Genomic DNA, 56,366 nt, shown 5'->3' with positions numbered 1-56,366 from the left:
CGCGTTTGCCGCACGGGGTGGGGGCATGAGACCATTCGCGGGTACAACCAGCACCACCTGCCGCGTGGGAGAGACCGGTTCGACGCCGGCGCCGAAGGAGCAACCGCCCCGGAAACTCTCAGGCAAAAGGACCTCGCGGCAGACACAATCTGAAAAGTGACCGGCGGTCTCGCACCGCGCGTCCCGGAGTTCCTCCCCCTTCCGGCCGCGCGACCCCTGCATGCGACCCGTCCCGGCCCGCCGAAGGAGTAACGCTCTCAGGCGAATAGACAGATGGGGCGCCCTATTTCACCAAGGCGCGCCCATGACCACCCCGCTGGATACCCGCAACGAATTCATCGCGCGCCATATCGGTCCGCGCGAGGCCGACACCCGGGCGATGCTCGACCTGCTCGGCCACGCCTCCCTCGACGCGCTCACGCAAAGCGTCGTTCCCGCCAGCATCCGCGGCACCGCGGTCCTCCCGGCCAGCGACGGCTTGGGCGAAGCCGAGGCGCTCGCGCAACTGCGCACCTACGCCGACAAGAACCAGGTCCTGCGTTCGTTCATCGGCCAGGGCTACTACAACACGCACACGCCCGCGCCGATCCTGCGCAACCTGCTCGAGAACCCCGCGTGGTACACGGCCTACACGCCGTACCAGCCGGAAATCTCGCAGGGCCGCCTGGAAGCGCTGCTCAACTTCCAGACGCTGGTGTCCGACCTGACGGGCATGGAAATCGCGAACGCCTCGCTGCTCGACGAAGGCACCGCCGTCGCCGAAGCGATGACCTTCTGCAAGCGCCTGTCGAAGAACAAGGGCGCCAACGCGTTCTTCGTGTCGCAGCATTGCCATCCGCAGACGATCGACGTCGTGCGCACGCGCGCCGAACCGCTCGGTTACGAAGTTGTCGTCGGCGACGAGTTCGCGCTGGAAGACGTCTCGAAGTTCTTCGGCGCCGCGCTGCAATATCCGGCGACCAACGGCGACGTGCACGACCTGCGCGCGATTGTCGCCAAGTTCCATTCGGCCAATGCGCTGGTCGCGGTCGCCGCCGACCTGCTCGCGCTGACGCTGCTCACGCCGCCGGGCGAATTCGGCGCGGACCTGGCGATCGGCAGCGCGCAGCGCTTCGGCGTGCCGCTGGGCTTCGGTGGCCCGCACGCGGCGTATTTCGCGACGAAGGATGCGTTCAAGCGCGACATGCCGGGCCGCGTGGTCGGCATTTCGATCGACCGCCACGGCAAGCCGGCCTATCGCCTGGCGATGCAGACGCGCGAGCAGCACATCCGCCGCGAGAAGGCGACCTCCAACATCTGCACCGCGCAGGTGTTGCTGGCCAACATCGCGAGCATGTTCGCCGTCTACCACGGGCCCGAAGGCCTGCAGGCGATCGCCGAGCGAACGCATGCGCTCACCGTCATCCTCGCCGCCGGCCTGAAGCAGCTCGGCGTGCAGGTCGAACAGGCCACGTGGTTCGACACGATCACCCTCGCCACCGGCGGCCGCACCGGCGCGCTGCACGACAAGGCGCGCGCGGCGGGCTACAACCTGCGCGAGATCGATCCTTCGCGCCTGGGCGTTTCGCTCGACGAAACCACCACGCGCGGCGACATCGAAGCGCTGTGGCACGTCTTCGCCGGCGAAGGCGCGGCGATCCCCGACTTCGATACCCTGCGCGGCATGGATGCGACGCTGCCCAAGGGCCTGCGCCGCACGTCGAAGTTCCTGCAGCACGCGGTGTTCAACACGCATCGCTCCGAAACCGAGTTGATGCGCTACCTGCGCCGCCTGGCCGATTACGACCTCGCGCTCGACCGCACGATGATCCCGCTGGGCTCGTGCACGATGAAGCTCAACGCCGCGAGCGAGATGATCCCGGTGACTTGGCCGGAGTTCGGCGCGCTGCATCCCTTCGCGCCGGAAGACCAGGCGCTGGGCTACGCGAAGATGACCCAGGACCTCGAGCGCATGCTGTGCGAGGCCACCGGTTACGACGCGGTTTCGCTGCAGCCCAACGCCGGTTCGCAGGGCGAATACGCGGGCCTGCTCGCCATTCGCGCCTACCACGCCAGCCGTGGGGAAGGGCATCGCGACATCTGCCTGATTCCGTCTTCGGCGCACGGCACCAACCCCGCGACGGCGAACATGGCCGGCATGCGCGTGGTCGTCACCGCGTGCGATGCGCGCGGCAACGTCGACCTCGACGACCTGCGCGCGAAGGCCGCGCAGCATTCGGACAAGATCGCCGCGATCATGATCACGTATCCCTCCACGCATGGCGTGTTCGAGGAAGGCGTGCGCGAGATCTGCGAGATCGTGCATGGCCACGGCGGCCAGGTGTACATCGACGGCGCGAACATGAACGCCATGGTCGGGCTGTGTGCGCCGGGCAAGTTCGGCGGCGACGTCTCGCACCTCAACCTGCACAAGACCTTCTGCATTCCGCACGGCGGTGGTGGTCCCGGCGTCGGCCCGATCGGCGTGAAGTCGCATCTGGCGCCCTTCCTGCCGGGGCATCGCACCGGCCACCTCGCGCGCAAGGACGGCGCCGTGGCTGCGGCGCCCTACGGCAGCGCGAGCATCCTGCCGATCACGTGGATGTACATCCGCATGATGGGCGGCACGGGCCTGCGCCTGGCATCGCAGATGGCGATCCTCAACGCGAACTACATCGCGCGCCGCCTCGAAGAGCATTACCCCGTGCTGTACGCCGGCCACGAAGGCCTCGTCGCGCACGAATGCATCCTCGACCTGCGCCCGCTGAAGGACAGCAGCGGCATCAGCGTCGAAGACGTGGCCAAGCGCCTGATCGACTTCGGCTTCCACGCGCCGACGATGTCCTTCCCCGTCGCGGGCACGCTGATGATCGAGCCGACGGAAAGCGAGTCGAAGGAAGAACTCGACCGTTTCTGCGAGGCGATGATCGCGATCCGCGAAGAGATCCGCGCGGTCGAGAGCGGCATGCTGGACAAGGACGACAATCCGCTGCGCAACGCGCCGCACACCGCCCAGGAAGTGGTGGGGGAGTGGACGCATCCGTATTCGCGCGAAGCCGCGGTGTATCCGCTGGCATCGCTCGTGGCCGGCAAGTACTGGCCGCCGGTGGCGCGCGTGGACAACGTTTACGGCGACCGCAACCTCGTCTGTTCCTGCCCGCCGCTCGAGGCTTACGCCGACTAAGGGCAACGGCCGGCGTTGTGCACTGCGCAATGCCGGCCTTCCCGGCGACCGTCCTTCCCCTGCAGCGCGCCGCCGGTCCGGGGGGCGCGCCTGCCGACGCCTCGTCGTGCGCGCTCGTCACCCGGCGCGCCGGACGGGGCTAGCATCGGCGCATGGAAACCTCCGTTGCCGTCGCTGCAGACAAGCGCAAGCACGCCCGGTTCAACGTCTTGTGCGCGGTGCTCGTCGCGCCGAACGGGCATTCGCACGAGGGTTACATCCTCGACCTGTCCGAAGGCGGCGCGCGCGTGGACCTCGTGCCGGGCTGGACGCCGTCCGACGGCACGCAACTGCGCATGTTCTTCGACGTGCCCGACAGCGACTCGATCACCTTGCAGACGCACGTCGCCTGGGTGGCGATCGACCACATGGGCCTGCGCTTCGACGCCGAACAGGACGCCGAGATCGGACGCCTGATGGAAGCCGCCGGCGCGGTGTGACCGCGGCTACGCCGAATCGGTTTCGCGCGCGAGTTCGATGAGGTCGCGGATGTTGCGCGCGCCGAGCTTGCGCATGATCTTCATCTTGTAGGCGCTGACCGTCTTGTTGCTCAGGCGCATGTGTTCCCCGATGTCGCGGTTGGACTGGCCGGCGACCAGGCAGCGGAACACTTCGAACTCGCGTTCGGTCAGGCGCGTGACCGGACGTCCGTCGGTCTGTCCGTCGCCGGCCAACATCAGCAGTTCCTGGTTGAAGTAGGACTTGCCGCGCGCCACCACGAGCGCGGCCATCGCGATTTCGCTCATCGCATCGGTCTTGTGCACGAACCCGTTGGCGCCGGCACGCAATGCGCGCAGGCCGCTTTCGTGCGCCTCGCCGCCGGAGACGACGAGGATGCCCACGCCCGATCCGCCTGCACGCAGGCGCGAGATCACCTCCACGCCGCCGAGCACGGGAACGCCCAGGTCGATGATCAGCAGGTCCGGTTGCAGCGTGCGCACCGCCGAGAGGGCCGCGCCGCCGTTGTCGTGCACGGCGACGACTTCGAAGGTCTCGTTGATTTCCAGCAGGTCTTTCAGTGCGGCCGACACCATGGGGTGGTCGTCGACGATGATGACTCGATACATGGATCTGGCCCTGGTTGGACGAAGGTGGCGAGCGAGCGCGCCCCCGCGATCGCATGCGACCCGATTCTAGGCACGCGATCGCCGTGGACGACGGCAGGTGGTGCAGATCTGCACCAAGGGGCACGCGTGTCGCACAGGGACGACATCGCGAAGGCGCGGATTAGAAGGCAAGCGCCAATCCCGCGAAACGCACGGAGTACAAACATTCGCAGAGTTAAGACGTTTCCAGTCCGCATCCGCGCTGATTCATCGATGCGCAAGTGACGGGCTGCCCCGGGATGGCCGCGGGTCCGCGATGTCCGCCCCCGGGCGCCGGACGGGCCGCGGGTGTGATTCCGCCGACAGGTCGGCAGGCGGCGTCCCCGGCCGCTGGTACCATGTGCGCACTGGCCCGCCGGCCCCCCGCGACCGGCCGTACCCATCCCGCATTCGAGGACACGCACTCCATGGCACGTGGCATCAACAAGGTGATCCTGGTCGGCAATCTCGGCAACGACCCGGAAACCAAGTACACGCAGGGCGGCATGGCCGTCACCTCGATCAGCCTCGCCACCACCAGCGTGCGCAAGGACAAGGAAGGCAACACCCAGGAACGCACCGAGTGGCACCGGGTGAAGTTCTTCGGGAAGCTCGGCGAAATCGCCGGCGAATACCTGCGCAAGGGCTCGTCGGTCTACGTCGAAGGCTCGATCCGCTACGACAAGTTCACCGGCCAGGACGGCGTCGAGAAGTATTTCACCGACATCGTTGCCGACGAGATGCAGATGCTCGGCGGCCGTGGTGAAGGCGGCGGTGGTGGCGGTGGCGGTGGCGGTGGTGGTGCCCGCGCCGAGCGCGGCGGCGACCGTCCGCAGCGTTCCGCGCCCCCGCAGCGCCAGGGCCAGGGCCAGGAAGGCGCGCCGCGCCGCGATTCCGCGCCGCCCGCGCGCGACTTCGGCGACGACTTCGCGGACGACGACATCCCGTTCTGATGGCGCGTCGCCCGCGGCCTTGCGTCGCGGGCGGCAACGATGCAGGACACGCGGCCCGGGAGAGGGGCCGTTTTACCGGGGAATGTCCCCATCGCCGGTCTGGGGCGGCGACTCGCAAGGCACTGGAGGCTGATGTGACGACCTGGTTGGTGACCGGCGGCGCCGGATTCATCGGCGGCAATTTCGTACTCGACGCGGTGCGCCGCGGCGTGCGCGTGGTGAACCTCGATGCGTTGACCTACGCGGGCAACGTCGACACGCTCGCGCCCCTGGCCGGCGACGCGAACCATGTGTTCGTGGAAGGCGACATCGGCGATCGCGCACTCGTGGATCGCCTGCTGCGCGAGTACACCCCCGATGCCGTGATCAACTTCGCGGCCGAAAGCCATGTCGATCGCTCGATCGATGGCCCCGCGGCCTTCGTGCAGACCAATGTCGTCGGCACGCTCGCATTGCTCGAATCCACGCGCGATTACTGGAAATCCCTGCAGGGCGCGGCGAAGGACGCCTTCCGTTTCCTGCATGTCTCCACCGACGAGGTCTACGGCTCGCTGGGCGAGACCGGCAAGTTCACCGAAACCACGCCGTACGCGCCCAACTCGCCGTACTCCGCGTCGAAGGCCGCCTCCGACCACCTGGTGCGCGCCTTCCACCACACCTACGGCCTGCCGGTCCTGACGACCAACTGCTCGAACAACTACGGCCCGTACCAGTTCCCGGAAAAGCTCATCCCGCTGATCATCGCGCGCGCGCTGGCCGGCGAGCCCCTGCCGGTCTACGGCGACGGCAAGAACGTGCGCGACTGGTTGTACGTCGGCGACCACTGCGCCGCGATCCGCACCGTGCTCGCGGGTGGCCGCGTCGGCGAAACATACAACGTCGGCGGCGACGCCGAGCGCCAGAACATCGATGTCGTGCGGACCATCTGCGCACTGCTCGACGAGCGCCGCCCGCGCGACGACGGCAAGAAGCGCGAATCGCAGATCACCTTCGTCACCGATCGTCCCGGCCACGATCGCCGTTACGCGATCGACGCCGACAAGCTCAAGGGCGAACTGGGCTGGAAGCCCGAACACACCTTCGAACAGGGCATCGCCGATACCGTTGACTGGTATCTGGCCAACCAGGATTGGGTGGGTCGCGTGACCGACGGCAGCTATCGCCTCGAACGCATCGGGACGGCCGCATGACGCCGGCGCGCACGACGGCACGCAAGGGCATCATCCTCGCCGGTGGTTCGGGCACGCGCCTGTATCCGATCACCAAGGCGATCAGCAAGCAGCTGCTGCCCGTCTACGACAAGCCGATGATCTATTACCCGCTGAGCGTGCTGATGCTCGCCGGGATCCGCGACGTGCTGATCATCAACACGCCGCACGAGCAGGCGCTGTTCCAGAACCTCATCGGCGATGGCGCGCAGTGGGGCATGAACATCGAATACGCCGTGCAGCCCAGCCCCGACGGCCTGGCGCAGGCGTACCTGATCGGCGAGAAATTCGTCGACGGCAAGCCCAGCTGCCTGGTCCTGGGCGACAACATCTTCTACGGCCACGGCCTGACCGAGTTGTTGCAGCGCGCCGACGACCGCACCGAGCATGCCGCGACCGTCTTCGGCTACTGGGTGCGCGATCCGGAGCGTTACGGCGTGGCCGAATTCGACACCGACGGCCGCGTGGTCGGCCTGGAAGAGAAGCCCGCCAAGCCGCGTTCCAACTACGCCGTCACCGGCCTGTACTTCTACGACGGCAACGCGAGCGAATACGCCGCCAAGCTCAAGCCCTCGGCGCGCGGCGAACTCGAAATCACCGACCTCAACCGCGTGTACCTCGAGCAAGGCCGCCTGCACCTGGAAAAACTCGGGCGCGGTTACGCCTGGCTCGACACGGGCACGCACGAATCGCTGGTCGAGGCCTCGACGTACATCGAGACGATCGAAAAACGCCAGGGCCTGCGCGTGTGCTGCCCCGAAGAAATCGCCTACTTCAACAAGTGGATCGACCGGGCGCAGCTCGAAGCGCTGGCCAGGCCGCTCGCGAAGAACGGTTACGGCCAATACCTGCTCAGCCTGCTGGAACACGGACGCGTCGAATGAAAGTCGTCGAAACGCAATTGCCTGGTTGCGTCGTGATCGAACCCGCCGTCTGGGGCGATGCACGCGGTTTCTTCTACGAAGCCTGGAATGCCGAGCGTTTCGGCGCACTCGGTTTGCCGACCAACTTCATGCAGAGCAACGTGTCTTCCTCCAGCCGCGGCGTCCTGCGCGGCCTGCACTACCAGTGGCCCAACCCGCAGGGCAAGCTGGTGAGCGTTTTGGAAGGCGAGGTGTACGACGTCGCCGTCGACATCCGTCGCGGTTCGCCGACCTTCGGCCAGCACGCCGGCGTGATCCTCAGTGCCGACAACAAGCGCCACTTCTGGGTGCCCGAAGGCTTCGCGCACGGGTTCGCCGTGTTGTCCGAGCGCGCGCTCTTCAGCTATCTGTGCACGGCGCCGTACGACAAGGCGGCCGATGCCAGCATTCGCTGGAACGACGCACAGCTGGCAATCGACTGGCCGATCGGGCATCCGTCGCTGTCGGACAAGGACGCGAACGCGCCTTTCCTCGCCGACGTCGCGCAAGAGCGCCTTCCGGTCTACAGCACGCCATGAACGTCCTGCTCCTCGGCGGCGACGGCCAGCTCGGCCGGCGCCTGCGCGGCACGCTCGCGCCGCTGGGCGATGTCGTCGTGACCTGCCGCAGCGGCACGCTGTCCGACGGCACGGTGTGCGAAGCCTTGGATCTGACCGACCTGGACGCGATCGACGCACTGGTCGCGCGCGTCGTGCCCGACATCGTCGTCAATGCCACCGCGCATACGGCGGTGGATCGCGCCGAGTCCGAACCCGAGCTCGCGCACCGCATCAACGCCGAAGCACCGGCGCGCATCGCCGCCGCCTGCGCCGCGCGCGATGCGTATTTCGTGCATTACTCGACCGACTACGTGTTCGACGGGCAGGGCACGCGCCCGTACCGCGAAGACGATCCGACCGCGCCGCTCGGCGTGTACGGGAATTCGAAGCGCGCCGGCGAAGTCGCGATCATCGGCAGCGGCGCGCGCCACGCGATTTTCCGCACCGCGTGGGTGTACGACGTGCACGGCCACAATTTCCTGCGCACGATGTTGCGCGTGGGCGCCGAGCGCGAAGAACTGCGCGTCGTCGACGACCAGGTCGGTACGCCGACTCCCGCATGGCTGCTCGCCGACGTCACCGCGCATGTGCTGCGCGAACCGAATCGCCGCAACGGCCTGTGGCACCTGGCCACGACCGGCAAGACGAGTTGGCACGGCTTCGCAACGGCGATCTTCGAAGGCGCGGTCGCACGCGGCCTGCTCGCTAAGGCGCCGCGCGTGGTGCCGATTCCGACCTCCGATTACCCGACGCCTGCCGCGCGCCCCGCGTATTCGGTGCTCGACACCGCCGCGGTGCAACGCGATTTCGGCATCGCGCTGCCGGATTGGCGGTCGGCGCTGGACGCCACGCTCGACCGGATGCCGCCCGTCACTTGACCCCGTGCATCCACCGCTTCAACAGCGGCGTGATCACCAGGAACACCACCGCCGAGCCGATGCCGATCCACAGCATCAGGTGGAACAGGTGCGCGTATTTCCCCGCGGCATCGACCACGTCGATCGCACCGCCCTCCGGGATTTCGATCGAAGCGAGTTTGCCGAACGAGGCCGCCAGCACTTCCGAATACGCCGTCGCGAGCCAGAAGCCGCCCATCATCAACCCGACGACCTGCGCGACCGACAACTGCGTCACCGCCGACAGGCCGATCGGCGACAGGCACATCTCGCCGAATTCGAGCAGGAAGTAGGCGAGCACCAGCCACCACACGCTCGCCATCGCGCCGGGGCCGACGGTGTGCGCCGCCGCGAGTAGCGGCAGGAACGACAGCGCGGCGAACAACAACCCGATCGCGCTTTTGAGCGGTTTGCTCGGATTCGCGCGGCGCTTCTCCAGCCACGGCCAAAGCCACGCGAAGAAGGGCGAGAGCAGCACGACGAAGAACGATCCCAGGAAGGTCAACGAGCCAGCCGTCTGCGGCACTAGCACCACATCGCGGAAGCACGCGACCGCCATCGCGAGCACCCAGATGGCGACGAGCGTGCGCGCGAATCCGCGCTTCCCCGCATCGCTCGCACGCAGCGCCATCACGATCAGGACCGGCGAGCCCGCCATCAACCAGATCGACCACGGCAACGTGCCGCTCGCATCGCTCACCAAGGACGGGAACATGTCCTTGGTCATCAGGCGGTCGGTGAAGGTCAGCCACGAGCCGTAGGTCTGCTCGTACAGGGTGAAGAACACCAGCACGCCGAGGATGATGATCAGCAGCGCGATCATCTGCTCGCGTTGTTCGCGCGTGCAGCGCGCGATGACGTACCAGACGAACCACGCGAAGAACAACGCGGCCACCACGTGCATCGACCAATGCACCGCGCCGGTGGTCTGGATCAACTGCCACACCACCGCCACGCCGGCGAACGAACCCAGGTAGATCCACCATTCGCGCGACAGGCCCGCCACGCGCGTGCGCAGCGCCGCCGGATCGCGCGGCTCGGCATGGCCATGCAGGTACTTCTGTCCCCACAGGAACATCGCCAGCCCCGCGAGCATGCCCACGCCCGCCGCGCCGAACCCGTATTTCCACCCGTAGGTTTCGCCGAGGAACGCGCAGATCAAACCGGCGAACAAACCGCCGACGTTGATACCCGCATAGAAGAGCGTGAAGCCCGAATCGCGCCGCGGATCGTCTTCGGCGTACAGCTTGCCGACGATCGTGGAGATGTTCGGCTTGAGGAAGCCCACGCCCATGATGATCAGCGCGAGCGAGGCATAGAACACCTGCAGGGCGCCGGCATCGCGGACCATCACGCCGTTGACGCGATGCGCCGCCTCGCCTTCGACCGCCATGCCCAGGTGCCCGAGGCACAACAGGATGCCGCCGAGCACGACCGCCTTGCGCATCCCGAGCCAACGGTCGGCGAGCAGGCCGCCGATCACCGGCACGGCATAGACCAGGCCGCCATAGGCGCCGATGAGGTCGTAGCCCGCGTCGTCGTTGAAGCCGTGGTGCTTCAGGAGATAAAGCAGCAGCAACGCCTTCATCCCGTAGAACGAAAAGCGCTCCCACATCTCGGTGAAGAAGCAGACGAAAACACCTTTCGGATGCCCGAGGAAGTCTTCGCTGCGCGGAATGTCGGTATAGGCGGTGACGGACGTCGACATCGCGCGGATTCCCCTGTCCGGCACGGACGGGGCGAGTATAGGCTGGACTTGGCCGGGGGCGCCGCGTAGGGTTGGCCCGATTTTTTCCGATCAAGACGGGGAGTCGCACGCCGTGTCCAGCAACGCTCAGGGCGGCCTTGCGCCGCGCAACGAGTTCACCCTGCGCGCCCTGATCCTGGGCGTGGTCATCACCCTGGCCTTCACGGCCGCCAACGTGTTTTTCGGCCTGAAGGCCGGCCTGACCTTCGCCACGTCCATTCCGGCGGCGGTGCTCGCGATGGCGCTGCTGCGCAACTTCAAGGATTCGACGATCCAGGAAAACAACATCGTGCAGACGGTCGCGTCCGCGGCCGGAACGCTGTCTTCGATCATCTTCGTGCTGCCAGGCCTGGTGATCGTTGGGTGGTGGACCGGCTTCCCGTACTGGACCTCGTTCCTGATCTGCGCGCTCGGCGGCATCCTCGGCGTGATGTATTCGATCCCGCTGCGCCGCGCGCTGGTCACCAACTCCGACCTGCCGTATCCCGAAGGCGTGGCCTGCGCCGAAGTGCTGAAGGTCGGCAGCCCCGGCGCCGAAGGCACGGCCGAAGGCGCGGAAGCCAGCCGCGCTGGCCTGCTTGCGGTGGTGTGGGGCGCTGTCGTGGCGGCCGCGTTTGCGATCGTTGTCGCCACGCGCATCTTCGCCAGCGACGTGAAGAGCTACTTCAAGGTCGGCGAGAACGGCGTGTCCGGCTTCGATTTCGCGCTGTCGATGGCGTTGTTTGCCGTCGGCCATCTGGTCGGGCTGTGGGTAGGCCTTGCGATGTTGCTCGGCGCGGCGATCGCCTGGATCTGGGGTGTGCCGCACTTCTCCTCGGAAATGTTGGGCGCCCTGGGCAGCCCGGAGGACATTGCCGGCGCAACGCATGGCGCCCAGGTGCGTTTCGTCGGCGCCGGTACGATTGCCGTCGCGGCGATCTACACGCTCGCCAAGCTGGTCAAGCCTGTCTTCATCGGTCTGACGTCGGCGATGCAGGCCAACCGCGTGCGGAAGGCCGGCAAACTCGATTCGCTGCCGCGGACGGAGCACGACATTCCGATTCCCGTGGTCGGCATGATCATGGCCGCGTGCTTCGTACCGATCGGCTTCCTTCTCTCGTATCTCGCCGGCCAGACCGGCCTGAGCGCGCATGCGCCCGCGCTGGTCATCGGCGGCCTGATCTACATCGTGGTCATGAGCTTCCTCGTGTCGACGGTGTGCGGCTACATGGCCGGCCTGATCGGCTCGTCCAACAGTCCGTTGTCCGGCATCGGCATCATCGTGGTCATCGGCGCAGCACTGCTCCTGGTGTTCGGCATCAAGCCGTTCCTCGAGCCGGGACATGAGAAGGGCCTGGTTGCATTCGCGCTGTTCGTCACCGCGGTGGTATTCACCGTCGCGGCGATCGCCAACAACAACTTGCAGGACCTCAAGACCGGCCAGCTCGTCGATGCCACGCCGTCCGCCCAGCAGTGGGCGCTGATCGTCGGCGTGCTTGCCGGCGCGGCGGTCATTCCGCCGGTGCTGTCGATCGTCAATAAAGCGTACGGATTCGCCGGCGCGCCGGGCGTGGATCCCGCGCACGCGCTTGCCGCGCCGCAAGCGGGCTTGATTTCTGCACTCGCGAAGGGCGTCATCCAGAATGACGTTCCGTGGAACTTGATCGGCATCGGCGCCGGCATCGGCGTTGCATTGATCGTGCTGGACGCCGTTCTCCGCCGCACGACGAAGTCCGCACACCTTGCACCGCTCGCGGTCGGACTCGGCATCTACCTGCCGACGTCTGCGACGTTGATGGTGGTCGTCGGCGCGATCGTCGGCGCGTACTACGACAAGCGCGCTGACCGCGGCCCGCGTCCGGAAGCGACCAAGCAACTCGGCGTCCTGCTGGCCTCCGGATTGATCGTCGGCGAAGGCCTGGTTGGCGTGCTTATTGCGGCGATCGTTGCATTCTCCGGCCAGAATTATCCGCTGGGGCTGGTTGGCGACGATTTCGCTGCGAAGTACAGCGTATGGGTCGGCGGCATCGTCTTCGTTGCGGTGCTTTTCCTGCTCTATCGCTGGATCGAACGCCTCAGCCGCCAGACCACCTGACGCACTTTCTGTCTCTTCATCGGAATACCGCCATGACGCTCCGACCTTCCCTCCTCGCGCTGGCGCTCGCCGCCGTTCTTCCCTCTGTTGCGCACGCCGACCGCGGCTTCGAAGTACGCGATCTCGCCAAACTCGATCGCGTCTCCGCGCCTGTGTTGTCGCCCGATGGCCGCAAGGTCGTGTTCGCCAAGCGCGTCGTGGATTTCGATGCGAACAAGAGCGCGACCTCGCTGTGGATCGAAGACCTCATGGCGCGCGATGCCGCGCCGCCGACGCGCCTCACGCCCGAAGGCTGGAACGTCAATTCGGCGACGTTCGCAGACGACGGCACGCGCGTGTACTTCCTCAGCGCGAAGGGCGGCTCGATGCAGCTCTACGCGATCCCGGTCGCCGGCGGCACGCCGGTGCAGCTGACCGATGTCGCAGGCGATGTCGGCGGCTACGTGGTTTCGCCCGACGGCAAGCGCGTCGCACTCGCGCTGGAAGCCTTCGCCGACTGCAAGTCCGACCTGCAGTGCAACGTCAAGCGCAACAAGGCGCGCGAGGATCGAAAGGCCTCGGGCGTGTTGTTCGACCGCCTCTTCATCCGCCACTGGGATGCCTGGAACGAAGGCAAGCTCAATCGCGTGTTCGTCGCGCCCTTCGCCGCCAGTGGCGCGAAGATCACGCAGGCCACGCTGGTCGGCGGCGACGTGATCGGCGACGTGCCCTCGCGTCCCTTCGGCGATACCAGCGAGATGACGTGGTCGCCCGATGGCAAGTCGCTCGTGTTGTCCGCGCGCAAGGCCGACGGCCAGGAGCCGTGGTCGACCAACTTCGACCTGTACCTGGTCAACGCCGACGGCACCGGCACCGCGAAGAACCTCACCGCCGCCAACAAGGCGTGGGACACCACGCCGGTGTTCGCGCAGGACGGCAAGACGCTGTACTACCGCGCGATGAAGCGCCCGGGGTTCGAAGCCGACCGCTTCGCGCTGATGGCGATGGACCTGGGTTCGGGCAATACGCGCGAAATCGCATCGAAGTGGGATGCCTCGGCCAACGGCATCGCGTTGTCCAAGGACGGCAAGTCGATCTACACCACCGCCGAGGAACTCGGGCAGGCCCCGTTGTTCTCCGTCGACATCGCGAGCGGTGAAGTCACTTCGATCGTCAAGGACGGCACGGTCACCGCGCTCGACCTGAAGGGACCCACGCTCGTTTACACGCGCAACACGCTGCAGACCGGCGACCAGTTGTTCGCCGCGCAGCCCGACGGCGCGACGCCGCGCGCGATCACGCAAAGCGCGGGCGAAATGGTGCCCGACGTGAAGTTCGGCGAAGCCACGCAGTTCAAGTTCGCCGGCTGGAACAACGAGACCGTGCACGGTTATGTCGTGAAGCCCTGGAACTACCAGCCGGGCAAGAAGTACCCGGTGGCGTTCCTGATCCACGGCGGCCCGCAGGGCAGCTTCGGCAACGGCTGGAGCTATCGCTGGAATCCGCAGACCTACGCCGGCCAGGGCTACGCGGTGGTCATGATCGACTTCCACGGTTCGACCGGTTACGGCCAGGCCTTCACCGACGCGATCAGCCAGCATTGGGGCGACCGCCCGCTCGAAGACCTGCAGAAGGGTTGGGACGCGGCGCAGAAGCAATTCGACTTCCTCGACGGCTCGAAGGCCTGCGCCCTGGGTGCTTCGTACGGCGGCTTCATGGTCAACTGGATCGCCGGCAACTGGAACGCGCCGTGGAAGTGCCTGGTCACGCACGATGGCGTGTTCGACCAGCGCATGATGGGTTACGCGACCGAGGAACTGTGGTTCAGCGAATGGGAAAACGGCGGCACGCCGTTCGAGCATCCGGAAAACTACGAACGCTTCAATCCGGTCAACCACGTCAAGGATTGGAAGACGCCCATCCTCGTCGTGCACGGGCAGCAGGACTTCCGCATCCCGGTGGAGCAGGGCATCGGCGCGTTCACCGCGGCGCAGCGCCGGGGGATCGAGTCGAAGTTCCTGTACTTCCCCGACGAGAACCATTGGGTCCTCAAGCCGCAGAACAGCGTGCTGTGGCACGACACGGTCAATGCCTGGCTGAAGCAGCACATCGGCCAGTAATCCGGCCGTTGCGACCGACCGAAGGCCCCGCAGTTGCGGGGCCTTTTGTTTTCACGCAGGCTCGACAGTGGCCGCACGAGGGTGGCCGCTCGGACGAGGGGGAGACCGCATGTACGAGATCGACCACGGGGGCGAGTTCAAGGCCTATCGCGGCCCGGACCGGCGGAAGAGCGGCGAGCGCCGCCAGTCGAACGACCGCCGCGAAATGATCCGGTTCGAGCCCGACAAGGCCGACCGGCGCTCGGGCAAGGATCGAAGGAAAGCGGCGGCATGGGGGACGATCGCGTCGCGCACCTGACTTTGGTCAACCTGCGAAGAGCAAAGACGTCCACTTCGGGCAGACGCATGGCCTTGCTCTGGTGAACCACACCACGCCACGCGTCGAGGCTCACCTCAACGGAGGTGGCTGCTTCTTCGACAAGGATCGGGGCAGTGCGAAGCTTGCTTCGCACCGGCAAGTGAGTGCTCGGGCGAAGCGCCCGAGCGAGAGCCAGCGTTCGAAAGGTGATGCCCCAGCGGCGCGTTAATGACGAAAGTGGCGCTCAGCTAACAACAGCGCGACCGACCCTTCCCATACCGCGCCTGCATCCGTTCAATCGCAAACGCCTCGCGCGTCATAGGCATCACGTCAGGATGTCGCGCCCGCACATGCGCCGCATACGCATCGTAATCAGGCAGCCCAACAGCCAGCCGCGCCGTGGCCTTCGCCGCCGCCCACGCCTCCCGCAACTTCTCAACCAATCGCATCGAGCGCCACATGCGGCGTCTCCATCGCGGTCGGCGTACTGCTGCGCCGCGCACGCAAGGCCGCGCGCGTGGCGAACACCAACGTGAGCACCACCACGCCTATGAACAAAGCGCACAACGCCGCGTCGACCTGATAGTTGAAGATCACGCGACGCATCTCGTCGAGCGACTTCGCCGGCGCAAGCACCTCACCGCGCGCGAGCGCCTCGCTGAAACGACGCGTACTAGCGAGGAACCCGATCTTCGGATCGGCGTGGAAAAGCTTCTGCCAACCCGCGGTCAACGTGCACACCAACAACCAAACGGTCGGAACCGCGGCCACCCACAGGAAACGCTCGCGCTTCATCTTCACCAACACCGCGCAGACGAAGATCATCGCCAGCCCCGCGAGCATCTGGTTCGCGATGCCGAACAAGGGCCACAGCGTATTGATGCCACCGAGCGGATCGACGACACCCTGGTAGAGGAACCATCCCCAACCGGCGACCGCCAGCGCAGTGCACACCAGGTTGGCCGTCCAGCTTTCCGTGCGACGGAACGCAGGCACCGCCAGCCCCACGACTTCCTGGATCATGAAACGCGCCACGCGCGTGCCCGCGTCGATCGTCGTCAGGATGAACAAGGCTTCGAACAGGATCGCGTAGTGGTACCAGAACGCCATCATCCCGCTGCCGCCGACGATGCCGTGGAGGATCTGCGCCATGCCGACGGCGAGCGTCGGCGCGCCGCCGGTGCGCGAAAGGATCGTGGTTTCGCCGATGTCGCGCGCGGTCTGCGTCAACACGTCGGGCGTGATGACGAAACCCCATTGCGCGATCGCGTGCGCCGCCGATTCGGCCGTCGTGCCGATCGCGGCGGCCGGTGCGTTCATCGCGAAGTAGATCGCCGGATCGAGCACGCACGCGGCGACCAGCGCCATCACCGCGACGAAGGCTTCCATCAACATGCCGCCATAGCCGATCGCACGGATCTGGCCTTCGCTGGCGATCATCTTCGGCGTCGTGCCCGAAGCGATCAACGCGTGGAAGCCGGAGATCGCGCCGCACGCGATGGTGATGAACAGGAACGGGAACAACGCACCTGCGAACACCGGCCCCGTGCCGTCGACGAAGCGCGTCACCGCCGGCATCTTCAGCTCCGGCATCGCGACCAGGATCGCCACGGCGAGCAACACGACGGTGCCGATCTTGAGGAAAGTCGAAAGGTAATCGCGCGGCGCGAGCAGCATCCACACCGGCAACACCGCGGCGATGAAGCCGTAGGCGATCAGCATCCACGCCAGGGTCTTGCCGTCGAAGGTGAACAGCGGCGCCCAGTCCGGCGATTCGGCCACGTGCCCGCCGAACCAGATCGACGCGAGCAACAACACCAGGCCGATGATCGAGGCTTCGAGGATGCGCCCCGGACGCCACCAGCGCAGCCACGCGCCCATCAGCAAGGCGATCGGAATCGTCATCGCCACCGTGAACGTGCCCCATGGGCTCTGGCCGAGTGCCTTCACCACGACCAGCGCGAGCACCGCGAGCAGGATCACCATGATGGCGAGGATGCCGATCATCGCGGTGACGCCCGCGGCGGCGCCGAGTTCGGTGCGGATCATTTCGCCGAGCGAGCGCCCGTCGCGCCGCACCGAAAGGAACAGGACCATCATGTCCTGCACCGCGCCGGCGAGCACGACGCCGAACAGGATCCACAGCAGTCCCGGCAGATACCCCATCTGCGCCGCGAGCACGGGCCCGACCAGCGGGCCTGCGCCGGCGATCGCGGCGAAGTGATGCCCGAACAACACCGACTTCTGCGTCGGCACGTAGTCCAGGCCATCGTTGCGTCGCCATGCGGGCGTCGCGCGCGTGGGATCGATGCGCAGCGCCTTCTCCGCGATGTAGCGCGCATGGAAGCGATAGCCGATGCAGAACACCGACACCGCCGCCGACACGATCCACAACGCGCCGACCGTTTCGCCGCGCGAGAGCGCGAGCGTCGCCAGGCACATCGCCGCGAACAGGGCGAGCGCGCCCCAGCCGAGCCAAGCCACCTTCCGCATCGGATGCTTCTCCCCGTGGCGGCTCAGAGCCAGCGCACTTTCTTCAGGTAACGGTACAGGCCGATCACGACCACGCCGACGACGCACACCAGGATCGCGTAACCGTGGCGCGCATGCAGTTCGGGCATGCCGACGAAGTTCATGCCGTACCAGCTGGCGATCAGCGTCGGCGCGGCGAGCAACGCGGCCCAGCCGGCGAGCTTCTTCACCACCTCGCCCTGGTTCACGGTGACCAGCGAGAGGTTCACGCTCATCGCGGCGGTGAGCATCTCGCGCATGGTGTCGGTGGATTCGTTCACGCGCATCGCGTGGTCGAGCACGTCGCGGAAGTACAGGCGCACTTCCTCGGGCACCAGCCCGCCGTGCATGCGCGTGAGTTGCGCCAGGATGTCCTGCATCGGCGAGACCGCCAGGCGCAGCTGCGTGAGTTCGCGCTTGAGCTCGTAGAGTTTGACGATCGTTTCGCGGCGGAAGGTCTCGGCGAAGATGTCCTTTTCCAGCGCGTTGAGCGAATCGCGGAAGCCCTCGACGATCGGCTGGTAGTTGTCGACGACGAAATCGAGGACCGCGTAGAGGCCATAGGCAGGGCCGAGCGCCAGCAGTTCGGGCTCGCGCTCCACGCGCGAACGCACGGGTGCGTAGGAGAGCGATGCGCCGTGGCGCACCGTCACCAGGTAACGCGGGCCGAGGAACGCATGCGTTTCGCCGAACTGGATCTTGTCGTCGACCAGCTGCGCGGTGTGGACGGCGACGAACACCGAATTGCCGTAGGCCTCGATCTTCGGCCGCTGGTGCGCGTGCAGCGCATCCTCGATGGCGAGTTCATGCAGGCCGAATTCCTCCTGCAGCTTTTCCAGCAAGGTGTCTTCCGGTTCGTACAGGCCGACCCAGACGAAGCTGTCGTCGTCGACCGACAGCACGTCGCTGATCTCGTCGAGCGTGATGTCGCGACGCTGGCCGTGGCGGTCGTAAACCGCGCAATTGATGACGCAGGGAGGCAAGGCGGGCAGTGTCATGCCCGCATGCTGCCTCAAGCGCGGCGGGCGGGAAAGGCCAATGCCGCGTGGATGGGCAGCAGCAAGGCGAGCCACGGTGCCTGGAACTGCGCACCGGCGGGCAATTGCAGGAAGCAGGCGATCACCCCGCCGACCACGACCGCGATGCGGACCCACTGGTGGAAGCGCGAGGTCGCGCGCCCGCGGAGCAAGGCCCACGCACCCGGCAGCAGCAGCAGGCACAGTGGCGAGAACAGCAGCAGGTTGCGGTTGGCCCAGCCGGCGTGGTGTTCGGTGCAGCACCAGATGAACGCGATGACCCCGCCCAGCGCGCCGCACGCGAACCAGAAGGGCAGCGCGACGGCGCCGAAGACCCGCGGCCGGTGGGTCATCAGCGCGCGCAGGCCCACCGCAAGCAGCAGGCCCGCGATCAGCCAGGGCCACCAGCGGCGCGGTGCATCCGGCGGTTCGGGCGGAAGGCGATGGGGCACCAGCACCGACTCTGCACGGACGAGCGGGCGCCCTTCGGTGTTGCGCATCTCGCGCAGGCTCGCGGCCAGGCGCATCGGCACGAAGGCGTCTTCCCAGCGCGACAACGGGCGATCGGCATACGGACCCAGGCCGATGTCGAACCCGAGCCACATCCACGTCGCCGGCGAGGCCAGCCGCACCGATTCGCTGCGGAAGGTATCGCCTGCCGAGCGCACCGCGAGTTGCTTGCGCAGCGCGCCGCCCATCGCGCGGTCGAGCGCATCGCGCACGCGCGTGGAGCAGTTGTCGGTGAAGTAGTCGTAGCGATAGCGCGCGTTCTCGGGGCGCGCGTTGAAGGCGAGCGCTTGCGCGAGCGCATTGGCCTGCGCAGGCGTGAGGTCGAGCCACTGGATGGAAACACCGCGGCCGACGTCGCGGTAGTACGTCAGATCCTCCGACATCGGCAACACGGCCAGCAGGTAGCGCATGTCGCCGCGCACGAAGCGGCCGATGAAGCCGGCTTCGCCCGGATCGAAGAACCCGAAGTTGTAGGACAGCGGCGCCGGCGCGTCGGGATCGTCGACGACGATCGCGTTGTGGCCGAAGCGTTCGAAGAAAATCTCGCCCGGCTGCATCGTCATCACGCCGATGCGCGGCGTCGCGGCGCTGGCCGCCGTGGCGAAGAGCCACAGCAGCAGCGCGATCAGCGGGAAACCGACCTTACGCGTCTGCATGCACGCTGACGTGCAGGGCGTGCAGGCGGCGCGCGTCGGCGCGCGCGACGCGGAAGCCGAAGCGGCCCAGCGTCAATTCTTCGCCGGCTTCGGGCAGGTGCCCGATGGCCGCGGTCAGCAGGCCGCCGATGGTGTCGTACTCGTCGTCGTCGAAATCCGAGCCGAAGCGCTCGTTGAAATCGGCGATCGGCGTCAGCGCGTCGACGACGAAGTGGCCGTCGGCCTGCGCGGAAATCAGCGCGGTCTCGTCGACGGCCTCGTCGTGCTCGTCGTCGATGTCGCCGACGATCTGCTCCAGCACGTCCTCGATCGTGACCAGGCCGGCGACGCCGCCGTATTCGTCGATCACGATCGCCATGTGGTTGCGCGACTGGCGGAATTCGCGCAGCAGCACGTTGAGTTTCTTCGACTCGGGGATCAGCACGGCCGGGCGGAGAAATTCGCGCACGCTGTTGCGGGAGTGGTCGTGGTCGGCGACGACCACGCGCAGCAGGTCCTTGGCGAGCAGGATGCCGAGGATCTCGTCCTTGCCTTCGCCATGGACCGGGAAACGCGAGTGGCCCGATTCGACGACCAGGCGCATCAGCGTTTCGAGCGGGGCGTCGGCCGAAAGCGCGACCATCTGCGCGCGCGGGATCATCACGTCGCCCACCGTCAGGTCGGACACCGCGATGGCGCCTTCCATCATGCGCAGGGTGTCGGCCGCGATCAGCCCGTCGGCCTGCACGTCGCGCAACAGCTCGACCAGGTCCTCGCGGGTGGTGGGTTCGCCGGACAGTGCGGCGGTGATGCGGTCGAGCCAGGTGCGGCGGCTCTTGTCTTCGGTTTGCGGGGGACTGTCGTCGTCGGCCATGGGGGTCGGGGATGGGCTCCGGATGCTGGAGCAACCGGCGCCGAGTCTAGCGCACGACAAGGACGGGTCGGTGAATCGTGCTTGGACGGGCCGTCAGTCTTCGGCGTAGGGGTCGTCGATGCCCATTTCGGCGAGGATTTCGCGCTCGAGCTGCTCCATGCAGTCCGCTTCCCGCGCGTCCTCGTGGTCCCAGCCGAGCAGATGGAGCGTGCCGTGGACGGTGAGGTGGGCGTAGTGGGCGATCAGCGCCTTTTTCTGCTCGCGCGCCTCTCGGGCGATGACCGGCGCGCACAGGACGATGTCGCCGAGCAGAGGAAGCACCACGCCTTCGGGCAATTCGGCCGGGAAACTCAGGACGTTGGTCGCGTAGTCGCGCCCGCGGTAATGGCGGTTGAGCGCGCGGCCTTCCTTCGTGCCGACGATGCGGATGGCGAGGTCCGCCTCGCGGATACGGCCTTTGAGCGCGGCGCCGACCCATTTGCGGAAACTCACCGCCGCGGGCAGGCCGAGGCGGGGCAGGGCGTATTCGACCGACACATCGAGACGAACGGGTCCCTTGGTCATGGATTGCCGGCTCCGGTGGCCTTGTCGTCGGTATCGCGCGCGTCGTAGGCATCGACGATGCGCGCCACCAGCGGATGGCGGACCACGTCGCGCGCCTGGAAGAAAGTGAAGCTGATGCCATCCACCGCACGCAGCACGTCGATGGCATCGCGCAGCCCGGACTTCTGGTGCTTGGGCAAATCGATCTGCGTCACGTCGCCGGTGACCACGGCGGTGGAGCCGTAACCGATGCGCGTCAGGAACATCTTCATCTGTTCGATGGTGGTGTTCTGCGCTTCGTCGAGGATCACGAACGCATCGTTGAGCGTGCGCCCGCGCATGTAGGCCAGCGGCGCGATCTCGATGACGTTCTTTTCCAGCAGCTTGACGACTTTTTCCACCCCGAGCATTTCGTACAGCGCGTCGTACAACGGGCGCAGGTAGGGATCGACCTTCTGGGTGAGATCGCCGGGCAAAAAGCCCAGTTTTTCGCCCGCTTCCACCGCCGGGCGCACGAGGATCAGGCGTTGCACGCGCGATTCGTTGAGCGCTTCGACCGCCATGGCCACCGCGAGGAAGGTCTTGCCCGTGCCCGCGGGGCCGACGCCGAAATTGATGTCGTGCGTTGCGATGGCATGCAGGTACTTGGCCTGGTTGGCGCCGCGGCCGCGGATCGTGCCGCGCTTGACGCGGATCGACACGTCCTGCGGTTCGATGTCGCGCGTCGTCGCCGCCGCGTCGTCGTCGGCCACCGCGTTCAGGCGCACGTTGATCGCGTGGCCGTCGAAGGTTTCCTCGCCGGCTTCGTCGTAGAGCGCGCGCAGGAATTTTTCCGCGCGCGCAGTCGCGGGGGCCGGGCCGGTGATGCGGAAGATGTTGCCGCGGTTGGCGATCTCCACGCCCAGGCGCAGTTCGATCTGGCGCAGATGCGCGTCGAAGGCCCCGGCCAGGTTGGCCAGCCGTTCGGTGTCGTCGGGTTCGAGGGTGAAGTCGCGCTGCGAAGGTTCGTTCATGCGGGGAAAGGGTAGCGCGGACGCTCCTCGATGGGGCCTGCGCGACCGCCCGTCGGGTCTCGCTTGCCTTAATTAATTTACGAATTAAATTCTGCGGCATGCGTTCGCTCCCCACCAAAGCCCGTCGTAAACCCGCCCCGAAAGCGCCGGAAGTCCTTGAAACGGCAGAGCTTCCGCCTGGGGCGCGCCCCAAGGCCGGCCGCCGCGCCGTCGGCCGCCCGACGGGCGAGGGCGGCGATCTCCGCGCCCGCCTCCTGGATGTCGCCGTCTCGTGTTTCGGGCGCCACGGCATCGCCGCCAGCACCTTGCGCGAGATCGCGCACGAGGCCGGCGTGAACCCCGCGCTCGTCCACTACTACTTCGGCGACAAACAACAACTGCTGCAGGCGGTGATCTCCGAACGCCTGATGCCCGCCTTCACCGACGTGCGCGACGCGACGCTCCAGGGCGGCGACGACATCTCCGGCGTGATCGCCGGTTTCGTGCGCGGCATGTGCGAAACCGTCGAAAAGCATCCCTGGCTGCCGCCGCTGTGGGTGCGCGAAGTGCTGTGCGAAGGCGGCGCCCTGCGCGAGTTGCTGTTCACCACGATGGCGCCGCAGATGCCGCAGTTGCTCGCGGCGAAGTTCGCGCAGGCCCAGGCCGCGGGCCAGCTCAATCGCGAACTCGACCCGCGCCTGCTCGTCACTTCGCTGATCGGCCTGACTTTGTTTCCCGCCGCGGGCGCGCCGATCTGGCGCCGCCTGTTCGACGCCGACGACATCGACGCGGCCGCTATGAAGCACCACGCCATCGCCTTGCTGGATGCCGGCATCGGCGTTCCCTGACCACGAGCCTCCCATGACCCTCCGCCCCCGATTGCTCGTCCTGTGCGCCTTCGCCGTCCTGTCCGCGTGTCGCAACGATGCGCCGCAGGCGCTCGGCACGCTCGAATACGACCGCATCACCTTGCCCGCGCCCGCCGCGGAAAAGATCGTCGCCATCGGCGTGCGCGAAGGGCAGCAGGTGAAAGCCGGCCAGTCGCTGCTGCAACTCGAGCCAGACCGCACGCGCGCCAGCACCGAAGCGATGCGCGCGCAGGCGGCGCGCCAACGCGCGACGCTCGCCGAATTGGAAGCGGGCCCGCGCAGCGAAGAGATCGCACGCGCACGCGCCGAGCTGGCCGCCGCCCGCGCGCAGGCCGATGACACGCGCATCTATTACAACCGCGTGCGGCAGTTGGGGCCGCGCCAATTGATGGCCGCCTCCGACATCGATCGCGCACGCGCCGCCGCCGAGAACGCGGCCGGAACCGCCCGCGCGCTGGAACAAGCCTTGCGTGAACTCGAAGCCGGCACGCGCGTCGAACAGATCGCGCAGGGCGAGGCGGCCGTCGCCGCATCGGAAGCCGATGTCGCCGCGCAACAGGTCACGCTCCAGAAACTGTCGGTCGTCGCCCCGCGCGACGGACTCATCGACAGCCTGCCGTACAAACTCGGCGACCAGGCCGCGGTGGGGCAACCGCTCGCGATCCTGCTCGTCGGCCAACCGTATGCACGCGTATACGTGCCCGAGCCGATCCGCGCGAAGGTCGCCGTCGGCACGAAGGCCCGTCTTTACATCGACGGCAAGGACGACGCGATCGCCGGCACCGTGCGCATGATCCGCACCGAGCCGACGTTCACGCCGTACTTCGCGCTGATCGGCAAGGACGCCGCGCGGCTGTCCTACATCGCGGAAATCGACGTCGACCAGAAGAACGCGAAGCTCCCCGCCGGCTTGCCGGTGCGCGCGGAGTTCGACGAGTGAATGCGCCGACCGCCGATCTCGCGATCCGCGCGCGCGGACTGACCAAGCGCTTCAAGGACTTGGTCGCCGTCGATCATGTCGACTTGAGCGTGCCCAAGGCGAACGTGTACGGCTTCCTCGGCCCCAACGGATCGGGCAAGACCACGACCATCCGCATGTTGTGCGGCCTGATGACGCCGACCGAAGGGGAAATCGAAGTGCTCGGCCTGCAACTGCCGAAACAGGCCGAAGCACTGCGCCTGCGCATCGGTTACATGACGCAGAAGTTCTCCTTGTTCGACGATTTGAGCGTGCGCGAGAACCTGGAATTCCTCGCCGCCGTGCAAGGCCTTCCCCGTGCGAAGGCGCGCACGCGCATCGACGAACTCGTGCAGCGCTATCACTTCGAAGATCGGCAGAAGCAACTCGCCGGCACAATGAGCGGTGGCCAGAAACAGCGCCTCGCGCTCGCCGGCGCGGTCATTCATTCGCCGGAGTTGCTTTTCCTCGACGAACCGACCAGCGCGGTGGATCCCGAATCGCGCCGCGACTTCTGGGAAAAGCTCTTCGAACTCGCCGATGCCGGCACGACGATCCTCGTCTCCACGCATTACATGGACGAAGCCGAACGCTGCCATCGCCTGGCGATCCTCGACCGCGGCGCGCTCGTCGCCGACGGCAGCCCCGCCGAACTCACCGGCGCGATCGCCGGCCGCACGCTGGCCGTGCATTCGAACACGCCGCGCCGGGCACGCCGCGCGTTGATGGAAACGCCCGGCGTGATCAGCGCGGCGCAGGTCGGCAACACCTTGCGCGTGCTGGCGAGCGAAAGCGGCCTTGCCGATCGCCTGCAGCGCGTGCTGTCCGACGCCGGGCTGCATGGCGAAATCGCCGAATCCGAACCCAACCTCGAAGACGTCTTCGTGTCCGCCACGCGCGGCCGCGATAACGCGAAGGCGCAGGAGGCCGCATGAACTGGCGCCGCCTGTTCGCCGTGATGGTCAAGGAGTTGCGGCAGATGCGTCGCGACCGCATCACGCTGGCGATGATCGTCGGCATCCCGGTGATGCAACTGGTGCTCTTCGGTTACGCGATCAACTTCACCCTGCGCAATCTCGACACGGCGATCGCCGACCAGGCCAACACCGCCGGTTCGCGCGCGCTGGTGATGGACCTGCAGAACACCGGCGTGCTCAACCCGGTGCGGGATGCGAGTTCACCGCAGGAATTGATGACGATGCTGCGGCGCGGGCAGATCAGCGTCGGCGTCGTCGTGCCGCCGGATTTCGAGCGCCGCCGCATCGATGGGCGCGAAGCGGTGCAGATCCTCGTCGACGGCAGCGACACCGCCGTGCAGGGCGCGGCCGGGCAGCTGACGCAAGTCCCGCTCGACAGTGCGGCGACGGTGCAGAAGGCGCCGTCGCAGATCAGCGTCGTCGGCTTCTACAACCCCGAACGCCGCTCGGCGATCAACATCGTGCCGGGCCTGATCGGCATCATCCTGACGATGACCATGGTGATGTTCACCGCGGTGTCGATCGTGCGCGAGCGCGAACGCGGCAACATGGAGTTGCTGATCGCAACGCCGGTGAGCAGCAGCGAATTGATGATCGGCAAGGTACTGCCGTTCGCGGGCATCGGGCTGATCCAGACCACGCTGGTGTTGCTGTTGGGCGCGTGGCTGTTCGAGGTGCCCATCCGCGGCGCACTGCTCGACGTTTACATCGCGGCGGTGCTGCTGATCCTGGCGAACCTGTCGCTCGGCCTGATGATTTCGACCAAGGCGCAGTCGCAGTTCCAGGCGATGCAGATGACCTTCTTCGTCTTCCTGCCGTCGATCCTGCTGTCGGGCTTCATGTTTCCCTTCGCCGGCATGCCGAAGATCATCCAGTGGCTCGCCGAGCTGCTGCCGCTCACGCACTTCCTGCGGTTGGTGCGCGGGATCATGCTGCGCGGCGCGAGCCTGTTGGAACTGTGGCCGGAGACGCTGGCGTTGATCGCGTTCATCGCCGTCATGATGACGGTGGCGATCGCCAGGTTCCGCAAACGCCTCGACTAGACGACGACGCGCGCCCGCAACGAGTTCGTCATCGCTTCGGTGATGACGACATCGACGAACTGTCCGATCAAACGCGGGTGGCCGGCGAAATTCACCGAGCGCATGTTCTCGGTCTTGCCGGTCAACTCGTTCGGGTCCTTCTTCGACGGGCCTTCCACCAGCACGGTCTGCACGCTGCCGACCATCGCCTGCGAAATCTGCGCGGCATGCACGTTGATCGCCGCCTGCAGGCGTTCCAGGCGCGCGTGCTTCTCCGCGTCGGTGGTGTCGTCGGACAGGTCGGCCGCCGGCGTGCCGGGGCGGCGCGAATAGATGAAGGAGAAGGATTGGTCGAAACCGACGTCTTCGATCAGCTTCATCGTCTTCTCGAAATCGGCGTCGGTCTCGCCGGGGAAGCCGACGATGAAGTCCGAGGAGATCGAGATGTCCGGGCGCACCGCGCGCAGCTTGCGGATCTTCTGCTTGAACTCCAGCGCCGTGTAGCCGCGCTTCATCGCCGCGAGCACGCGGTCGCTGCCGGCCTGCACGGGCAGGTGGAGGTAGTTGGCCAATTGCGGGATGTCGCGATAGGCCTCGACCAGCGAGTCGGAAAACTCGAGCGGATGCGAGGTGGTGAAACGGATGCGGCCGACACCGTCGATGCCGGCGATCGCGCGGATCAGCAAGCCGAGGTCGGCCACTTCACCGTCGCCGAGCGGGCCGCGATACGCATTGACGTTCTGGCCGAGCAGGTTGATTTCGCGCACGCCCTGCGCGGCGAGTTGCGCGACTTCGACGAGCACGTCTTCGAACGGCCGCGAGACTTCTTCGCCGCGCGTATAGGGCACGACGCAGAACGAGCAGTACTTCGAGCAGCCTTCCATGATCGACACGAAGGCGCTCGGGCCGTCGGCGCGGGGCTCGGGCAGGCGATCGAACTTCTCGATCTCCGGGAAGCTGATGTCGACCTGCGGCTGCCCGCTCGCGCGGCGCTCGCGGATGAGCTCGGGCAGGCGGTGCAGGGTTTGCGGGCCGAAGACCAGGTCCACATAGGGCGCGCGCTTGACGATCGCCGCGCCTTCCTGCGAAGCCACGCACCCGCCGACGCCGATGATCACCGGCTTGCCGTCCTTCTTGAGCGCCTTCCAGCGGCCGAGCTGGCTGAAGACCTTTTCCTGCGCCTTCTCGCGGATCGAGCAGGTGTTGACCAGCACGACGTCGGCTTCCTCGACGTTGTCGGTCAGCTCCAGGCCTTCGCTGGCGGCGAGCACGTCGGCCATGCGGGCCGAGTCGTACTCGTTCATCTGGCACCCGTGGGTCTTGATGAAGAGCTTGCCGCGCGGGGCGGGGCGGGAGGCGTCGGCCGCAGGCGCGGCGACGTCCGGCAGGACGTTCGATTCGGTCATGGCAGGTCCGGGAGGGCGGCGGTTAGTCCGCGCCGGGAAGGTGGGGCGTGTGAAGGGGGCGAAGTCTAGCGCGGTCGTCTTGCGTCCGGTTCGCGACGGGGGTCTCGTTCACATGGATCAAGCGTCTGTTCATATGAATCAAGAACTTGTCAAGCCTCACGATTGAGGGCAGCATGCCGCCATGACTAGGGGATGGGGATTCTCGCGCGGCCTGGCCGCCCTCGTGCTTGTCGTCGCCGCCTCCGCGGCGATGCCGGCATTGGCGGGCACGCTCTATCGTTGCGACGGCGCCGACGGCGCGCGCAGCTACGTCGGCAAGCGCATCCCCGGCGCGACGTGCACCGTCATCAGTTATTCGAAGGCAGCGCCCGCGCCGGTCGCCCCGCGCGCCGCCGCGGTGGGCAGCACCACGACGGCGAGCAATGTCGCCGGTTCGCCGATCGCCGAGACCGTTTCGAGCGATGCCGTCGCGCCGACGCCCGCACCTTCCGCCCCCGCGCTGAAGCCTTACCAGGCGCCGCGCCTGGTGCAGGGGCAGGTGTATTCGTACATCCAGGACGGCGTGCGGCATTACACGAGCAAGCCGCCCAAGGGCGTCGCCGGCGCCACCGCGCTGCGCACGATCCGCTACAGCTTCATGGAGACGTGCTACGCCTGCGCCGCGCGTCCGGGCGTCAACTTCAACACGCTGCGCCTCAATACCGACGCCTATGCCGCCGAGATCCGCGCGGCGGCCAGGCTGCACGGCGTGGACGAAGCGATCGTGCGCGCGATCATCCACGCCGAGTCCGCCTACAACCCCAATGCGCTCTCGCGCGTGGGCGCGCAGGGCCTGATGCAGCTGATGCCGGCCACCGCCCGCCGTTTCGGCGTGGGCAATGCCTTCGACGCCACCCAGAACATCTCCGGCGGCGTGCAGTACCTGGCCTTCCTGCTCAAGCGCTTCAAGGGCGATCTCAGCCTTGTCGCCGCCGGCTACAACGCCGGCGAGGGCGCGGTCGACAAATACCGCGGCGTTCCGCCGTACAGCGAGACCCGCCGCTACGTCGAGCGCGTCTCGGTGCTGGCCGACCGCTACCGCGGCGCCATCGCCAGCAACGCGCTGGCCACCAAGTAATCCGCCGGCGGTACGGCCGGCGCTTCCCCGGTCGCGCCATACGATTGTCGGCCGATTAAGCGTTCCGTTACACTTCCCCGTCTTTGTTGGCCGCCTCCACGCACAAGTGCGCGGGGCGGACCAGCGCTTCGGTTCAGCGCCTTACTGCGGAGTGTCGGATGGCCAATGTTGGGGTAGGGGTCAACGATCCCGCTCATGTCCACGACGGGGAACCCGTCAACCAGGGCCGTCGCCGGTTCCTGACCGCCACCACGGCCGTGGTCGGTGCGGTCGGTGTCGGCTTCGCTGCCGTGCCCTTCATCAAGTCCTGGAACCCGAGCGCGCGCGCCAAGCTCGCCGGCGCCCCGGTGACCGCCGACATCAGCGCGCTGGCCGAAGGCACGCGCATGGTGCTCGAGTGGCGCGGCCAGCCGATCTGGATCGTGAAGCGTTCCAAGCAGATGCTCGACGTGCTGCCGACGCTCGATCCGCGCCTGCGCGATCCCAAGTCCGACAACCTCGACCAGCAGCCGACGTACGCGCGCAACGAACTGCGTTCGATCAAGCCGGCGATCTCCGTGCTGGTCGGCCTGTGCACGCACCTGGGCTGCTCGCCGGAAATGAAGGCCGAGATCAAGCCCGAGCCTTTCGATCCGGAATGGAAGGGCGGTTACTTCTGCCCGTGCCACAAGTCGCGCTTCGACATGGCCGGCCGCGTGTTCGACGGCGTGCCCGCGCCGATCAACCTGCTCGTGCCGCCGCACCACTATGAAAGCGACACGTCGATCGTCATCGGCGTCGACCCGAAGGGAGCGGCATAAACCATGGCCAATTTCCTGACGCGGACCACGACCAACGTGATGGACTGGGTCAACGCGCGCGCGCCCGGCATGATGCCGGTGTACCGCAAGCACATGACCGAGTACTACGCGCCGAAGAACTTCAACGTCTGGTACTACTTCGGTTCGCTCGCGATCGTCGTGCTGGTCAACCAGATCCTGACCGGCATCTTCCTGACGATGCACTTCAAGCCCTCCGCGGCCGAAGCGTTCTCGTCGGTCGAATACATCATGCGCGACGTGGAGTGGGGCTGGCTGATCCGGTACATGCATTCCACCGGCGCCTCGCTGTTCTTCATCGTCGTCTACCTGCACATGTTCCGCGGCCTGATGTACGGCTCCTACCAGAAGCCGCGCGAGCTGGTGTGGGTCATCGGCATGGTGCTGTACCTGGTGCTGATGGCCGAAGCCTTCATGGGCTACGTGCTGCCGTGGGGCCAGATGTCGTTCTGGGGCGCGAAGGTGATCATCTCGCTCTTCGGCGCGATCCCGGTCATCGGCAACGGCCTGACCGAATGGATCATGGGCGACTACCTGCCCGGCGATGCCACGCTCAACCGCTTCTTCGCGCTGCACGTCATCGCGCTGCCGCTGGTGCTGCTGCTGCTCGTCGTGCTGCACCTGGGCGCGCTGCATGAAGTGGGTTCGAACAACCCCGACGGCGTCGACATCAAGAAGGGCCCGAAGGGCAACCGCTGGTCGACCACCGCGCCGGCCGACGGCATCCCGTTCCACCCGTACTACACGACGGGCAAGGATCTGTTCGGCGTCGCGTTCTTCCTGATCCTGGCGGCCTTCATCATCTTCTTCGCGCCCACCTTCGGCGGCCTGTTCCTGGAGCACGACAACTTCACCGAGGCCAACCGCCTGGTGACGCCGGAGCACATCAAGCCGACGTGGTACTTCACGCCGTACTACGCGATGTTGCGCGTGATCCCGTCGTTCTTCGCCATCAAGCTGTGGGGCGTGCTGGTGATGTTCGCCGCCATCGCCGTGCTGTTCCTGGTGCCGTGGCTCGACAAGTCGCCGGTCAAGTCCTATCGCTACCGCGGCAAGCTGTCGTGGGCGATGCTGCTGATGTTCGCCGTGTGCTTCGTGTGGCTCGGCAAGATCGGCGGTGGCCCGGGTACCGACCCGGCCGAGACGATCATCGGCCGCGTGCTGACGTTCCTCTACTTCGTATTCTTCATCACGATGCCGATCTGGACGAAACTGGATCGGACCAAGCCGGTGCCGGAACGGGTGACGATGCATGACTAACTTCTTCGTCCGCGCCGGCAAGGCCGCGGTCCTCGCCGCAGGCCTGCTCACCGCATCGCTCGCCTTCGCCAGCGAAGGCGGCAACCTGCAGCAGTCGGGCGCACGCCTCGACGATCGCGCTTCGCTGCAGCGCGGCGCGCAGCTGTACATCAACTACTGCAGCGGCTGCCATTCGCTGAAGTACCTGCGTTACTCGCGCATGGCCGAAGACCTCGGCCTGAGCGAAGACGAGGTGCAGGCCAACCTCAACCTCACCGGCGTCAAGGTGGGCGAGACCATCGGCACGGCGATGACGCCGGAACACGCGCAGCAGGCCTTCGGCAAGATGCCGCCGGACCTGAGCCTGATTGCGCGCGTCCGCGGCACCGACTGGATCTACACCTACCTGAAGTCCTTCTATCTCGACGAGACCCGCCCGGTCGGCTGGAACAACACGCTCTTCCCGAACGTGTCCATGCCCAACCCGTTGTGGGAAATGCAGGGCCTGCAGCACGCCGTGCTCACCAAGCCCGACGCCGCCGGCGAAACGCACGTCGAGCGCCTGGAACTGCGCTCGCCCGGCACGCAGACCGCCGAGCAGTACGACCAGAGCGTGCGCGACATCTCCGCTTTCCTCGAGTACGCCGGCGAGCCGGCCGCCCTCAAGCGCCAGAGCCTCGGCGTGTGGGTGATCCTGTTCCTTGCGGCTTTCACGTTCCTCGCGTATTTGGTCAAGAAGGAATACTGGAAGGACGTGCACTAAGCGCACGCCGGCCGGGTCGGGACGCATGCCCGGAAGGGCAGGCACCGATTCGGCCACCGGAAGTGGGCGCCAGGGGTGGCGACTTTTTCCGGAAGCGGCGCTAGGCTCGGGAAGTCGTGGCGACCGCCCGCAAGGGGTGGGCGGCGCCAAGCCGATGGTCGGGAAGCCTTGCAGGGTTCCGTCCGCGATCGGCGCTGCGATCGATGGAGAGATCGATGATGGCCGCGAGCCCGCGTATGCGTAATGCCCTGACGTTGTTCTCGTCGACCGACGACGTGCTGTGCCACCGCGTGCGCCTGGTCCTGGCGGCCAAAGGCGTCACCTACGACCTGATCCCGGTCGATCCGCAGAATCCACCCGAAGACCTGATCGACCTCAACCCGTACCACTCGGTGCCGACCCTGGTCGAGCGCGAGCTGGTGCTGTACGCAGCGTCGGTCGTCACCGAATACCTCGACGAGCGCTATCCGCATCCGCCGCTGATGCCGGTCGACCCGCTCTCGCGCGCCCGCCTGCGCCTCGCCATGCTGCGCCTGGAACACGACTGGGTGCCGCAGGTGCAGGCCATCCAGCTGGGCAACCGCCAGCAGGCCGAAGCCGGCCGCAAGCGCCTGAAGGAACTGCTCACCGCCTCGGTGCCGCTGTTCAAGGCCAGCAAGTTCTTCCTGAATCCGGAAATGAGCCTCGCCGACTGCGCGATGGCCCCGATCATCTGGCGCCTGGAAGCGCTCGACATCCCGCTGCCGAAGGACGGCAAGGTGATCGAGGACTACGGCAACCGCATCTTCCGGAATCCCGGCTTCCTGCGCAGCCTCACCGACCAGGAAAGGAAGTTGCGCGTCGTCCCGGCATGAGGCCGTTCGGAGCGGCTAGACTCGATCCATGGAAGACGACCATTCCGGCAACAGCGGCACCGGCGACACCGGCCCTTCGATGACCAGCCATCGTCCGTACCTGCTGCGCGCGCTCAACGAATGGATCGCCGACAACGGCATGACGCCGCACCTGCTCGTGGATGCCACGCGCGCCGGCGTGCAGGTGCCGCCGCAATCGGTGAGCGATGGGAAGGTCGTGCTCAACATCGCCGAGCGCGCGGTCGCGCGCCTGATGATCGACAACGATGCGGTGACCTTCACCGCGCGCTTCGGTGGCGTGAGCCATCCGGTGATCGTGCCGATCCCCGCGGTGCTCGCGATCTACGCGCGCGAGACCGGGCAGGGCATGGCGCTGCCGGACGATCCCTCGGGCCCGCACGACGAACCCACGCCGCCGGCCGACACCTCGCCCGAAACGAGCGGGACACCGCCGCGCCGCGGGCATCTGCGCGTGATCAAGTAACGCTCAGTGCAACTGGATGACGTTCGCCGCCCGCACGGGCCCGGCGAACGACACCAGCCGGCCCTTGCGCAGCACCAGGCGGCCGATGTGCCGGTCGCTGCCGTCGTAGGAATACTCGAAACGGAACGTGCGCTCGAACCCGAGCCAGCCGTCTTCGCCGCGCTGCAGGCGCAAGCCCGCCGCGTGCACCGACTGGTCCAGCCATTGCACGCCCGCGGCACTGCACGCATCGCGCCCGAGGGCTTCGGCACGTTCGGCGGCCGCGCGCCCGGCGCTCCAGTACGCGAAGGCGAGGCCTGCGACGATCATCACAACCAGTAGACTTCCCATCCACCTAATGTGACGGCGCGCTGGCGGCCCTGCAAGGGCGCCGGCGGGGGAATTCCTTGACGTTATACGCAGGACGCGACGGAGCCACGCGCATGAAACTCGTCTTTCCAGGCGGCGAACACCCACAGGTGTTGCTCGGTCCCGGCGTCAATCGCGTGGGCTCCGATCCGCAGGGCACCATCGTGCTCGATCGTCCCGGCGTGCGCCCGCAGCATTGCCAACTCCACGTCACGCCCAGCGGCGTGATGCTCGACGTGCCGCCCGGCACCACCGTTTCGGTCAACGGCCGCCAGGTCGACGGACTGATCTCGCTGCGCCCCGGCGACAGCGTCGCCTTCGACGGCGTCGAAGCCAAACTCTCCTCGATGGAAGCGCCGGCCGCGGTGCGCCATCGCGCCGGCATCCCCGGTCGCCTGCCCGAATCGGCGAACGACGATCCGGGGGCGACGGCCGTGCGCCCGGTGTTGCCGCGTTACGTGCTGCGCGGCGTTTCTGGCGAAGCCTTCGGTCGCTCGTATCCGCTGCACGGCAGCACGACGGTCGGCCGCGCCGACGAATGCAACCTGTGCCTGGACGAACCCGGCCTGTCGCGCACGCATGCGCGCCTGCTGCCCACCGACGACGGCGTGCTGCTCGAAGACCTCGGTTCGACCAACGGCAGCTTCCTCAACGGCAAGCGCGTGCTGCGCGCCGAAGCGCGCGTCGGCGACGAGATCGGTTTCGACACGCTGCGCTTCCGCCTGATGGCTCCGGGCATGGCCGAGGCGCACCACGACGAACACGCGCACGACGCATCGACGCCGAACCGGATGTGGGTGCTGATCGCGGGGATCGCGGTGGTGGCCGCGGCGGTGCTGGTGTTCGCGTTCCGCTGACGGTCTAGCCGCGCCGCCCCAGCTTCATCGACAGGTCGATCGCGCGGACATGCTTGGTCAGTCCGCCGATGGAGATGCAATCCACGCCGTCCTGCGCGATCTCGCGCACGGTGTGCAGGTCCACGCCGCCGGAGACTTCCAGCGGAATGCGCCCCGCCGCGCGACGCACGGCTTCGCGGCGCATGTCGGCGTCGAACTCGTCGATCAGGATCCGTTCGCAGCCTTCGCGCAGGGCTTCGTCCAACTGATCGAGCGTTTCCACTTCCACGATCAGCGGCAAGGCCGGTTGCGCGGTGCGCGCGTTGCGGATCGCGGCAGTCAGCGAGCCCGCGGCGCGCACGTGGTTTTCCTTGAGCATCACCGCATCGAACAAACCCATGCGATGGTTCACGCCGCCACCGACGCGCACCGCGTACTTCTGCGCGACGCGCAGGCCGGGGATCGTCTTGCGCGTGTCGAGGATCTTCGCGCCCGTGCCTGCGACGGCGGCGACGTAATCGGCCGTGACCGTTGCCGTGCCGCTGAGCGTCTGCAGGAAATTGAGCGCGGCGCGTTCGGCCGTCACCAGTGCGCGTGCGCGGCCTTCCAGCGTGGCGACCACCGTGCCGGCGCGGACACGGTCGCCCTCGGCGACGTGCCAGGCGATGGCGACTTCCGGAGACAGCGCGCGATGGCACGCATCGAACCACGGCCGCCCGCAGATCACCGCCGATTCCTTGCAGAGCAGGTAGGCGGTGTCGCGCATGTCGGGGAGCAGGGCGGCGGTGACGTCGCCGCTGCCGAGGTCTTCTTCGAGCGCGCGCGCGACGTCGGCGGCGACGATCGAATCCGGTGGCGGCATCAGGTCGCTCATGACGTCAGGCTCATGCCGGCGGGAAGTCGGGCACCTGGCCGGCGGCGATCGCCTCGTCGGCCAGCAGCACCGGAATGCCGTCGTCGATGCGGTAGACCAGCTTGCGGTCGCGGGTGATGAGCGCTTCGCGCAGGGCCTGGGCCTGCGGCTGGCCGTCGGCGCGCTGGATGCCGCCCTGCGCGATCGCGGCGTTCAGCGCCGCCAGGCCGCGCGCTTCGAGCATCGACAGCGGCTGGCGCGTGGCGGGGCAGGCGAGGATGTCGAGCAACTTGCGATCCATGGGCGCGCGCGGGGCAGGGCAACGGAAGGCCCGCTAGAATACCCCCCTTCGCAGAAGGCGCCAGCCGCACGGGAACGCCATGGCCTCAAAGGAAGACGCGGGCAACGCCGCGCCGCTGGTTGGCATCGTCATGGGCTCGCGCTCGGATTGGGAGACGATGCAACACGCGGCCCAGAAGCTCGAAGCATTGGGCGTGCCGCACGAAGTGCGCGTGGTCTCCGCGCATCGCACGCCGGACGTGTTGTTCGACTACGCCGCCACGGCGCAGCAACGCGGGCTGCGCGCGATCATCGCCGGCGCCGGCGGTGCCGCGCACCTGCCCGGCATGCTCGCCTCCAAGACCGCGGTGCCCGTGCTCGGCGTGCCCGTGCAGAGCAAGGCGCTCAACGGCATGGATTCGTTGCTGTCGATCGTGCAGATGCCGGCCGGCATTCCCGTGGCGACGTTCGCCATCGGCAACGCGGGCGCGTCGAACGCGGCCCTGTTCGCCGCCGCGATGTTGTCCGCCACGCACCCGGCCATCGGGCAAGCCCTCGCGCAGTTCCGCGCGCGCCAGACCGACGACGTCGCCAACAACGACGATCCGCGAAAATAAATTCGATGACGACCGTAGGCATCCTCGGCGGCGGCCAGTTGGCCCGCATGCTCGCTCTTTCCGGCGCGCCGCTCGGCCTGCGCTTCCTGGTGATGGATACCGTCGCCGACGCGTGCGCCGGGCAGTTCGCGCCGATGATCGTCGGCGACTGGCGCGACGAACGCGCGCTCACCGAGTTCGCGTCGAAGATCGACGTGGCCACCTTCGATTTCGAGAACGTCCCCGCCGAATCGGCGCAGTGGCTCGCCGAGCGCGTGCCCGTGTTCCCGAGCCCGGGTGCGTTGGCGGTCGCGCAGGATCGCCTCGCGGAGAAAACCCTGTTCCGCGAACTCGGCATTCCGGTGCCGCCGTTCGCACCCATCGATTCGCGCGAAAGCCTCGACGCCGCGCTCGCATCGATCGGCACGCCGTGCATCCTCAAGACGCGCCGCCTGGGCTACGACGGCAAGGGCCAATTCCGCCTGAAGTCGCCGGCCGACGCCGACGCGGCGTGGGACGCACTCGGCGGACAGTCGCACACCGTGGGCCTGATCCTCGAAGGCTTCGTCGCGTTCGACAAGGAAGTGAGCGTGGTCGCCGTGCGCGGCCGCGACGGCGAATTCCGCGCGTGGCCGCTGACGCAGAACTGGCACGTCGACGGCGTGCTGTCCGCAAGCCTGGCGCCCGCGCCGGTGCCGCAGGCGCTGGAAGACAAAGCGCTCGCTCATGCGCGCGCGCTCGCCGATGCACTCGACTATGTCGGTGTCTTCGCGCTGGAGCTGTTCTGCCGCGACGGCGAGCTGCTGGCCAACGAACTCGCGCCGCGCGTGCACAACTCCGGTCACTGGACCATCGAAGGCAGCGAGACCTCGCAGTTCCAGAACCATCTGCGCGCGGTGCTCGGCCTGCCGCTCGGCGCCACGCGCATGGTGGGCGAGGCGTGCATGCTCAACTGGATCGGCACGATGCCCGATGCGAATGCCGTGCTCGCCGAACCCGGCGGCCATTGGCACGACTACGGCAAACAGGCGCGTGCCGGCCGCAAGGTGGGGCACGCGACCCTGCGGGCGAACACACCGCAGGAATTGGCGCAGACGCTTGCGCGCGTCGGAAAAACGCTGGGCCGCGAATCCCAGGTCGAACCCGTGATCGCGGCCCTGCGGTAGCGCGTGTCGCTACGCCGCGGTCAGCGCATCTGGCTGGAAACGAAGTCCCAGTTCACCAGGTTCCAGAACGCTTCGACGTACTTCGGACGCGCGTTGCGATAGTCCACGTAGTACGCGTGTTCCCACACGTCGCACGTCAGCAGCGGCACGTCTTCGCCGGTGATCGGCGTGGCGGCGTTCGGCGTGCTCGCCAGCGCGAGCGAACCATCGGGGCGCTGCACCAGCCAGGCCCAGCCCGAACCGAAGGTCTTGATCGCCGTGTCGGTGAACTGTTCCTTGAACTTGCCGAAGTCGCCGAAGGCCTTGGCGATCGCATCGCCCAGCTTGCCCTGCGGCTCGCCGCCGCCGGCGGGCTTCATGCAGTTCCAGTAGAAGGTGTGGTTCCAGACCTGGGCGGCGTTGTTGAACATCCCGCCCTGCGACTTGCGCACGATCTCCACCAGGTCCATGGACTCGAACTCGGTGCCGGCGATCAGCTTGTTGAGGTTGTCCACGTAGGCCTTGTGGTGCTTGCCATGGTGGTAATCCAGCGTTTCGGCCGAGATATGGGGTTCCAGCGCGGTGCGGTCGTAGGGCAGGGGCGGCAGCTCGATCGCCATGACGGACTCCTTGTGGGGCGGTGAAGACTTACAATTCTAGCCCCACGTCGCGTCAACGCTTTTACGGAGCCACCATGTCCCTGCAGTCCGTGCCCATCCAGGAGCGCATCCGGGCCGAAGTCACCGGCCATCCCATCGTGCTCTTCATGAAAGGCACCCCGCAGTTCCCGATGTGCGGCTTCTCCAGCCGCGCGGTGCAGGCGCTGCGCACGGCCGGCGCTTCGGATTCGGAGCTCCACACGGTCAACGTGCTCGAGGAGCCGGAGATCCGCGCCAACCTGCCGCGTTATTCGGATTGGCCGACGTTCCCGCAGTTGTTCATCAACGGCGAGCTCATCGGCGGGTGCGACATCACGTGCGAGCTCGCCGAAGCCGGCGAACTGGCGCGGATGATCGCCGAAGCGCAGAAGGCGTGAGTTTCCCCACCGACCACGCCCCGCTCGCCGGGCGCATCGTCCTGGTGACGGGCGCGCTCGGCGGGCTCGGCAGCGCGGCCTCCAAGGCCTGCGCGCAAGCCGGCGCCACCGTGGTGCTGCTCGGCCGCAACGTGCGCCAGCTGGAAAAGCTGCACGATGCGATCGCCGCGATCGCCAAGCCGCCGGTGCTATATCCGCTCGATCTGGAAGGCGCCTCGCCGGATGATTTCGCCGAGCTCGCCCACCGCGTCGACGATGCCTACGGGCACCTGGACGGAATCCTGCATTGCGCCGCCGATTTTCGTGGGCTGACGCCGGTCGAGCACACCGAGCCGGCGGCGTTCGCACGCGCGATGCACGTCAACGTCACCGCGCCGGCGTGGCTCACGCAGGCGTGCCTGCCGGTGCTGCGCAAGTCGCGCGATGCGTCGGTGGTGTTCGTCGTCGACGATCTGGAGCGCGTGTCGAGCGCCTACTGGGGCGCCTACGGTCTGGCGCAACATGCGCGCGTCGGCCTGGTGTCGATGCTGCATGCGGAACTCGCGAACTCGCCCATCCGCGTCGCCGGCCTGCAACCAGGCCCGATGCGCACCGGCTTGCGCGCGAAGGCCTTCGTCGACGACATGGATCGCGATGCACGCGATCCCGCATTCGCCGCGCAGGCCTGCGTCGAACTGCTGTCGCCGCGCGGCGCCGCGTTCAACGGCGAGATCGCGCAGGGCGCCACCGGTTCGCTCGAATGACGATCGCATCGGCCGCGCTGCTGCTGTTCCTGATCCTCGATCCGCTCGGGAACATCCCGGTCTTCCTCGGGCTGCTCAAGCCGCTGGCGCCCGCGCGCCGGCGCTGGGTGCTGATTCGCGAACTGCTGATCGCGCTGGTCGTGCTGATGCTGTTCCTGTGGGGCGGCAAGTACGCGCTCGACCTGATGCACCTGCGCCAGGAGTCGGTGTCCATCGCCGGCGGCATCGTGCTGTTCCTGATCGGCCTGCGCATGATCTTCCCGCCTCCCGAAGGCCTGATGGGCGATCTGCCGGGCGGTGAACCCTTCATCGTGCCGATGGCGATTCCGCTGGTCGCCGGTCCTTCGGGCATGGCCGCGGTGATGCTGATGGGCAGCAACGAGCCCGAACGCCTGGCCGAATGGAGCCTGGCCCTGATGATCGCGTGGGGCGCAACGGCCGTGATCCTGTTCTCGGCCACGGTGCTTTATCGCTTCCTCGGCACGCGCGTGCTGATCGCGGTCGAACGCCTGATGGGCATGCTGCTCGTGGCGATCTCCGTGCAGATGTTCCTCGACGGGCTGGGCACCTATCTGACGAGCACGATTTCCCCGGGGGCATGACCCCCGGCGCGGCCTTCGCGAGCCGCGCTTCCCTGAAGGATTCAGCCAGGCTGGGCCTCGCCGACACCGTCCCGCAGCCGTCATTTCCCGGTCATCGGCGGGACCTATGGTGTTAAACTGTCGTTAGCCCAAGCGCGCAGCGCAGCGGGCGGGGACACACCCATTGTTCGGTCTCAAGCCACCGCATACGGACATGCGGGCGTGAGGCTGCGTCTGTTCGAAAACACTCCCATCCAAGGTGATCCAAGATGACTGATCGAAATCGCGTCCGGCTGTCGAAGCTGTCGGTTGCGCTGATCGCGGCGCTCGCTGCCGCGCCCGTGTTCGCACAGAGCACGTCCGCCGGTGTCGGCGGCCGCGTTGTCGATGGTTCCGGCCAGCCCGTCGCGGGCGCCGAAGTGACGATCGTGCACGCCGAGTCGGGCACCGTCAGCAAGGCCGTGACCGACGCGAACGGTCGTTACGCAGCGCGCGGCCTGCGCGTCGGCGGCCCGTACACGGTGACGGTCAACAAGGCCGATGCCGGCACGCAGTCGCAGCAGAACGTCTACCTCGGCCTGGACAAGGTCTCGCAGGTCGACCTGTCGATCGCGCCGCAGGAACTGGCCGCCGTCACGGTCACCGGCGCTTCGGTCATCCAGCCCGACAACAAGGGCATCGCCACGCGCCTGTCGCGCGAAGACATGGACCGCATGCCGGCCCCCGACCGTTCGATCCAGAACGTCGTGCGCGCCGATCCCCGCGTAGTCATCACCGACCGCGACCGCGGCGCGTTCTCGGCCAACGGCCAGAACTTCCGCTACAACAGCATCACCGTCGACACCGTCAACGCCGGCGACCCCTTCGGCCTGAACGACAACGGCCTGCCGACCAAGGGCACGCCGATCTCGCAGGACGCGATCCAGGAATACAACATCTCCACCGCCAACTACGACGTGGCCACGCGCCGCGGCGTGGGCGCGACGATCAACGCCGTCACCAAGTCGGGCACCAACGACCTGCACGGTTCGGCGTACTTCGTGTACCAGAACGCGGCGAGCATGATCGGCGAGAACGCGTCGGGCAAGGGTTGGGAAGGCTACGACAAGGACCGCACGCTCGGCCTGACGCTCGGCGGCCCGATCATGAAGGACAAGCTGTTCTTCTTCGTCTCGCTCGAGAAGCAGAAGAAGGACGGCATCGGCTCGATCACCGGCCCGGCCGAATCCAGCGCGACGCTGAAGGTCCCCGGCATCTCGCAGGACTTCATCAACAACGTCATCGCCACCGCCACCGCCAAGGGCATGACCCCCGGCGACAACGGCCAGGCGCCGGACATGGACACCAAGCGTGGCCTGGTCAAGCTGGACTGGAACATCAGCGACGCGCACCGCGCCAGCCTGCGCCTGAGTCAGACGAAGGAATTCGAACCGATCGTCATCAACGGCACGGTCACCGGTTCTTCGCCGCGCCTGGCGCTGTCGTCGAACTGGTACACGCTCGACAAGAAGTCGACCAGCTACGCGCTGAGCTTCTACGACGACTGGGCGGACAGCTTCAGCACCGAAACCTCGGTGGCCTACAGCGAATTCAACCAGGACCGCGACCCGATGGTCGGCGGCCACCAGCCGTCGGTGCTCGTGCGCACCGGCACCAGCAGCAGCGGCCCGGGCATCTTCCTCGGCACCGAACCGCCGACCCACGCCAACCGTTTGAACGTCAAGACGTGGAACGCGTACTTCGCCGGTAGCTGGTACCTCGGCGACCACGTCATCAAGGGCGGCGTGGACTACCAGAGCGACGAGCTCTACAACCTGTTCCTGCAGAACTACAACGGCGCGTACGAGTTCAACGGCCTGCAGGCCTTCATCGATGGCACGTGGAATCGTTACCAGCTCGCCACGCCGGCGCCGGGTTACGACCTCAACAACGTCGCCGCGGTGCTGACGAGCCGGCAGTACGGCTTCTTCCTGCAGGACACCTGGCAGGTCAACGATCGCCTGTCGGTGCAGTACGGCCTGCGTTACGACATCCCGCAGATCAACGACACCCCGACGTTCAACCCCTGCTTCGCCGCGGCCCCGGGCCTCCCGGCGGGCCAGACGCAAGTCGACCTCGGCCCCTGCGGCCTGCGCAACAACCCCGGCAATCCGAATGCAGCGGTCGGCGGTTACGGCTACAGCAACCAGGGCACGATCGACGGCAACGACGTCTTCCAGCCGCGTGCGTCGTTCAACTTCATGATCGACGACAAGTCGCAGATCCGCGGCGGCGCGGGCGTGTTCGTTTCCAACACCCCGGCCGTGTGGCTCGGCAACCCGTTCTCGAACAACGGCGTCGCCGTGTCGACCTACGACATCGGCACGTTCGACCCGACCCTGCCGTTCAACCCGAATGGTTCGACGCAGACGCCGCCGGGCACCGCGGCGACCGACCCGGGCCTGGGCCGCTCGACGATGTCGCTCGCGCTCGTGGATCCGGACTTCCAGCTGCCGACCGTCGCCAAGTACACGCTGGGCTACGACTACCAGCTGCCGTTCCTGGATTCGGTGTTCACGGTCGAAGCGCAGCACATCGACACGATCAAGGGCATCAAGTACGACAACATCAACCTCGGTGCGCCGACCGGCGTCCTGCCTGACGGCCGCCTGGCCTACCAGCAGAACCCGAACGGCACGACCACCGGCACCAGCGGCAACAACCCGGCGCGCTTCAACGCCAACCCGTCGTTCGGCCAGAACATCCTGCTGACCAACACCGACAAGGGGTATGCCGACAACCTGACGTTCCAGTGGCGCAAGCCCTTCGCGAACGACTGGTCGGCGTCGGTGTCGTACACGCTGTCCGATGCCAAGGAAGTCAACCCGGGCACCAGCTCGGTCGCCAGCAGCTCCTACGGCAACCGCGACTGGATCAACCCGAACGACGACTACCTGGCCACGTCGAACTACTCGATCCCGCAGCGCCTGCTCGCCACCTTCGCGTGGGAACACGCGTACTTCGGCGAGTACAAGACGAAGTTCTCGGCGTTGTACGACGGCCACTCCGGCGCGCCGTACAGCTGGGTGTTCGGCAACGACGTGAACGGCGACTCCTCGTTCCGCGACCTGGCCTACATCCCGGTCAACCGCGACGACGTCACCTTCGTGCAGGGCACCAGCCAGGCCTCGATCGATTCGTTCTTCCGCTACATCGCGAACAACGACCAGCTCGTGCGCCAGCAGGGCGGCATCTTCGACCGCAACGAAGGCCGCGCCCCGTGGGTGAACCAGCTCGACCTGTCGTTCGCGCAGGAAATCCCGGGCTTCGGCGAAGGCCACAAGGGTGAGATCCGCCTCGACATCTTCAACTTCCTCAACCTGCTCAACAAGGATTGGGGTGTCGAGCACCGCGCCAGCTTCCCGCTGGAGCGCACGCTCGCCAACGTGTCGGATGTGCAGAACGGCAAGTACGAGTACGACATCCGCCCGTACCTGGATGCCAACGGCAACTACGCGCCGACCGCGCTGCCGGTCAACGAGAGCTTCACGCCCTCGCAGCGTTGGGCCGCCAACGTGACCCTGCGCTACGAGTTCTGATCGGCTAGCCGCAAGCGACACAGCGACAAAGGAAACGGCCGGGGAAACCCGGCCGTTTCCCGTTTTGCGCTACCCTTTGTGCATGAACGACGAAACGACCAGCCTGCTTCCCACCGTCAATGCGCGCATCTATCCGCGCGGCGGCCTGGATGTCCTTTCGCGCGCCGAAGTCGCGCGCCTGCGCGACGCCTCTTCCGGCGGCATGCACGACCTGTTGCGCCGTTGCGCGCTCGCCGTGCTCACCAGCGGCAGCGCCACCGACGATCCGCGCGCGGCGCAGGAGCTGTATCCGGACTTCGACATCCAGGTGCTGCAGCAGGACCGCGGCGTGCGCATCGATCTGCACCACGCCCCGGCGATCGCTTTCGTCGATGGCGAGATCATCCGCGGCGTGGCGGAGTTGTTGTTCGCCGTCGTGCGCGATCTTGCGTACACCGCGATCGAACTCAACGAACGCGACCTCGACACCGGCGATGCCATCACCGACGCAGTCTTCGGCCTGCTGCGCAACGCGCGTGTGTTGCATCCGGCCGAACCCAACCTCGTCGTGTGTTGGGGCGGCCATTCGATCGGCCGCGACGAATATCTGTACACCAAGCAGGTCGGCTACGAGTTGGGCCTGCGCGGCCTGGACATCTGCACGGGCTGCGGCCCGGGTGCGATGAAGGGGCCGATGAAAGGCGCGACGATCGCGCATGCGAAGCAGCGCCGTCGCACGATGCGTTACATCGGCATCACCGAGCCGGGGATCATCGCGGCCGAATCGCCGAATCCGATCGTCAACCACCTGGTGATCATGCCGGACATCGAGAAGCGTCTCGAAGCGTTCGTGCGCATGGGGCACGGGATCATCGTGTTCCCGGGTGGCGTGGGGACGGCGGAGGAGATCCTGTACCTGCTCGGCATTTTGTTGCGCGAGGAGAACGCGGAGTTGCCGTTCCCGCTGATTCTCACGGGGCCGACGGCGTCGGCGCCGTATTTCGAGCAGATCGATCAGTTCCTGCGCTTGACGCTCGGCGACGCGGCGCGTGCGCGTTACGAGATCATCGTCGGGGATCCGGGCAAGGTGGCCAAGCGGATGGCCTCCGGCGTGCGCAAGGTGAAGGATCATCGGATCGCGCAGAAGGATTCGTTCTTCTTCAACTGGGCGATGCATGTACCGCTGGCATTCCAGAAGCCGTTCGTGCCGACGCACGAGGCGATGGCCGCGCTGGATCTGCACCATGGGCGCAAGCCGCATGAACTCGCCGCGGATTTGCGGCGTGCGTTCTCCGGGATCGTGGCGGGCAACGTCAAGGAAGAGGGCTTGCGGCGGATCGAGGAGCGCGGGCCGTTCGAGATCCACGGCGACCGCGACATGATGGAAGCGCTGGATGCCTTGTTGCGCGCCTTCGTCGAGCAGCGGCGCATGAAGATCGCCGGCGAATATCGGCCGTGCTACCGCGTGGTGACCTGAACTACTTGCGCCAGCAGTAATCGGCGTCGCCGGTGCTGACGCCCTTGGTGACGACGCCCGAGACCATCGTCATCGTGAAGTTGCCGCACTTCGGGTCGTTGGTCATCTCGCCCTTGCGCGTGGCTGTGAGCGTGTAGCCGGTGGCCGTGTTCCCGGACACGCTCACCGTGTAGTACTTCAGGCCGGTGTTGTAGGTCGTGACATTCGCCACGCTGCCGAGCACGTTGGTGGCGGTGGAGTTGGACGTCGTGTCGCCGTAGGTCGGGTGATCGGCGCGGAAACTTTCCTGGCGCAACTGGAAGTCGCCCAGGGCCTGCGCGGCTTCGGCGCGTTTGCCCTTGCGCGATTGTTCGCCGTACATCGGCAGCGCGATCAGCGCGAGGATCGCGACGACGGCGACGACGACCATCAGTTCGATCAATGTGAAGCCGATCTGGCGACGCATTCGTGCACTCCTTCCTAACCCTCGAAGGATGCTACGCCTGGGCATTCACGGGGCCGGAACCGTTGGGACCCCCATCCGTTCCCGCTCGTCGGTCTGCGCTGGATCGCGCGCCGGAACGCCGTGCTACACCGGAGCGCAGTGGACAACACGGAGGAGGCACGGATGCCTCGGTACATGCGCGCCCGGCGGGCGTCCGGTTTCACCCTGGTCGAACTCATCGTGGCGACGACCGTCTTCGCGATCCTTGCGATGGTTGCGGTGCCTGCCTTCACGACATATTTCGAGAAGACACGTTTGCGCGGCGCCGCCGATGCAGTGGTCGCGCTCATCGCGGAGGCCAGGCTCGCGTCGGTCAAACAGGCGCGCACGGTTTCGGTGCGCATGTCCGGGCTGGGCGCGCAGTGGTGCGCCGGCGCGCGCGAGGCACCGTTGCCGCTGGTCGGGATGCCGATGGCGGGTGGCGATGTTTGCGACTGTGTTGCCGGCGATGGGTGCGTGGTGGAGGGGCGGCGCGCGGTGGTGTCCGCGCAGACCTACGCCGGGGTTGTCTCGTCTTCGGCGGTCGATGCGTTTGCGTTTGAGGGTGGCACGGGGATGCGCATCGGCGAGATGCGCGAGGCGGTGCGGCTCGCGTCGCGGAGCGGACGCTTTGCGTTGCGCATCGTGGTTTCGCCGTTGGGCCATGCGTCGGTGTGCAGCGATGGTGACGCGATCGCAGGGGTGCGGTCGTGCTGATGCGCGGCTTCACGCTGGTGGAACTGCTCGTCGCGCTCGCGCTCGGGCTGCTGGTGATTGCGGCCGCGCTTGGGTTCTTCCTCCAACTGCTGCGCGCCGGAAGCGAGACGGTACTTGCGACGCGCCTGCAGCAGGAACTGCGGACGACGATGTCGTTCGTCGTGGCGGAGGTGCGGCGGGGACGCACGGGTGGCGCCGAGGTGCACGTCGCCCCCGGATGCTTTCGTGGCGCGGATCTCGCGATTCGCGAACATGCGGGGAAGATCGAAGTGCGCCGTGGTGCCGGTGCCGACTGCGCAGGCGCGGGTTTGGTCATCGGCAGCGATGCGGTGCGTGTCACCGCGCTGCGTTTCGTCCACGACGCGGCGGTGAACGATCGTCGCGTCGAGATCGTCCTGTCCGCGACGCTGCGCGATCCACCCGCGTTCCTGTCGGGCCGCGAAGCGACGCTGCGGCATGTTGTGGCGCTGCGTTCGAACGGAGGCGGCTGAGATGCGGCCTTCGGAAGGCAATGCGCTGGTCGCGGCCATCGTGGTGCTGTTGCTGGCGAGTGTCGTGACCTTGCTGACGCTGCATGTCGGCGTGTTCGACCAACGCGCATCCGGCAACGTCGTGCGGGCGCGGGTGGTCGGCGAGCTCGCGGAAGCGGCCGTCGCGCAGGGCGCCGCCTGGCTGCGCGCCGATCCGGCGCGATTGGCGCACGGCCCGCAGTGGATGCCCTGCAGCGAGTTGGCGCAGGCCTTTCCCTGCGGCGCGATCACCGACGCCGCGCGGCGTGCCGCGATGTATTACTGGACGCAGCCCGGCGGCGATCGCGATGGCGATGGCGCGGTCGATGCATTCGACGCACGCATGCTGCCGTTGGAGGAGGGACGGATCGCGCAGGTGGGTGCGTTCCAACGCATCGCACACGGAGCGGGCGCTGTGTTGTGTCGCGTGGCGCGGGATGATGCGGCGCGGTGTGCAACCGGTCCGGCCGACGCAGGCAACGACCTGCAATACACCCTCGTCGGCGTCGGCCGACTGCCGGACGAGGGCGCGCGTGCGACGGTGGCGCAGACGTTCGCGCGGTCCGACGTGTTCACGCCGGATGAGCGGATGCCGCCGGTGGTGGCGAGTGGCGACATCGACCTGCGCGCGCCGCTGCATGTCGTCGCCAACGCGAACGCCGGTGGCGATGGCCTTCCGGTCTCTGCGTGGAGCCGGAGGAACGTCCACAAATCCGCGGCGAACACCTGCCACGCCGGTGAGTTCTTCGATGGCGGTGCGTCGACGATGGAGGGCGGCGTCGCGATCTGCGATGACTGCCGGTGTCCCGTCGATGGCGGCCTGGTCGACAGCGCCGATCCCGAGGGCATCGACGTACTCGATGTCGATGGCAGCGACGGCACGAATGCCCTGGGCGTGAATCTCGACGTGGCGCCAGGCGAGTTTCCGTGCGACTTGTTCGCGCAGGTGTTCGGCGTTTCAGCGCGCAGCGATATCGATGGCGACGGGTTTTGCGAATCGCGCACGCCGATGCGGGTCTTCGTCGCGCCTTCGATGCGGCGGATCGAACTTCCCGCCGACGAGGCCTTCCTCTACCGCCACGCTGCGCGCGTCGTGCCGCGCGACGCCGCGGCCAGCGCACTGGTGCGGCCCGAGCAGGTTCTGCAGGGGCCCTGGCCATCGCATCTTTCCGGTCTGCTCTGGTGCCAGGCCAATTGCGACATCGCCGCCGGCGATCAACTCGGCGCGCCCGATGCGCCCGTGGTGCTTGTCGTCGATGGCGCGCTGGCCGTGCGCGGACGCGTGTTCGGCATCGTCTTCGTGCGCGCCCGCGAAGACGTGCTCGATCCCGCGACCGGCGGCAGTGCAACGTTGCGCTTGCGTGCCGGCGCTGCGATCTACGGCGCCGCGGTTGTCCAGGGCAGCATCGAACATGCAAGCGGCGACAGCGCGATCGCGTCTGCCCCGGAGGTCATCGCGAAACTCCGGGATGCCGTGCCCGCCGCCCACGCACCGGCCCCCGGCGCGTGGAGCGATGGCGTGTCGTACTGAGGGGCACCGATGAGACGAACCAACACCGGATTCTCCCTGCTCGAAGTCCTCGTCGCCGTCGCATTGCTCGCCACCGGCCTGCTCGCGCTTGCGGCGCTGCAGGGCGCGCTGGCCCGGAATGCGGCGGAGGCGAAAGGTCGCGCGCGTGTCCTCGCCTTGGTGTCGAGCGAACTCGACGCCTTGCGCGCCACGCCGTTCGCCGACATCGCATCGCTTGACGGACCGATCGACGGGCGCAACGTCGCCTGCGGCGCACCCGCCAATGAAGTCGAACATGCCGCGTGCGACAGCGGGCTCCGCGGCCTGCTGCTGCATCGCACGGTCGAACCGTCGGCAGGCGGCGCATTGAAGTCGGCCCGCGTCGCCGCCGAGTGGACCGCACCCACCGGCGAAACGCGGACCGTGGAATTGCGCACGATCCTCGGCGACCTGGCGCTGGAGCCCAATCGCCTCCATGCCGCTGCACCGACCTCGTTGCAGCCACGCGTGCGCCGCGGCGTCGACGCATCGATCCTCGACACGATTCCGATCCCCATCGGCGACGGGCGCGTGACCGCCGCCACGCCACCCTCGATCGATCCATTGGGCAGCACGCGATTCGACGTGCTCACCTACACCGACGAGGGGACGGGCGCGCGTCTCGAAAACCGGATCGAAACTGAGATCGTCAAATGCGCCTGTCGATACGGAGCAGGCGGCGATCGACTGGGGTCCTTGCATCGCACCGCACGTTGGCCCGCGATCTGGACGGGCATGCGGTACGCCGTTTACGCGCCGGAAGACAACGCGCAAGCGCCCGGCGAACGCTATCTCGCCGGTCCGAATCCCGATGTCCCCCAAAGCCCGCGCTGCCGTGAATGTTGCCGCGACCGGCACGATGCGCCCGGGCCTTCGTCGCATCCGAAGTTCGACACCGCAAGCAGCGATCCCGCGTATCGCAAGTACGCGCTCGACGAAGCCGGCGCGCTCGTCGCCGTCGACGACACCGGTTCGGGCGACTACGTCGACAGTTGCCGCGTGGTGCGCATCGACGGCTGGTGGCGCACGGCGGCGGATCTCCGCGGGCGCCACTTCGGGTTGCTGCAGACCCGAACGGTCGATGGCGTCCCGGCGGCATCGCGCAAGCCCGATCCCGGGGCAGGGGAGCGCTACACGACCTTCCTGCGCGACTACCTCGCGCAATACGCCGAAGGCACGCCGGAAAACGCGGATGCGTTGCACGACCAACCGGCCCGCGGCCTCAACCAACCCGACCGCATCGCACTCCCCGCGGCATCACAAACCGATCGCCGTTACCTGCATGCCCGCATGCTTTACGTCGACCACCTGGAGCCGCAGGCGCGCGCGACGCTCGACGCCGCCATCGATGCGCGCCGCGCGCAGGGCGCGTGCCCGCCCGGCGCCGCCGTCCTCGCCGATTGCGTCCTGCCCTTCCTCCCGTTTTTCACCCTGGACCTCACCGACCTCGCGCAGTGGTCCGCGCGCGATCCTGCGATCCTCGCCGTCGATTCGCGCGATCCGGCCGCGCCTGAACCCACACCCGGCGGACGCGTATACGGCCTCGCACCTGGCGTTTCCGACGCCGTCGCGGCCGCTCGCACCTCCAATTCCGGCGCCGCTGGCAGCGCACGGGTGCCCGCGGCGACCGATTTGCAAGGCGATGAAATCGTGGTGGAAGACGCGCAAACGTTCGAAATCGGCGAAAGCGGCCTCGCGCGGATTGACGCCGCCCCGCACGGGCGGCCAGAATATGCGCCCCCGCCCGAATAGCTCAGCCGGTTAGAGCACTTGACTGTTAATCAGGGGGTCGTTGGTTCGAGTCCAACTTCGGGCGCCAGATTCGATTGACCAAAGGCCTGCAGCGATGCAGGCCTTTTTTCTTGCGCGCATCGCCAGCGCCTACATCGGCGCGATGCACGCATTCGCCTGCGCAATCGACGCAGGCGCTGCCCGCAACGCGCCGGTGTTGTTCATCACAAGCGACACCGCGCGCCGCGGCCCGCGGCCGTCGCAGAGGGTAAAGGTCACGTTCGAGCCCGCGGCGCTGCCATCGGGTTGGAAGACCAGCCGCGTGCGGCCGACCGTCGTTCGCAGGTGCGTGTGGCCGCCTGGTGGGCCCGCGCGATGCAACAGGGCCTCCCGCGCAGGATCGCGCAAGCGGTCGCCATCCAGGTCGGCGAAGACGATCCAACCTCCGCTCCAGTCGTGCGTTCCCGCGCATCCGCTCGGTGCGCCCGGACACACGACCACCTCCACGCCGTTGGACGCCGCATGCGTCGGCGCCGCCATCAGCGAGGCGAGTAGCGCCTGGTGCGCTGCGCTGCTGCGCGCCGCTTCGCGCGCGGCGCTCAAACGTGGAACCGCAAGGGCGGCGAGCGTCGCAACGGCCGCCACGACGATCGACACCTCCAGCAAGGTGGCGCCGCGCGCGCAACGGCGGCCGAAGCCGTTGAAATCAAAGGGCAGGGGACGCATATCGAAGCCTCGCAAGCGGGCCTTCCGATGCTGCGTCGCATGCGTTGCGACCGCCGTCGGGGAGGCTCGCGCCTTGGTGTCGGAACACCCCGCGCCAGCGCCTCAGGCTTCATCCGCCCGGCGCTACACTCGCCAATTGCCCCGCCGCACCCTTCTGCCGAAGACCCGATGCGCCCAGAGTCGTCCAACGCCACGCCCTTCCAGCTCGTCTCCCCGTATTCGCCCGCCGGCGACCAGCCGCTGGCGATCGAACGGCTCGTCTCCAACTTCGAAAACGGCCTGGCGCGCCAGACGCTCCTCGGCGTCACGGGTTCGGGCAAGACCTATACGATCGCCAACGTGATCAACCGCGTGCAGAAGCCCACGCTGGTCATGGCGCCGAACAAGACGCTCGCCGCGCAGCTGTACGGCGAGTTCAAGGCCTTCTTCCCGCACAACGCGGTCGAATACTTCGTCAGCTATTACGACTACTACCAGCCCGAAGCCTACGTCCCCTCGTCCGACACCTACATCGAGAAGGACAGCTCGATCAACGAGCACATCGAGCAGATGCGCCTGTCGGCGACCAAGGCGCTGCTGGAGCGGCGCGATGCGATCATCGTCTGCACGGTCTCGGCCATCTACGGCCTGGGCGACCCCAACGAATACTTCAACATGGTGCTGCACATGGTGCGTGGCGAGCGCATCGAGCAGCGCGAGCTGATCCGCCGCCTCACCGAAATGCAGTACACGCGCAACGAGTTCGAACTCCAGCGCGGCCATTACCGCGTGCGCGGCGAAACCATCGACGTGCACCCGGCCGAAAGCGACATGGAAGCCCTGCGCATCGAGTTGTTCGACGGCGAAATCGAAACCCTGTCGATCTTCGACCCGCTCACCGGCGAAGTGCTGCGCAAGGTGCCGCGCTACACGATCTACCCGAAGTCGCATTACGTCACCACGCGGCGCACCGTGCTGCAGGCCGTCGACCTGATCAAGGCCGAGCTGCGCGATCGCCTGGAGTACCTGTATTCGCAGAACAAGCTGGTCGAAGCGCAGCGCCTGCAGCAGCGCACCACCTACGACCTGGAAATGCTCGCCGAAGTCGGTTACTGCAACGGCATCGAAAACTACTCGCGCCATCTCACCGGCCGCATGCCGGGCGAGCCGCCGCCGTGTCTGTACGACTATCTGCCGCCCGACGCGCTGCTCGTCGTCGACGAATCGCACGTCACCGTTCCGCAGATCGGCGCGATGTACAAGGGCGACCGCTCGCGCAAGGAAACGCTGGTGGAGTTCGGTTTCCGCATGCCCTCGGCGATGGACAACCGGCCGCTGAAGTTCGAGGAATGGGAATTGCGTTCGCCGCGAAGCATCTACGTGTCGGCGACGCCGGGGCCGTATGAATTGCGCGAGTCCGCCGGCGAAGTCGTCGAGCTGGTCGTGCGCCCCACGGGCCTGATCGATCCGGAAGTCGAAATCCGCCCCGTGGCCACGCAGGTCGACGATCTGCTCGGCGAGGTCAACCTGCGCGTGGCGATGGGCGACCGCGTGCTGGTTACCACGCTGACCAAGCGCATGGCCGAAAACCTCACCGAATACCTCGGCGAACACGGCTGCCGCGTGCGTTACCTGCATTCGGACGTGGACACGGTGGAGCGCGTGGAAATCATCCGCGACCTGCGCCTGGGCAAGTTCGACGTGCTGGTCGGCATCAACCTGCTGCGCGAAGGCCTGGACATGCCCGAGGTGTCGCTCGTCGCCATCCTCGACGCCGACAAGGAAGGCTTCCTGCGCAGCGCCGGGTCGCTGATCCAGACCATCGGCCGCGCCGCGCGCAACCTGCGCGGCAAGGCGATCCTCTACGCCGACAGCATCACGCGGTCGATGAAACTGGCGATCGAAGAGACCGACCGCCGCCGCGCGAAGCAGGTCGAATACAACACCGAACACGGCATCGTGCCGGTGTCGGTCTCCAAGCCCATCGTCGACATCCTCGAAGGCGCGCGCAGCGAGCCGGGCGAGGCGAAGAAGAAGGGCAAGGGCCGCGTGGCCGCGGTGGCCGAAGAACGCGTGGATTACGCCGCGCTCGATGCGTCGCAGATCGCCGCCAAGCTCAAGCAACTCGAAGACCGCATGTACAAGCACGCGCGCGACCTCGAATTCGAAGACGCCGCCCGCGTGCGCGACCAGATCCGCAAGCTCAAGGACGCCAGCCTGGCGACCTGAACACGGGGCGCCCGGACCGGGCGCCGCACATCGGGCCAACCCTCCTGACCAATGGCCCTTTCGGCGGCCGCCGACGCGGCTAAGATGCGCGCTGCGGTCGGTTCCGGGCGGTGGGTTTCGATGCGGATGGTCAAGGGGGCGGTGGCCTGCGCGGTTCTCGCGGCAGGTGTGGGTCTGGCGATCTGGAGCTTGCACGCGGAACACGCGCGCGAGCGTGCGCCCGCGTCCCCGACGTTTACCGTCGCCGAAACCGGCGTGCCCACGCTGTTCCTCGGTAACGCCGCCCAAGGGATCCACCTCGACGCCGGCATGGCGCGCCGCGCGCTGCGCGATGGCACGCTGGAAGTCGTGCTGCCCGACGGCAGTTCCTATCCGGTCAAGATCGAACGCCAGGAAACGCATGGCGGCGGGCATTGGTCGCTGGTCGGCCGCGTGTCGACCGTCGCCGGTTCGCAATCGATGGTGCTGACCTTCGGCCCCAACGCGGTGTTCGGCCAGTTGCCGATGCCCGACGGCCACGCGATGCAGATCGAAACCGAAAACGACGGGATGGTGACCGTCGCGCCGGCGCGCAATCTCGTGCCGCGTGGCACGACCGGCCACCCGGCCACGCCCGATTACCGCATTCCGCCCAGCGCGCATTTCGACGCCGATTACTTCAAGGCCGCCGCCGAGCATCCGGTCCGGATGGACGATCGCGCGCCGGTGCGCATCGACCTGCTCGCGCTGTATTCGCCTGAACTCGTCACGCTGCGCGGCAGCCGCGCGGCCGCCGAAACGCAGATCGCCCACCTGGTCGCCGTGGCCAACCAGGCGCACCTGGACAGCGGCACGCGCGTGCGCCTGCACATGGTCGGTGCGCGCGAAGTCGCGATCCCGGCCACGCTCACCAATGCCGAAGCACTCGACGTGCTCACCTCCGGCATGTACGGCGACATCGACTTCGAAGCGATGCGCGATGCCACCGCCGCCGACCTGGCCGCCTTCATCCGCCCGGTCCCCGATGCGAAGGACGACACCTGCGGCGCGTCGTGGTTGAACGGCGCCAACCAGCAGGGCGACGCGAACCTCGATCCCATGCACGGCTATGTCGTCGCCGACGTCGCGCCCTGCGGCGCGTACGTCCTCGCGCACGAACTCGGTCACGCGATGGGCGCGGCGCACGACCTTGCCGCGCAAACGGCGGAGGACGGCACCGTGACCTACGGTGCGTTCGCCTTCTCCTTCGACCTGCGCACGCCCACCTTCGGCACGTTGATGACCGATCCGGGCACCGGCATCTGGCTGGGCCGCTTCTCCGGTCCGGACCCGCGCGCCTGCGATGGCGCCCCCTGCGGCGTGGCCGGGCGCATCGACAACGCGCGCGGCATCGACTTCATCGCGCCCGCGATTTCGAGCTTCCGCCAGGGGACGAGGAACGACGCGCCTGTTGTCGCAGCGCAGCACCTTCGTTAAACTGCGCAGCCCGCTTGGCCGCAAGGCCTGGCGGGGCGATACGGGCGGTTAGCTCAGCGGTAGAGCACTACCTTGACATGGTAGGGGTCACAGGTTCGAACCCTGTACCGCCCACCACGCTTGCAGAAAGCGTGGCACCCTTGGCGACGAAGACAGAAAAGGTGGTCCGCGGAAACGCCGGCCAAGCGTGCGACATGAGCACTACGCGCAACCCGTCCTGACCCTTCCCGAGTCGCAGCGACAGCAGGCGCCCTCGGGCGCTTTTTTCATTTCTGGTGCCCCGCAATGAATGCAGAAGTCCAAACCCCCGTCGCGATCACGCTGCCCGACGGCAGCGTCCGCAGCTTCGACCATCCGGTGACCGTCGGCGAGATCGCCGCCTCCATCGGCGCGGGCCTGGCCAAGGCCGCGCTGGCCGGCAAGGTCGACGGCAAGCTGGTCGACACCAGCTTCCGCATCGACCACGACGCCGCGCTGGAGATCGTCACCGACAAGCATCCCGATGCGCTCGACGTGCTGCGCCACTCCACCGCGCACCTGCTCGCGCAGGCCGTGCAGCGCCTGTATCCCGGCGCGCAGGTCACCATCGGCCCGGTGATCGACAACGGCTTCTACTACGACTTCGCCTACGAGCGTCCCTTCACGCCCGACGACCTGCCGGCGATCGAAGCGGAAATGCAGAAGATCGTCAAAGAGGCGCAGCCGGTTTCGCGCAGCGTGAAATCGCGCGACGAGGCCGTGCAGTTCTTCCGCGGCATCGGCGAGGACTACAAGGCGCAGATCATCGAATCGATCCCCGCCAACGAGGAGCTCTCGCTGTATTCGCAGGGCGAGTTCACCGATCTGTGCCGCGGCCCGCACGTGCCGGGCACGGAAAAACTGCGCGCCTTCAAGCTGATGAAAGTGGCCGGCGCGTATTGGCGCGGCGACCAGAACAACGCGATGCTCAGCCGCATCTACGGCACCGCGTGGCTCAACGACAAAGACCTCAAGGCCTACCTGACGCAGCTGGAGGAAGCCGAGAAGCGCGACCACCGCAAGATCGCCAAGCAGCAGGACCTGTTCCACCTGCAGGAAGAAGCGCCAGGCCTGGTGTTCTGGCATCCCAAGGGCTGGTCGATCTGGCAGGTCCTCGAGCAGTACATGCGCAAGGTGTACCGCGATTCGGGCTACCAGGAAGTGCGTTGCCCGCAGATCCTGGACGTGTCGCTGTGGAAGCGCTCGGGCCACTGGGACAACTACCAGTCGAACATGTTCTTCACCGAATCGGAGAAGCGCACCTACGCGGTCAAGCCGATGAACTGCCCGGGCCATGTCCAGGTGTTCAACCACGGCCTGCACAGCTACCGCGACCTGCCGATCCGCTACGGCGAGTTCGGCGCCTGCCACCGCAACGAGCCCTCCGGCGCGCTGCACGGCATCCTGCGCGTGCGCGGCTTCACCCAGGACGACGGGCACATCTTCTGCACCGAAGACCAGATCGAGGCCGAGGTCACCGCCTTCCACAAGCAGGCGATGGACGTCTATGCCCGCTTCGGCTTCGAGGACGTGCAGCTGAAGATCGCATTGCGCCCCGAACCGCGCCTGGGGGATGACGCCACCTGGGACAAGGCCGAAGAGGCCCTGCGCTCGGCGCTGCGTGCGGCAGGCGTGGAATGGCAGGAGTTGCCGGGCGAAGGCGCGTTTTACGGCCCGAAGATCGAATACCACCTCAAGGACGCGATCGGCCGCACCTGGCAGCTGGGCACGATGCAGGTCGACTTCATGATGCCGGGGCGACTGGGCGCGGAGTATGTCGACGAGCACAGCGCCAAGCGCCATCCGGTCATGCTGCACCGGGCCATCGTCGGCTCGATGGAGCGCTTCATCGGCATCCTGATCGAGCACCACGCCGGGCATTTCCCCGCCTGGCTGGCCCCGGTGCAGGCGGTGGTCATGAATATCACCGACGCCCAGGCGGACTGGGTGGCCGAGGTTCGGAAAACCCTTACGAATCAAGGCTTCCGGGTCGACGCCGATTTGCGGAACGAGAAAATCGGCTATAAGATCCGCGAGCACACGCTGCAGCGCGTGCCATACCTGCTCGTGGTCGGCGACCGCGAGAAGGAAAATGGCGCCATCGCGGTGCGCACGCGCAGTGGCGAGGACCTGGGGACCATGTCCGTCGCCGACTTCGCGCAGCGCTTGCGCGACGAGCAGTAGCGTTAGACAACAGTTCCGCGTGCGTCCCCTCGCGCGTGCGGCTCGATACTCCACGGAGATTGCGACATCAGCACCCCTGAAAAGCAGAATCGAAAGAACAGCGAAATCCGCGTGCCGCGCGTGCGCGTGATCGGCAGCGACGGCGAAATGATCGGCGTGCTCACGCGCGACGAAGCCTTGCGAATGGCCGAAGACGAAGGCCTGGACCTCGTGGAGATCCAGCCCAACGCCGATCCGCCGGTGTGCCGCATCATGGACTTCGGCAAGTTCAAGTTCGAGACGCAAAAGAAGGCCGCGGCTGCCAAGAAGAAGCAGAAGCAGGTCGAGATCAAGGAAGTGAAGTTCCGCCCCGTGACCGACGAGGGCGACTACCAGATCAAGCTGCGCAACATGCGCCGCTTCCTGGAAGAGGGCGACAAGATCAAGGTCAACATCCGCTTCCGCGGTCGCGAGATGAGCCACCAGGAGCTGGGCCAGCAGATGGCCAAGCGCATCGAGGTCGACCTGGGCGAGGACATCGTGATCGAGTCGCGGCCGCGCCTGGAAGGCCGGCAGATGGTGATGATGATCGCGCCGAAGAAGAAGACGTAATCGATCGACCGACGGGCCGCGCAACGCGGCCCGTTCGTTTTTGGGCGGCGTGGCGCCAGTCGCGCACCCCCGTGAGACAAGGACGCCCGCCACCGGCTGGGTGCCCGACTAAGGTTTTGAATTGCAACACATTCGCCGGGCCTGCATAATGC

Annotated in this window: 52 protein-coding genes, 2 tRNA genes and 1 riboswitch; of the genes, 38 read left to right on the top strand and 16 right to left on the bottom strand. The window is 67.1% G+C overall.

The annotated features are described in order from the left end of the window. The first annotated feature begins 55 nt into the window (after nt 1-55). A riboswitch (glycine riboswitch) is annotated at nt 56-144 on the top strand. 160 nt (nt 145-304) lie between these two features. Both gcvP and AB4059_RS05495 read left to right on the top strand, forming a co-directional pair. Further along, complete coding sequence (gene gcvP, locus AB4059_RS05500; RefSeq protein ID WP_498977315.1) at nt 305-3,163, top strand: aminomethyl-transferring glycine dehydrogenase; 2,859 nt, start codon at nt 305-307, stop codon at nt 3,161-3,163. A 152-nt stretch (nt 3,164-3,315) separates the two neighbouring features. Then, a complete protein-coding gene (locus tag AB4059_RS05495; protein ID WP_498977313.1) occupies nt 3,316-3,642 on the top strand; it encodes a PilZ domain-containing protein in 327 nt (108 codons plus the stop codon). 6 nt (nt 3,643-3,648) lie between these two features. Here AB4059_RS05495 and AB4059_RS05490 read toward each other — a convergent pair whose 3' ends face one another. Next, a complete protein-coding gene (locus AB4059_RS05490) occupies nt 3,649-4,269 on the bottom strand; it encodes a response regulator (protein ID WP_498960581.1) in 621 nt (206 codons plus the stop codon). Between the two features lie 446 nt (nt 4,270-4,715). Here AB4059_RS05490 and ssb point away from each other — a divergent pair, with 446 nt between their 5' ends. The 5 genes from ssb to rfbD all read left to right on the top strand — a co-directional run bounded on the left by ssb (nt 4,716) and on the right by rfbD (nt 8,788). Then, entirely contained in the window at nt 4,716-5,240 is a 525-nt protein-coding gene (gene ssb, locus AB4059_RS05485) for a single-stranded DNA-binding protein (protein ID WP_498977311.1), read from the top strand. A gap of 134 nt (nt 5,241-5,374) precedes the next feature. Next, nucleotides 5,375-6,430 (top strand): dTDP-glucose 4,6-dehydratase, encoded by a 1,056-nt coding sequence (rfbB, locus tag AB4059_RS05480; protein WP_498977309.1) that lies wholly within the window; start codon nt 5,375-5,377, stop codon nt 6,428-6,430. Beyond that, nucleotides 6,427-7,332, top strand: coding sequence for a glucose-1-phosphate thymidylyltransferase RfbA (gene rfbA, locus AB4059_RS05475; protein WP_498977307.1), 906 nt, complete (start codon nt 6,427-6,429; stop codon nt 7,330-7,332). The genes rfbB and rfbA overlap by 4 nt, the downstream gene beginning before the upstream one ends. Then, a complete protein-coding gene (gene rfbC / locus AB4059_RS05470; RefSeq protein WP_498977305.1) occupies nt 7,329-7,889 on the top strand; it encodes a dTDP-4-dehydrorhamnose 3,5-epimerase in 561 nt (186 codons plus the stop codon). Before rfbA ends, rfbC begins: the two co-directional genes overlap by 4 nt. Further along, nucleotides 7,886-8,788, top strand: coding sequence for a dTDP-4-dehydrorhamnose reductase (gene rfbD / locus AB4059_RS05465; RefSeq protein ID WP_498977303.1), 903 nt, complete (start codon nt 7,886-7,888; stop codon nt 8,786-8,788). The genes rfbC and rfbD overlap by 4 nt, the downstream gene beginning before the upstream one ends. Here rfbD and AB4059_RS05460 read toward each other — a convergent pair. Next, entirely contained in the window at nt 8,781-10,514 is a 1,734-nt protein-coding gene (locus AB4059_RS05460; RefSeq protein ID WP_498977301.1) for a peptide MFS transporter, read from the bottom strand. The genes rfbD and AB4059_RS05460 overlap by 8 nt on opposite strands. A gap of 112 nt (nt 10,515-10,626) precedes the next feature. On the opposite strand from AB4059_RS05460, the gene AB4059_RS05455 reads away from it, so the two are divergent. From AB4059_RS05455 to AB4059_RS05445, 3 genes are all read left to right on the top strand, one after another. Continuing rightward, nucleotides 10,627-12,627: an OPT family oligopeptide transporter gene (locus AB4059_RS05455; RefSeq protein WP_498977299.1), complete on the top strand. Its 2,001-nt coding sequence runs from the start codon at nt 10,627-10,629 to the stop codon at nt 12,625-12,627. Nucleotides 12,628-12,659: 32 nt separating this feature from the next. Further along, nucleotides 12,660-14,726 carry a S9 family peptidase gene (locus AB4059_RS05450; RefSeq protein WP_498977297.1) on the top strand — a complete coding sequence of 689 codons (2,067 nt, stop codon included), beginning with the start codon at nt 12,660-12,662 and terminating at the stop codon, nt 14,724-14,726. Nucleotides 14,727-14,835: 109 nt separating this feature from the next. Beyond that, complete coding sequence (locus tag AB4059_RS05445; RefSeq protein ID WP_498977295.1) at nt 14,836-15,024, top strand: hypothetical protein; 189 nt, start codon at nt 14,836-14,838, stop codon at nt 15,022-15,024. A 248-nt stretch (nt 15,025-15,272) separates the two neighbouring features. Here AB4059_RS05445 and AB4059_RS05440 read toward each other — a convergent pair whose 3' ends face one another. The 7 genes from AB4059_RS05440 to AB4059_RS05410 form a co-directional block, all read right to left on the bottom strand. Further along, on the bottom strand, nt 15,273-15,473 hold the full coding sequence (locus AB4059_RS05440; protein WP_498977852.1) for a CstA-like transporter-associated (seleno)protein: 201 nt from the start codon (nt 15,471-15,473) through the stop codon (nt 15,273-15,275). Beyond that, nucleotides 15,460-17,517: a carbon starvation CstA family protein gene (locus AB4059_RS05435; protein WP_498977293.1), complete on the bottom strand. Its 2,058-nt coding sequence runs from the start codon at nt 17,515-17,517 to the stop codon at nt 15,460-15,462. The genes AB4059_RS05440 and AB4059_RS05435 overlap by 14 nt, the downstream gene beginning before the upstream one ends. 23 nt (nt 17,518-17,540) lie before the next feature. Beyond that, the gene (gene corA / locus AB4059_RS05430) at nt 17,541-18,533 is read right to left on the bottom strand and encodes a magnesium/cobalt transporter CorA (RefSeq protein WP_498977291.1); all 993 of its coding nucleotides are present in this window, start codon (nt 18,531-18,533) and stop codon (nt 17,541-17,543) included. A gap of 14 nt (nt 18,534-18,547) precedes the next feature. Then, on the bottom strand, nt 18,548-19,717 hold the full coding sequence (locus AB4059_RS05425; protein WP_498977289.1) for a lipoprotein N-acyltransferase Lnb domain-containing protein: 1,170 nt from the start codon (nt 19,715-19,717) through the stop codon (nt 18,548-18,550). Beyond that, on the bottom strand, nt 19,704-20,570 hold the full coding sequence (locus AB4059_RS05420; protein ID WP_498977287.1) for a CorC family transporter: 867 nt from the start codon (nt 20,568-20,570) through the stop codon (nt 19,704-19,706). Before AB4059_RS05420 ends, AB4059_RS05425 begins: the two co-directional genes overlap by 14 nt. Nucleotides 20,571-20,663: 93 nt before the next feature. After that, nucleotides 20,664-21,134, bottom strand: a complete 471-nt coding sequence (gene ybeY, locus AB4059_RS05415) for an rRNA maturation RNase YbeY (RefSeq protein ID WP_498977285.1) — start codon at nt 21,132-21,134, stop codon at nt 20,664-20,666. Continuing rightward, nucleotides 21,131-22,126: a PhoH family protein gene (locus tag AB4059_RS05410; protein ID WP_498977283.1), complete on the bottom strand. Its 996-nt coding sequence runs from the start codon at nt 22,124-22,126 to the stop codon at nt 21,131-21,133. Before AB4059_RS05410 ends, ybeY begins: the two co-directional genes overlap by 4 nt. Before the next feature lie 98 nt (nt 22,127-22,224). On the opposite strand from AB4059_RS05410, the gene AB4059_RS05405 reads away from it, so the two are divergent. From AB4059_RS05405 to AB4059_RS05390, 4 genes are read left to right on the top strand one after another with little or no spacing between them, the layout of a single operon-like run. Next, the gene (locus AB4059_RS05405) at nt 22,225-22,953 is read left to right on the top strand and encodes a TetR/AcrR family transcriptional regulator (RefSeq protein ID WP_498977281.1); all 729 of its coding nucleotides are present in this window, start codon (nt 22,225-22,227) and stop codon (nt 22,951-22,953) included. A gap of 13 nt (nt 22,954-22,966) precedes the next feature. Then, nucleotides 22,967-23,914 (top strand): HlyD family secretion protein, encoded by a 948-nt coding sequence (locus tag AB4059_RS05400; protein WP_498977279.1) that lies wholly within the window; start codon nt 22,967-22,969, stop codon nt 23,912-23,914. Between the two features lie 23 nt (nt 23,915-23,937). Further along, on the top strand, nt 23,938-24,867 hold the full coding sequence (locus AB4059_RS05395) for an ABC transporter ATP-binding protein (RefSeq protein WP_498977850.1): 930 nt from the start codon (nt 23,938-23,940) through the stop codon (nt 24,865-24,867). Continuing rightward, nucleotides 24,864-25,952 (top strand): ABC transporter permease, encoded by a 1,089-nt coding sequence (locus tag AB4059_RS05390; protein ID WP_498977277.1) that lies wholly within the window; start codon nt 24,864-24,866, stop codon nt 25,950-25,952. The genes AB4059_RS05395 and AB4059_RS05390 overlap by 4 nt, the downstream gene beginning before the upstream one ends. On the opposite strand, the gene miaB is transcribed toward AB4059_RS05390, so the two are convergent. Further along, on the bottom strand, nt 25,949-27,337 hold the full coding sequence (gene miaB, locus AB4059_RS05385; protein ID WP_498977275.1) for a tRNA (N6-isopentenyl adenosine(37)-C2)-methylthiotransferase MiaB: 1,389 nt from the start codon (nt 27,335-27,337) through the stop codon (nt 25,949-25,951). The genes AB4059_RS05390 and miaB overlap by 4 nt on opposite strands. A 181-nt stretch (nt 27,338-27,518) precedes the next feature. On the opposite strand from miaB, the gene AB4059_RS05380 reads away from it, so the two are divergent. The 6 genes from AB4059_RS05380 to AB4059_RS05355 all read left to right on the top strand — a co-directional run bounded on the left by AB4059_RS05380 (nt 27,519) and on the right by AB4059_RS05355 (nt 32,612). Next, entirely contained in the window at nt 27,519-28,454 is a 936-nt protein-coding gene (locus AB4059_RS05380) for a lytic transglycosylase domain-containing protein (RefSeq protein ID WP_498977273.1), read from the top strand. 158 nt (nt 28,455-28,612) lie between these two features. After that, complete coding sequence (gene petA / locus AB4059_RS05375; protein WP_498960542.1) at nt 28,613-29,254, top strand: ubiquinol-cytochrome c reductase iron-sulfur subunit; 642 nt, start codon at nt 28,613-28,615, stop codon at nt 29,252-29,254. Nucleotides 29,255-29,257: 3 nt separating this feature from the next. Beyond that, nucleotides 29,258-30,532 (top strand): cytochrome b, encoded by a 1,275-nt coding sequence (locus AB4059_RS05370; RefSeq protein WP_498960540.1) that lies wholly within the window; start codon nt 29,258-29,260, stop codon nt 30,530-30,532. Beyond that, nucleotides 30,525-31,274, top strand: coding sequence for a cytochrome c1 (locus tag AB4059_RS05365; protein ID WP_498977271.1), 750 nt, complete (start codon nt 30,525-30,527; stop codon nt 31,272-31,274). Before AB4059_RS05370 ends, AB4059_RS05365 begins: the two co-directional genes overlap by 8 nt. A gap of 218 nt (nt 31,275-31,492) precedes the next feature. Continuing rightward, nucleotides 31,493-32,128, top strand: coding sequence for a glutathione S-transferase N-terminal domain-containing protein (locus AB4059_RS05360; protein ID WP_498961257.1), 636 nt, complete (start codon nt 31,493-31,495; stop codon nt 32,126-32,128). A gap of 28 nt (nt 32,129-32,156) precedes the next feature. Next, nucleotides 32,157-32,612: a ClpXP protease specificity-enhancing factor gene (locus AB4059_RS05355; RefSeq protein WP_498960536.1), complete on the top strand. Its 456-nt coding sequence runs from the start codon at nt 32,157-32,159 to the stop codon at nt 32,610-32,612. Between the two features lie 3 nt (nt 32,613-32,615). On the opposite strand, the gene AB4059_RS05350 is transcribed toward AB4059_RS05355, so the two are convergent. Continuing rightward, on the bottom strand, nt 32,616-32,942 hold the full coding sequence (locus AB4059_RS05350; RefSeq protein ID WP_498977269.1) for a DUF3301 domain-containing protein: 327 nt from the start codon (nt 32,940-32,942) through the stop codon (nt 32,616-32,618). Nucleotides 32,943-33,034: 92 nt separating this feature from the next. On the opposite strand from AB4059_RS05350, the gene AB4059_RS05345 reads away from it, so the two are divergent. Beyond that, nucleotides 33,035-33,817: an FHA domain-containing protein gene (locus AB4059_RS05345; protein ID WP_498977267.1), complete on the top strand. Its 783-nt coding sequence runs from the start codon at nt 33,035-33,037 to the stop codon at nt 33,815-33,817. Nucleotides 33,818-33,821: 4 nt separating this feature from the next. Here the strand turns inward: AB4059_RS05345 and nadC are convergent, their stop codons facing one another. Continuing rightward, nucleotides 33,822-34,670 carry a carboxylating nicotinate-nucleotide diphosphorylase gene (gene nadC, locus AB4059_RS05340; RefSeq protein WP_498977265.1) on the bottom strand — a complete coding sequence of 283 codons (849 nt, stop codon included), beginning with the start codon at nt 34,668-34,670 and terminating at the stop codon, nt 33,822-33,824. A 10-nt stretch (nt 34,671-34,680) separates the two neighbouring features. Beyond that, nucleotides 34,681-34,950: a Trm112 family protein gene (locus AB4059_RS05335; RefSeq protein WP_498977263.1), complete on the bottom strand. Its 270-nt coding sequence runs from the start codon at nt 34,948-34,950 to the stop codon at nt 34,681-34,683. 79 nt (nt 34,951-35,029) lie between these two features. Here AB4059_RS05335 and purE point away from each other — a divergent pair, with 79 nt between their 5' ends. Both purE and AB4059_RS05325 read left to right on the top strand, forming a co-directional pair. After that, nucleotides 35,030-35,545: a 5-(carboxyamino)imidazole ribonucleotide mutase gene (gene purE / locus AB4059_RS05330; RefSeq protein WP_498977261.1), complete on the top strand. Its 516-nt coding sequence runs from the start codon at nt 35,030-35,032 to the stop codon at nt 35,543-35,545. Between the two features lie 5 nt (nt 35,546-35,550). Beyond that, nucleotides 35,551-36,690, top strand: coding sequence for a 5-(carboxyamino)imidazole ribonucleotide synthase (locus tag AB4059_RS05325; RefSeq protein WP_498977259.1), 1,140 nt, complete (start codon nt 35,551-35,553; stop codon nt 36,688-36,690). 20 nt (nt 36,691-36,710) lie between these two features. Here AB4059_RS05325 and AB4059_RS05320 read toward each other — a convergent pair whose 3' ends face one another. Next, nucleotides 36,711-37,289, bottom strand: a complete 579-nt coding sequence (locus tag AB4059_RS05320; protein ID WP_498977258.1) for a superoxide dismutase — start codon at nt 37,287-37,289, stop codon at nt 36,711-36,713. An 89-nt stretch (nt 37,290-37,378) separates the two neighbouring features. Between AB4059_RS05320 and grxD the strand changes: the two genes are divergently transcribed. The 5 genes from grxD to ppnN all read left to right on the top strand — a co-directional run bounded on the left by grxD (nt 37,379) and on the right by ppnN (nt 44,063). Continuing rightward, entirely contained in the window at nt 37,379-37,705 is a 327-nt protein-coding gene (gene grxD, locus AB4059_RS05315; RefSeq protein ID WP_498961255.1) for a Grx4 family monothiol glutaredoxin, read from the top strand. Further along, the gene (locus AB4059_RS05310; RefSeq protein ID WP_498977256.1) at nt 37,702-38,448 is read left to right on the top strand and encodes an SDR family NAD(P)-dependent oxidoreductase; all 747 of its coding nucleotides are present in this window, start codon (nt 37,702-37,704) and stop codon (nt 38,446-38,448) included. Before grxD ends, AB4059_RS05310 begins: the two co-directional genes overlap by 4 nt. Then, nucleotides 38,445-39,050 (top strand): YhgN family NAAT transporter, encoded by a 606-nt coding sequence (locus tag AB4059_RS05305; RefSeq protein ID WP_498977254.1) that lies wholly within the window; start codon nt 38,445-38,447, stop codon nt 39,048-39,050. Before AB4059_RS05310 ends, AB4059_RS05305 begins: the two co-directional genes overlap by 4 nt. Nucleotides 39,051-39,298: 248 nt before the next feature. Continuing rightward, nucleotides 39,299-42,607, top strand: coding sequence for a TonB-dependent receptor (locus AB4059_RS05300; RefSeq protein ID WP_498977252.1), 3,309 nt, complete (start codon nt 39,299-39,301; stop codon nt 42,605-42,607). 82 nt (nt 42,608-42,689) lie between these two features. After that, nucleotides 42,690-44,063, top strand: a complete 1,374-nt coding sequence (gene ppnN, locus AB4059_RS05295; protein WP_498977250.1) for a nucleotide 5'-monophosphate nucleosidase PpnN — start codon at nt 42,690-42,692, stop codon at nt 44,061-44,063. Between the two features lies 1 nt (nt 44,064). Here ppnN and AB4059_RS05290 read toward each other — a convergent pair whose 3' ends face one another. After that, on the bottom strand, nt 44,065-44,508 hold the full coding sequence (locus AB4059_RS05290) for a type IV pilin protein (protein ID WP_498977248.1): 444 nt from the start codon (nt 44,506-44,508) through the stop codon (nt 44,065-44,067). Nucleotides 44,509-44,646: 138 nt separating this feature from the next. Between AB4059_RS05290 and AB4059_RS05285 the strand changes: the two genes are divergently transcribed. The 5 genes from AB4059_RS05285 to AB4059_RS05265 all read left to right on the top strand — a co-directional run bounded on the left by AB4059_RS05285 (nt 44,647) and on the right by AB4059_RS05265 (nt 49,120). Continuing rightward, nucleotides 44,647-45,243, top strand: a complete 597-nt coding sequence (locus AB4059_RS05285) for a prepilin-type N-terminal cleavage/methylation domain-containing protein (protein WP_498977246.1) — start codon at nt 44,647-44,649, stop codon at nt 45,241-45,243. Continuing rightward, nucleotides 45,243-45,734, top strand: coding sequence for a prepilin-type N-terminal cleavage/methylation domain-containing protein (locus tag AB4059_RS05280; RefSeq protein WP_498977848.1), 492 nt, complete (start codon nt 45,243-45,245; stop codon nt 45,732-45,734). The genes AB4059_RS05285 and AB4059_RS05280 overlap by 1 nt, the downstream gene beginning before the upstream one ends. Nucleotide 45,735: 1 nt before the next feature. Beyond that, nucleotides 45,736-47,283, top strand: a complete 1,548-nt coding sequence (locus tag AB4059_RS05275; RefSeq protein WP_498977244.1) for a hypothetical protein — start codon at nt 45,736-45,738, stop codon at nt 47,281-47,283. A 9-nt stretch (nt 47,284-47,292) separates the two neighbouring features. Continuing rightward, a complete protein-coding gene (locus AB4059_RS05270) occupies nt 47,293-49,053 on the top strand; it encodes a prepilin-type N-terminal cleavage/methylation domain-containing protein (RefSeq protein ID WP_498977242.1) in 1,761 nt (586 codons plus the stop codon). Then, a tRNA-Asn gene (locus tag AB4059_RS05265) sits at nt 49,044-49,120 on the top strand. Before AB4059_RS05270 ends, AB4059_RS05265 begins: the two co-directional genes overlap by 10 nt. A gap of 62 nt (nt 49,121-49,182) precedes the next feature. Here AB4059_RS05265 and AB4059_RS05260 read toward each other — a convergent pair. Then, nucleotides 49,183-49,758: a GspH/FimT family protein gene (locus AB4059_RS05260; protein WP_498977240.1), complete on the bottom strand. Its 576-nt coding sequence runs from the start codon at nt 49,756-49,758 to the stop codon at nt 49,183-49,185. Between the two features lie 168 nt (nt 49,759-49,926). Here AB4059_RS05260 and uvrB point away from each other — a divergent pair, with 168 nt between their 5' ends. From uvrB to infC, 5 genes are all read left to right on the top strand, one after another. Beyond that, a complete protein-coding gene (gene uvrB, locus AB4059_RS05255) occupies nt 49,927-51,966 on the top strand; it encodes an excinuclease ABC subunit UvrB (RefSeq protein ID WP_498977238.1) in 2,040 nt (679 codons plus the stop codon). Between the two features lie 120 nt (nt 51,967-52,086). Further along, nucleotides 52,087-53,421 (top strand): reprolysin-like metallopeptidase, encoded by a 1,335-nt coding sequence (locus AB4059_RS05250; protein ID WP_498977236.1) that lies wholly within the window; start codon nt 52,087-52,089, stop codon nt 53,419-53,421. 42 nt (nt 53,422-53,463) lie between these two features. After that, nucleotides 53,464-53,538, top strand: a tRNA-Val gene (locus AB4059_RS05245). Nucleotides 53,539-53,706: 168 nt separating this feature from the next. Then, complete coding sequence (gene thrS / locus AB4059_RS05240; protein ID WP_498977234.1) at nt 53,707-55,623, top strand: threonine--tRNA ligase; 1,917 nt, start codon at nt 53,707-53,709, stop codon at nt 55,621-55,623. A gap of 66 nt (nt 55,624-55,689) precedes the next feature. Then, nucleotides 55,690-56,214, top strand: a complete 525-nt coding sequence (gene infC, locus AB4059_RS05235; RefSeq protein WP_498977846.1) for a translation initiation factor IF-3 — start codon at nt 55,690-55,692, stop codon at nt 56,212-56,214. Nucleotides 56,215-56,366: the final 152 nt, after the last annotated feature.

This window comes from Lysobacter sp. 2RAF19, assembly GCF_052115395.1.
Lineage (GTDB): Bacteria > Pseudomonadota > Gammaproteobacteria > Xanthomonadales > Xanthomonadaceae > Noviluteimonas.
The sequence above is the reverse complement of the archived record's forward strand: the minus strand, read 5'-3'. Positions and strand labels throughout refer to the sequence as shown.

Coding starts and splice junctions, on each gene's coding strand:
- gcvP (WP_498977315.1), top strand. CDS start 305: ATGACCACCCCGCTGGATACCCGCAACGAATTCATCGCGCGCCATATC.
- AB4059_RS05495 (WP_498977313.1), top strand. CDS start 3,316: ATGGAAACCTCCGTTGCCGTCGCTGCAGACAAGCGCAAGCACGCCCGG.
- AB4059_RS05490 (WP_498960581.1), bottom strand. CDS start 4,269: ATGTATCGAGTCATCATCGTCGACGACCACCCCATGGTGTCGGCCGCA.
- ssb (WP_498977311.1), top strand. CDS start 4,716: ATGGCACGTGGCATCAACAAGGTGATCCTGGTCGGCAATCTCGGCAAC.
- rfbA (WP_498977307.1), top strand. CDS start 6,427: ATGACGCCGGCGCGCACGACGGCACGCAAGGGCATCATCCTCGCCGGT.
- rfbC (WP_498977305.1), top strand. CDS start 7,329: ATGAAAGTCGTCGAAACGCAATTGCCTGGTTGCGTCGTGATCGAACCC.
- rfbD (WP_498977303.1), top strand. CDS start 7,886: ATGAACGTCCTGCTCCTCGGCGGCGACGGCCAGCTCGGCCGGCGCCTG.
- AB4059_RS05460 (WP_498977301.1), bottom strand. CDS start 10,514: ATGTCGACGTCCGTCACCGCCTATACCGACATTCCGCGCAGCGAAGAC.
- AB4059_RS05450 (WP_498977297.1), top strand. CDS start 12,660: ATGACGCTCCGACCTTCCCTCCTCGCGCTGGCGCTCGCCGCCGTTCTT.
- AB4059_RS05445 (WP_498977295.1), top strand. CDS start 14,836: ATGTACGAGATCGACCACGGGGGCGAGTTCAAGGCCTATCGCGGCCCG.
- AB4059_RS05440 (WP_498977852.1), bottom strand. CDS start 15,473: ATGCGATTGGTTGAGAAGTTGCGGGAGGCGTGGGCGGCGGCGAAGGCC.
- AB4059_RS05435 (WP_498977293.1), bottom strand. CDS start 17,517: ATGCGGAAGGTGGCTTGGCTCGGCTGGGGCGCGCTCGCCCTGTTCGCG.
- corA (WP_498977291.1), bottom strand. CDS start 18,533: ATGACACTGCCCGCCTTGCCTCCCTGCGTCATCAATTGCGCGGTTTAC.
- AB4059_RS05425 (WP_498977289.1), bottom strand. CDS start 19,717: ATGCAGACGCGTAAGGTCGGTTTCCCGCTGATCGCGCTGCTGCTGTGG.
- AB4059_RS05420 (WP_498977287.1), bottom strand. CDS start 20,570: ATGGCCGACGACGACAGTCCCCCGCAAACCGAAGACAAGAGCCGCCGC.
- ybeY (WP_498977285.1), bottom strand. CDS start 21,134: ATGACCAAGGGACCCGTTCGTCTCGATGTGTCGGTCGAATACGCCCTG.
- AB4059_RS05410 (WP_498977283.1), bottom strand. CDS start 22,126: ATGAACGAACCTTCGCAGCGCGACTTCACCCTCGAACCCGACGACACC.
- AB4059_RS05405 (WP_498977281.1), top strand. CDS start 22,225: ATGCGTTCGCTCCCCACCAAAGCCCGTCGTAAACCCGCCCCGAAAGCG.
- AB4059_RS05400 (WP_498977279.1), top strand. CDS start 22,967: ATGACCCTCCGCCCCCGATTGCTCGTCCTGTGCGCCTTCGCCGTCCTG.
- AB4059_RS05390 (WP_498977277.1), top strand. CDS start 24,864: ATGAACTGGCGCCGCCTGTTCGCCGTGATGGTCAAGGAGTTGCGGCAG.
- miaB (WP_498977275.1), bottom strand. CDS start 27,337: ATGACCGAATCGAACGTCCTGCCGGACGTCGCCGCGCCTGCGGCCGAC.
- AB4059_RS05380 (WP_498977273.1), top strand. CDS start 27,519: ATGACTAGGGGATGGGGATTCTCGCGCGGCCTGGCCGCCCTCGTGCTT.
- petA (WP_498960542.1), top strand. CDS start 28,613: ATGGCCAATGTTGGGGTAGGGGTCAACGATCCCGCTCATGTCCACGAC.
- AB4059_RS05370 (WP_498960540.1), top strand. CDS start 29,258: ATGGCCAATTTCCTGACGCGGACCACGACCAACGTGATGGACTGGGTC.
- AB4059_RS05365 (WP_498977271.1), top strand. CDS start 30,525: ATGACTAACTTCTTCGTCCGCGCCGGCAAGGCCGCGGTCCTCGCCGCA.
- AB4059_RS05360 (WP_498961257.1), top strand. CDS start 31,493: ATGGCCGCGAGCCCGCGTATGCGTAATGCCCTGACGTTGTTCTCGTCG.
- AB4059_RS05355 (WP_498960536.1), top strand. CDS start 32,157: ATGGAAGACGACCATTCCGGCAACAGCGGCACCGGCGACACCGGCCCT.
- AB4059_RS05350 (WP_498977269.1), bottom strand. CDS start 32,942: ATGGGAAGTCTACTGGTTGTGATGATCGTCGCAGGCCTCGCCTTCGCG.
- AB4059_RS05345 (WP_498977267.1), top strand. CDS start 33,035: ATGAAACTCGTCTTTCCAGGCGGCGAACACCCACAGGTGTTGCTCGGT.
- nadC (WP_498977265.1), bottom strand. CDS start 34,670: ATGAGCGACCTGATGCCGCCACCGGATTCGATCGTCGCCGCCGACGTC.
- AB4059_RS05335 (WP_498977263.1), bottom strand. CDS start 34,950: ATGGATCGCAAGTTGCTCGACATCCTCGCCTGCCCCGCCACGCGCCAG.
- purE (WP_498977261.1), top strand. CDS start 35,030: ATGGCCTCAAAGGAAGACGCGGGCAACGCCGCGCCGCTGGTTGGCATC.
- AB4059_RS05325 (WP_498977259.1), top strand. CDS start 35,551: ATGACGACCGTAGGCATCCTCGGCGGCGGCCAGTTGGCCCGCATGCTC.
- AB4059_RS05320 (WP_498977258.1), bottom strand. CDS start 37,289: ATGGCGATCGAGCTGCCGCCCCTGCCCTACGACCGCACCGCGCTGGAA.
- AB4059_RS05305 (WP_498977254.1), top strand. CDS start 38,445: ATGACGATCGCATCGGCCGCGCTGCTGCTGTTCCTGATCCTCGATCCG.
- AB4059_RS05300 (WP_498977252.1), top strand. CDS start 39,299: ATGACTGATCGAAATCGCGTCCGGCTGTCGAAGCTGTCGGTTGCGCTG.
- ppnN (WP_498977250.1), top strand. CDS start 42,690: ATGAACGACGAAACGACCAGCCTGCTTCCCACCGTCAATGCGCGCATC.
- AB4059_RS05290 (WP_498977248.1), bottom strand. CDS start 44,508: ATGCGTCGCCAGATCGGCTTCACATTGATCGAACTGATGGTCGTCGTC.
- AB4059_RS05280 (WP_498977848.1), top strand. CDS start 45,243: ATGCGCGGCTTCACGCTGGTGGAACTGCTCGTCGCGCTCGCGCTCGGG.
- AB4059_RS05275 (WP_498977244.1), top strand. CDS start 45,736: ATGCGGCCTTCGGAAGGCAATGCGCTGGTCGCGGCCATCGTGGTGCTG.
- AB4059_RS05270 (WP_498977242.1), top strand. CDS start 47,293: ATGAGACGAACCAACACCGGATTCTCCCTGCTCGAAGTCCTCGTCGCC.
- AB4059_RS05260 (WP_498977240.1), bottom strand. CDS start 49,758: ATGCGTCCCCTGCCCTTTGATTTCAACGGCTTCGGCCGCCGTTGCGCG.
- uvrB (WP_498977238.1), top strand. CDS start 49,927: ATGCGCCCAGAGTCGTCCAACGCCACGCCCTTCCAGCTCGTCTCCCCG.
- AB4059_RS05250 (WP_498977236.1), top strand. CDS start 52,087: ATGCGGATGGTCAAGGGGGCGGTGGCCTGCGCGGTTCTCGCGGCAGGT.
- thrS (WP_498977234.1), top strand. CDS start 53,707: ATGAATGCAGAAGTCCAAACCCCCGTCGCGATCACGCTGCCCGACGGC.